This is a genomic window from Terriglobus sp. ADX1, assembly GCF_036877645.1.
Classification (GTDB): domain Bacteria; phylum Acidobacteriota; class Terriglobia; order Terriglobales; family Acidobacteriaceae; genus Terriglobus.
Genome location: NZ_JAEDXV010000016.1, coordinates 1 through 56,305, shown reverse-complemented (window position 1 = coordinate 56,305; position 56,305 = coordinate 1). Strand labels below are relative to the sequence as shown.

56 protein-coding genes, 4 tRNA genes and 1 pseudogene are annotated in these 56,305 nt (G+C 57.0%); 41 read left to right on the top strand and 20 right to left on the bottom strand.

The genetic code is table 11. The annotated features are described in order from the left end of the window. The first annotated feature begins 130 nt into the window (after positions 1–130). Genes JAO32_RS12070 through JAO32_RS12050 form a run of 5 tightly spaced genes read left to right on the top strand, consistent with a single transcriptional unit; the run spans position 131 to position 5,714 of the window. Complete coding sequence (locus JAO32_RS12070) at positions 131–1,981, top strand: DUF5715 family protein (RefSeq protein WP_334240679.1); 1,851 nt, start codon at positions 131–133, stop codon at positions 1,979–1,981. Between the two features lie 3 nt (positions 1,982–1,984). Then, a complete protein-coding gene (locus tag JAO32_RS12065; protein WP_334240677.1) occupies positions 1,985–3,199 on the top strand; it encodes an acyltransferase family protein in 1,215 nt (404 codons plus the stop codon). A gap of 39 nt (positions 3,200–3,238) precedes the next feature. Then, positions 3,239–4,009: a YIP1 family protein gene (locus tag JAO32_RS12060; RefSeq protein ID WP_334240676.1), complete on the top strand. Its 771-nt coding sequence runs from the start codon at positions 3,239–3,241 to the stop codon at positions 4,007–4,009. A 56-nt stretch (positions 4,010–4,065) separates the two neighbouring features. Beyond that, a complete protein-coding gene (locus JAO32_RS12055; protein WP_334240674.1) occupies positions 4,066–5,127 on the top strand; it encodes a YheT family hydrolase in 1,062 nt (353 codons plus the stop codon). Then, complete coding sequence (locus JAO32_RS12050) at positions 5,121–5,714, top strand: hypothetical protein (protein WP_334240671.1); 594 nt, start codon at positions 5,121–5,123, stop codon at positions 5,712–5,714. Before JAO32_RS12055 ends, JAO32_RS12050 begins: the two co-directional genes overlap by 7 nt. Here the strand turns inward: JAO32_RS12050 and JAO32_RS12045 are convergent. Next, a complete protein-coding gene (locus JAO32_RS12045) occupies positions 5,711–6,040 on the bottom strand; it encodes a CsbD family protein (RefSeq protein WP_334240668.1) in 330 nt (109 codons plus the stop codon). The genes JAO32_RS12050 and JAO32_RS12045 overlap by 4 nt on opposite strands. A gap of 81 nt (positions 6,041–6,121) precedes the next feature. On the opposite strand from JAO32_RS12045, the gene ispE reads away from it, so the two are divergent. The 15 genes from ispE to JAO32_RS11970 all read left to right on the top strand — a co-directional run bounded on the left by ispE (position 6,122) and on the right by JAO32_RS11970 (position 18,175). Further along, positions 6,122–7,153: a 4-(cytidine 5'-diphospho)-2-C-methyl-D-erythritol kinase gene (gene ispE, locus JAO32_RS12040; RefSeq protein WP_334240665.1), complete on the top strand. Its 1,032-nt coding sequence runs from the start codon at positions 6,122–6,124 to the stop codon at positions 7,151–7,153. A 111-nt stretch (positions 7,154–7,264) separates the two neighbouring features. After that, positions 7,265–7,338: transfer RNA gene (locus JAO32_RS12035), tRNA-Gln, on the top strand. Between the two features lie 122 nt (positions 7,339–7,460). After that, a complete protein-coding gene (locus JAO32_RS12030; RefSeq protein WP_334240773.1) occupies positions 7,461–8,528 on the top strand; it encodes a ribose-phosphate diphosphokinase in 1,068 nt (355 codons plus the stop codon). Positions 8,529–8,731: 203 nt separating this feature from the next. Continuing rightward, positions 8,732–9,385, top strand: coding sequence for a 50S ribosomal protein L25 (locus JAO32_RS12025; RefSeq protein ID WP_334240663.1), 654 nt, complete (start codon positions 8,732–8,734; stop codon positions 9,383–9,385). 74 nt (positions 9,386–9,459) lie between these two features. Then, positions 9,460–10,059: an aminoacyl-tRNA hydrolase gene (gene pth, locus JAO32_RS12020; protein WP_334240661.1), complete on the top strand. Its 600-nt coding sequence runs from the start codon at positions 9,460–9,462 to the stop codon at positions 10,057–10,059. Positions 10,060–10,148: 89 nt separating this feature from the next. Beyond that, on the top strand, positions 10,149–10,574 hold the full coding sequence (gene rpsF / locus JAO32_RS12015) for a 30S ribosomal protein S6 (RefSeq protein WP_334240659.1): 426 nt from the start codon (positions 10,149–10,151) through the stop codon (positions 10,572–10,574). Between the two features lie 146 nt (positions 10,575–10,720). Further along, on the top strand, positions 10,721–11,044 hold the full coding sequence (gene rpsR, locus JAO32_RS12010; protein WP_334240657.1) for a 30S ribosomal protein S18: 324 nt from the start codon (positions 10,721–10,723) through the stop codon (positions 11,042–11,044). A gap of 80 nt (positions 11,045–11,124) precedes the next feature. Continuing rightward, positions 11,125–11,631 (top strand): 50S ribosomal protein L9, encoded by a 507-nt coding sequence (gene rplI / locus JAO32_RS12005; RefSeq protein ID WP_334240654.1) that lies wholly within the window; start codon positions 11,125–11,127, stop codon positions 11,629–11,631. A 52-nt stretch (positions 11,632–11,683) separates the two neighbouring features. After that, positions 11,684–11,818 (top strand): hypothetical protein, encoded by a 135-nt coding sequence (locus JAO32_RS12000; protein WP_334240652.1) that lies wholly within the window; start codon positions 11,684–11,686, stop codon positions 11,816–11,818. After that, entirely contained in the window at positions 11,785–12,537 is a 753-nt protein-coding gene (locus JAO32_RS11995; protein ID WP_334240650.1) for a class I SAM-dependent methyltransferase, read from the top strand. The genes JAO32_RS12000 and JAO32_RS11995 overlap by 34 nt, the downstream gene beginning before the upstream one ends. Before the next feature lie 173 nt (positions 12,538–12,710). Then, on the top strand, positions 12,711–13,958 hold the full coding sequence (locus JAO32_RS11990; protein ID WP_334240647.1) for an MFS transporter: 1,248 nt from the start codon (positions 12,711–12,713) through the stop codon (positions 13,956–13,958). A 28-nt stretch (positions 13,959–13,986) separates the two neighbouring features. Next, a complete protein-coding gene (locus tag JAO32_RS11985; RefSeq protein WP_334240646.1) occupies positions 13,987–15,162 on the top strand; it encodes a Gfo/Idh/MocA family protein in 1,176 nt (391 codons plus the stop codon). 3 nt (positions 15,163–15,165) lie between these two features. Beyond that, positions 15,166–15,978: a sugar phosphate isomerase/epimerase family protein gene (locus JAO32_RS11980; protein ID WP_334240644.1), complete on the top strand. Its 813-nt coding sequence runs from the start codon at positions 15,166–15,168 to the stop codon at positions 15,976–15,978. Positions 15,979–15,994: 16 nt separating this feature from the next. Next, a complete protein-coding gene (locus JAO32_RS11975; protein ID WP_334240642.1) occupies positions 15,995–17,371 on the top strand; it encodes a hypothetical protein in 1,377 nt (458 codons plus the stop codon). A 3-nt stretch (positions 17,372–17,374) separates the two neighbouring features. Then, positions 17,375–18,175, top strand: coding sequence for a 3-ketoacyl-ACP reductase (locus tag JAO32_RS11970; RefSeq protein WP_334240640.1), 801 nt, complete (start codon positions 17,375–17,377; stop codon positions 18,173–18,175). Between the two features lie 55 nt (positions 18,176–18,230). Here the strand turns inward: JAO32_RS11970 and JAO32_RS11965 are convergent, their stop codons facing one another. The 3 genes from JAO32_RS11965 to JAO32_RS11955 form a co-directional block, all read right to left on the bottom strand. Next, positions 18,231–19,439 (bottom strand): zinc-dependent alcohol dehydrogenase, encoded by a 1,209-nt coding sequence (locus JAO32_RS11965; protein ID WP_334240638.1) that lies wholly within the window; start codon positions 19,437–19,439, stop codon positions 18,231–18,233. A 33-nt stretch (positions 19,440–19,472) separates the two neighbouring features. Continuing rightward, positions 19,473–20,210 carry an SRPBCC family protein gene (locus tag JAO32_RS11960; RefSeq protein WP_334240636.1) on the bottom strand — a complete coding sequence of 246 codons (738 nt, stop codon included), beginning with the start codon at positions 20,208–20,210 and terminating at the stop codon, positions 19,473–19,475. Between the two features lie 107 nt (positions 20,211–20,317). Then, entirely contained in the window at positions 20,318–22,441 is a 2,124-nt protein-coding gene (locus JAO32_RS11955) for a prolyl oligopeptidase family serine peptidase (RefSeq protein ID WP_334240634.1), read from the bottom strand. A gap of 64 nt (positions 22,442–22,505) precedes the next feature. Between JAO32_RS11955 and JAO32_RS11950 the strand changes: the two genes are divergently transcribed. Both JAO32_RS11950 and JAO32_RS11945 read left to right on the top strand, forming a co-directional pair. Further along, complete coding sequence (locus tag JAO32_RS11950) at positions 22,506–23,519, top strand: VWA domain-containing protein (RefSeq protein ID WP_334240631.1); 1,014 nt, start codon at positions 22,506–22,508, stop codon at positions 23,517–23,519. Between the two features lie 103 nt (positions 23,520–23,622). Then, positions 23,623–24,303, top strand: coding sequence for an Ig-like domain-containing protein (locus JAO32_RS11945; protein ID WP_334240630.1), 681 nt, complete (start codon positions 23,623–23,625; stop codon positions 24,301–24,303). Positions 24,304–24,308: 5 nt separating this feature from the next. On the opposite strand, the gene JAO32_RS11940 is transcribed toward JAO32_RS11945, so the two are convergent. Continuing rightward, complete coding sequence (locus tag JAO32_RS11940; RefSeq protein ID WP_334240628.1) at positions 24,309–24,602, bottom strand: hypothetical protein; 294 nt, start codon at positions 24,600–24,602, stop codon at positions 24,309–24,311. Positions 24,603–24,836: 234 nt separating this feature from the next. On the opposite strand from JAO32_RS11940, the gene JAO32_RS11935 reads away from it, so the two are divergent. Together JAO32_RS11935 and JAO32_RS11930 are read left to right on the top strand one after the other, a co-directional pair. Next, on the top strand, positions 24,837–25,193 hold the full coding sequence (locus JAO32_RS11935) for a glycine zipper domain-containing protein (RefSeq protein WP_334240626.1): 357 nt from the start codon (positions 24,837–24,839) through the stop codon (positions 25,191–25,193). Positions 25,194–25,279: 86 nt separating this feature from the next. Next, entirely contained in the window at positions 25,280–26,359 is a 1,080-nt protein-coding gene (locus tag JAO32_RS11930; RefSeq protein WP_334240624.1) for a DUF3298 domain-containing protein, read from the top strand. A 69-nt stretch (positions 26,360–26,428) separates the two neighbouring features. On the opposite strand, the gene JAO32_RS11925 is transcribed toward JAO32_RS11930, so the two are convergent. After that, the gene (locus tag JAO32_RS11925; RefSeq protein WP_334240622.1) at positions 26,429–27,100 is read right to left on the bottom strand and encodes a DUF882 domain-containing protein; all 672 of its coding nucleotides are present in this window, start codon (positions 27,098–27,100) and stop codon (positions 26,429–26,431) included. Between the two features lie 217 nt (positions 27,101–27,317). Here JAO32_RS11925 and JAO32_RS11920 point away from each other — a divergent pair, with 217 nt between their 5' ends. From JAO32_RS11920 to JAO32_RS11905, 4 genes are all read left to right on the top strand, one after another. Beyond that, on the top strand, positions 27,318–28,358 hold the full coding sequence (locus tag JAO32_RS11920; protein WP_334240620.1) for a Gfo/Idh/MocA family protein: 1,041 nt from the start codon (positions 27,318–27,320) through the stop codon (positions 28,356–28,358). A 232-nt stretch (positions 28,359–28,590) separates the two neighbouring features. Next, complete coding sequence (locus tag JAO32_RS11915) at positions 28,591–28,791, top strand: cold-shock protein (RefSeq protein WP_047490646.1); 201 nt, start codon at positions 28,591–28,593, stop codon at positions 28,789–28,791. 227 nt (positions 28,792–29,018) lie between these two features. Then, positions 29,019–29,504 carry a hypothetical protein gene (locus tag JAO32_RS11910; protein ID WP_334240617.1) on the top strand — a complete coding sequence of 162 codons (486 nt, stop codon included), beginning with the start codon at positions 29,019–29,021 and terminating at the stop codon, positions 29,502–29,504. A 125-nt stretch (positions 29,505–29,629) separates the two neighbouring features. Then, positions 29,630–30,184, top strand: a complete 555-nt coding sequence (locus JAO32_RS11905; protein WP_334240614.1) for a glutathione peroxidase — start codon at positions 29,630–29,632, stop codon at positions 30,182–30,184. A 4-nt stretch (positions 30,185–30,188) separates the two neighbouring features. Here the strand turns inward: JAO32_RS11905 and JAO32_RS11900 are convergent, their stop codons facing one another. The 5 genes from JAO32_RS11900 to JAO32_RS11880 all read right to left on the bottom strand — a co-directional run bounded on the left by JAO32_RS11900 (position 30,189) and on the right by JAO32_RS11880 (position 34,727). Then, complete coding sequence (locus tag JAO32_RS11900; RefSeq protein ID WP_334240612.1) at positions 30,189–30,524, bottom strand: hypothetical protein; 336 nt, start codon at positions 30,522–30,524, stop codon at positions 30,189–30,191. Beyond that, positions 30,521–31,087, bottom strand: a complete 567-nt coding sequence (locus tag JAO32_RS11895) for a hypothetical protein (RefSeq protein WP_334240610.1) — start codon at positions 31,085–31,087, stop codon at positions 30,521–30,523. Before JAO32_RS11895 ends, JAO32_RS11900 begins: the two co-directional genes overlap by 4 nt. Before the next feature lie 190 nt (positions 31,088–31,277). Continuing rightward, a tRNA-Pro gene (locus JAO32_RS11890) sits at positions 31,278–31,354 on the bottom strand. A 109-nt stretch (positions 31,355–31,463) separates the two neighbouring features. Then, a complete protein-coding gene (locus JAO32_RS11885; protein ID WP_334240608.1) occupies positions 31,464–34,043 on the bottom strand; it encodes an ATP-binding protein in 2,580 nt (859 codons plus the stop codon). 108 nt (positions 34,044–34,151) lie between these two features. Further along, entirely contained in the window at positions 34,152–34,727 is a 576-nt protein-coding gene (locus tag JAO32_RS11880; protein WP_334240606.1) for a biliverdin-producing heme oxygenase, read from the bottom strand. A gap of 162 nt (positions 34,728–34,889) precedes the next feature. Here JAO32_RS11880 and JAO32_RS11875 point away from each other — a divergent pair, with 162 nt between their 5' ends. From JAO32_RS11875 to JAO32_RS11860, 4 genes are all read left to right on the top strand, one after another. Next, on the top strand, positions 34,890–38,522 hold the full coding sequence (locus JAO32_RS11875; RefSeq protein ID WP_334240604.1) for a choice-of-anchor D domain-containing protein: 3,633 nt from the start codon (positions 34,890–34,892) through the stop codon (positions 38,520–38,522). Positions 38,523–38,699: 177 nt separating this feature from the next. Next, complete coding sequence (locus JAO32_RS11870; RefSeq protein WP_334240603.1) at positions 38,700–39,293, top strand: RNA polymerase sigma factor; 594 nt, start codon at positions 38,700–38,702, stop codon at positions 39,291–39,293. Further along, a complete protein-coding gene (locus tag JAO32_RS11865) occupies positions 39,290–39,799 on the top strand; it encodes a hypothetical protein (RefSeq protein ID WP_334240602.1) in 510 nt (169 codons plus the stop codon). Before JAO32_RS11870 ends, JAO32_RS11865 begins: the two co-directional genes overlap by 4 nt. Before the next feature lie 21 nt (positions 39,800–39,820). Further along, a complete protein-coding gene (locus JAO32_RS11860; RefSeq protein WP_334240599.1) occupies positions 39,821–40,372 on the top strand; it encodes a hypothetical protein in 552 nt (183 codons plus the stop codon). 65 nt (positions 40,373–40,437) lie between these two features. On the opposite strand, the gene JAO32_RS11855 is transcribed toward JAO32_RS11860, so the two are convergent. Then, positions 40,438–42,147, bottom strand: coding sequence for a L,D-transpeptidase family protein (locus JAO32_RS11855; protein ID WP_334240597.1), 1,710 nt, complete (start codon positions 42,145–42,147; stop codon positions 40,438–40,440). A 74-nt stretch (positions 42,148–42,221) separates the two neighbouring features. On the opposite strand from JAO32_RS11855, the gene JAO32_RS11850 reads away from it, so the two are divergent. Together JAO32_RS11850 and JAO32_RS11845 are read left to right on the top strand one after the other, a co-directional pair. Then, positions 42,222–42,482 carry a hypothetical protein gene (locus tag JAO32_RS11850; RefSeq protein ID WP_334240595.1) on the top strand — a complete coding sequence of 87 codons (261 nt, stop codon included), beginning with the start codon at positions 42,222–42,224 and terminating at the stop codon, positions 42,480–42,482. Positions 42,483–42,573: 91 nt separating this feature from the next. Next, entirely contained in the window at positions 42,574–43,104 is a 531-nt protein-coding gene (locus JAO32_RS11845; protein WP_334240594.1) for a cupin domain-containing protein, read from the top strand. On the opposite strand, the gene JAO32_RS11840 is transcribed toward JAO32_RS11845, so the two are convergent. After that, positions 43,101–43,823 (bottom strand): DUF72 domain-containing protein, encoded by a 723-nt coding sequence (locus tag JAO32_RS11840; RefSeq protein ID WP_334240592.1) that lies wholly within the window; start codon positions 43,821–43,823, stop codon positions 43,101–43,103. The genes JAO32_RS11845 and JAO32_RS11840 overlap by 4 nt on opposite strands. 65 nt (positions 43,824–43,888) lie before the next feature. Beyond that, positions 43,889–43,964, bottom strand: a tRNA-His gene (locus JAO32_RS11835). A gap of 56 nt (positions 43,965–44,020) precedes the next feature. Between JAO32_RS11835 and JAO32_RS11830 the strand changes: the two genes are divergently transcribed. The 3 genes from JAO32_RS11830 to JAO32_RS11820 all read left to right on the top strand — a co-directional run bounded on the left by JAO32_RS11830 (position 44,021) and on the right by JAO32_RS11820 (position 45,980). Further along, positions 44,021–45,244 (top strand): acyltransferase family protein, encoded by a 1,224-nt coding sequence (locus JAO32_RS11830; protein WP_334240590.1) that lies wholly within the window; start codon positions 44,021–44,023, stop codon positions 45,242–45,244. Positions 45,245–45,284: 40 nt separating this feature from the next. Next, positions 45,285–45,866: a DUF4112 domain-containing protein gene (locus JAO32_RS11825; RefSeq protein WP_334240588.1), complete on the top strand. Its 582-nt coding sequence runs from the start codon at positions 45,285–45,287 to the stop codon at positions 45,864–45,866. A gap of 37 nt (positions 45,867–45,903) precedes the next feature. Continuing rightward, positions 45,904–45,980, top strand: a tRNA-Pro gene (locus tag JAO32_RS11820). A gap of 34 nt (positions 45,981–46,014) precedes the next feature. Here JAO32_RS11820 and JAO32_RS11815 read toward each other — a convergent pair. Together JAO32_RS11815 and JAO32_RS11810 are read right to left on the bottom strand one after the other, a co-directional pair. After that, complete coding sequence (locus tag JAO32_RS11815; protein WP_334240586.1) at positions 46,015–46,629, bottom strand: alpha-ketoglutarate-dependent dioxygenase AlkB; 615 nt, start codon at positions 46,627–46,629, stop codon at positions 46,015–46,017. Positions 46,630–46,649: 20 nt separating this feature from the next. Next, a pseudogene (locus JAO32_RS11810) lies at positions 46,650–47,791 on the bottom strand (DUF763 domain-containing protein). A 389-nt stretch (positions 47,792–48,180) separates the two neighbouring features. Between JAO32_RS11810 and JAO32_RS11805 the strand changes: the two are divergent. Beyond that, positions 48,181–49,482, top strand: coding sequence for a carbohydrate porin (locus JAO32_RS11805; RefSeq protein WP_334240584.1), 1,302 nt, complete (start codon positions 48,181–48,183; stop codon positions 49,480–49,482). Here JAO32_RS11805 and JAO32_RS11800 read toward each other — a convergent pair. Then, entirely contained in the window at positions 49,479–50,771 is a 1,293-nt protein-coding gene (locus tag JAO32_RS11800; protein WP_334240581.1) for an MFS transporter, read from the bottom strand. The two genes, JAO32_RS11805 and JAO32_RS11800, sit on opposite strands and share 4 nt — an antisense overlap. A 174-nt stretch (positions 50,772–50,945) precedes the next feature. On the opposite strand from JAO32_RS11800, the gene JAO32_RS11795 reads away from it, so the two are divergent. Next, the gene (locus JAO32_RS11795; protein WP_334240579.1) at positions 50,946–52,121 is read left to right on the top strand and encodes an alpha/beta hydrolase; all 1,176 of its coding nucleotides are present in this window, start codon (positions 50,946–50,948) and stop codon (positions 52,119–52,121) included. A 17-nt stretch (positions 52,122–52,138) separates the two neighbouring features. Here the strand turns inward: JAO32_RS11795 and JAO32_RS11790 are convergent, their stop codons facing one another. Continuing rightward, complete coding sequence (locus JAO32_RS11790; protein ID WP_334240577.1) at positions 52,139–52,498, bottom strand: carboxypeptidase-like regulatory domain-containing protein; 360 nt, start codon at positions 52,496–52,498, stop codon at positions 52,139–52,141. Between the two features lie 91 nt (positions 52,499–52,589). Further along, on the bottom strand, positions 52,590–52,802 hold the full coding sequence (locus JAO32_RS11785) for a hypothetical protein (protein ID WP_334240575.1): 213 nt from the start codon (positions 52,800–52,802) through the stop codon (positions 52,590–52,592). Positions 52,803–53,033: 231 nt separating this feature from the next. Here JAO32_RS11785 and JAO32_RS11780 point away from each other — a divergent pair, with 231 nt between their 5' ends. Next, entirely contained in the window at positions 53,034–53,891 is an 858-nt protein-coding gene (locus tag JAO32_RS11780; protein ID WP_334240573.1) for a rhomboid family intramembrane serine protease, read from the top strand. A 16-nt stretch (positions 53,892–53,907) separates the two neighbouring features. Here the strand turns inward: JAO32_RS11780 and JAO32_RS11775 are convergent, their stop codons facing one another. Then, positions 53,908–55,470, bottom strand: a complete 1,563-nt coding sequence (locus JAO32_RS11775) for a sulfatase-like hydrolase/transferase (protein ID WP_334240571.1) — start codon at positions 55,468–55,470, stop codon at positions 53,908–53,910. 175 nt (positions 55,471–55,645) lie between these two features. On the opposite strand from JAO32_RS11775, the gene JAO32_RS11770 reads away from it, so the two are divergent. Continuing rightward, a complete protein-coding gene (locus tag JAO32_RS11770) occupies positions 55,646–56,038 on the top strand; it encodes a LysM peptidoglycan-binding domain-containing protein (RefSeq protein ID WP_334240570.1) in 393 nt (130 codons plus the stop codon). Positions 56,039–56,305: the final 267 nt, after the last annotated feature.

The following is a 56,305-nucleotide window of genomic DNA, read 5'->3' as shown; positions in this document are numbered from 1 at the left end:
GCCGTTAAACGGCCTGACGGATGCACTTGCTGCACAGGACGCGCCAATTTCCTCCCGTAACAAACTGGTAACGACTCACACCAGTCACTTACGTTGATCCTCCGGGCGCGCCTAGTCTGGAAGGGCTCTGATGTGTGATTCTCCGCGGCCAGCCAACGGCATGCCCGCGACCCCCAACGGAACCGTCGTCCGCTCTCTTTCGGTGCGCACGGTGGCGCTCGCCCTTGCGGCGACGCTGCTGCCCACCCTGAGTTATGCTGCCAACCGTCACGCCGCCTCGCATCCTGCTGCAAAGCATGGAAAGGCGGCTTCAGCTCGCGCGACTGCTGCCAAGCCTGCGAAAACCCATCGCAACACGGAGCTGGAGCGTGCCGAAACGGCTTCGCGCAAGCCTGTGAAGGGGCGCGCCGCGAAACAGGAAGCTGCTGCGAAGCCCGAAGCTCCTGTAAAGCAACGCACCGGACGCGAGGCCATTGAGGCTGCACGCGCAGAAGTGCGTGGCGCACATGCAGCGGCACAGACGAAGTCCGCTCCTGCAGCCCAGGCTCCCGTCCGTAAGGCGACCGCGCCGGTGGAAGAGGCGAGTGCCGACCGCGCAACGCAGGATCGCGTGCATGCCTGGTACAAGTCCCACTCTGCTGCTTCCGCCGACGAAACGGCAGATGCTGTAGCTCCTGTGAAGCCAGCAGCGCCGAAGGCGAAGCCAGTGAAAGCTGTGGTCGCGCCAGATCTCTCAACCACACCGCGCAAAGCGACGGTGGAAGATTTTGACCGCGCGCTGGAACAGCAGCGGCAGGCCATCCGCACGGCGCAGGCGCAAAACATGGCCCGCACTACGGATGACGATGATGCAGCCGAGGCGGCCACGCAGATTCCGCGCACCGCACCCACCGCTCGTGTTGCGGCGCCGTTTGTTCATGGTGACTTGCTGGCTCAGGCCGCTGGCGACCAGGACACCGATATACCAGATGTCGCCACACCCCCTGCGCGTGTTCGTACGAATACTGTCGATACAGCATCTGTGGATGCCGCGAAAGCGAATCTGCCCAAACCTATTGTGATTCGCCGGGATGCTGCTCCTGCAGTCGCTGCGGTGAAGACCGCCGCAAAGAAACCGGAATTGGATCCGCAAACGACGCAGGCGCTCACCGATGCCACGTTTGATGACGCCAGCGACACCAACGCGCCAGCGGACACCACTCGTAGCACCAAGGCAGCACCCGTTGTGCGCCGTGCTGTTGTTGCCAGTGATGAGGATGCAGCGGACGCAGCCGTGATCCCTGCCGTGAAGGTTGACCTGTACGACACCAACGGACGCATCAAGATGTTGCCTGCCATGAAGGGTAGCCACGAAATCCTGGTGCATCAGAACCAGATGGCCGTTGCCGATGGGCTGGATCGCATTGCAGACGACGACCAACTGCAGCAGATGCGGCATTACAAACTGCTGGTATCGCTGCCGAATAACGAATCCATCATGGTGAATGACACCATGCCCGCGAACCGGCGTTATGCGCGTCCGTGGACGGTTCGCTTCCTGAACGATCTTTCGCGTGCGCACTATGCGCGGTTCCATACGCCGCTGGTCATCACTTCTGCCGTGCGTACGGTTGAGTTTCAGAAGCATCTGGTCCGCATCAACGGCAATGCCGCACCGCCTACGGGCGACGTTGCTTCGCCGCATCTTTATGGACAAGCCATTGACCTGGGCAAACGCGGAATGAGCATGACGGAAATTGCGTGGATGCGTGCCTACCTCACCCCGATAGAAGCTTCCGGAAAGGTCGACGTGGAAGAAGAGTTCCAGCAGGCCTGCTTCCACATCAGCGTCTATCGTCGCTACCTGGGATTGCCGCCAAAGAAGAATGCGCCCACACCGGACGCGTTGCCGCAGCGCAGGATGGAACTGGTGAAGGCTGCGCCGGCACCGTCCAAACGCCGTCGCCATATCTCCGCACTGCTTGCTGCTGGAGTTCGATAGAAGTTGCTGCAAACTGGAGTGCCGCCCGCCACACAGCGTTTTGACAGCGTGGATGTGTTGCGCGGCATCTCCATTGCGGCCGTGGTATTGCTGCATTGTTACATCCGGTTTGTACTTTCCGGACACAGTCTGAGGGCTGTTCTGCCGCTGTTCCTGTGGCGGACCCTCTTTCTGAATGGAGGAAACGGTGTCACGGTTTTCTTTGCCGTTTCCGGCTTCCTGATTACCTATACTTCGCTGCGTCGTTTCGGTTCGCTTGCTGATCTGAAGCCGGGCGTTTTCTATCGCATTCGATTCGCACGCATTGCGCCATTGCTGCTGGCTTTACTTGCGGTTCTTAGCATCCTGCATCTGCTGCATGTGGATGCGTTTTACATCTCTCCCAAGCGCGCAACACTTCCGCAAGCTCTTTTTGCCGCGCTGACCTTTCACCTGAATTGGCTGGAAGCGAAGCGAGGCTATCTTCCCGCCAACTGGGATGTGCTGTGGTCCCTCTCCATTGAGGAGATGTTTTATCTCTTCTTCCCCATCGCTTGCGTGCTTCTATTGCGTTTTCGCCGTTTCGGCATGGCGATGTTCTGCCTTCTGCTAACAACGCTGATCGTGCTTGCACCCATGGGGCGAACGATATGGGCGGCGAATGAACTTGAAGCGGAAAAATCTTATCTGGGCGGCATGGGTTCCATTGCCATGGGATGCCTCACGGCACTTTTGCTGCGACGCTGGCAGGTGCGCAAGGCACTGCCGTCACCTCTCAAACTTCTCGCGATCGCATGGTCGGGTGCGGTGCTGATGCTTTTTGCGGAAATGCCGTTTCGTATCCCCGCTATCGGTCCGTTTGTGCATTGGATCGCGGTGCGTGATCTTGACGATTCGCTTCTGACGCTTGGCACGTGCATGGTTATCTTTGGGCTGGTTGCTCGAAATCACGCTGGATCAGCATGGACCGCGCCGATCCGCTGGCTGGGGCGTCTGAGCTACGAGGTGTACCTTACCCACGAGTTCTTCGTGATTGGTATTACATTGCTGGCCTTGCGCATTGGACACTCTACCGGCAAAGGGCTGGGGCGCGGTATGTTGGCGTGGAGTGTGCTCACGCTGCTGCTGAGCTCTGTCTTTGGATGGCTTGTTGCCACTTATTTTTCTGAGCCGATGAATCGCCGCCTTCGCGGTGCCCCACATCCTGCGGAACTTAAGGCTGCGCCTGCGCGTAGATAGAGCGGTACAATCCTCCACACCGCCTACCGGAGACGATTCATGTCCGCTTATCCTGAAGCACTGCCGCCGGGCCCCATCGACCAATACGACAATCAGCCGCCACTTACTGCTGTTCAGCGCGTCCTGAACATCTTTTATGCGCCTTCGAAGACCTTTGCGGATCTTCGCCGCAATCGTTCGTGGTGGCTCGCATTCGTTGTTATGGCCATCGTTGGTTATCTCTTCACCACCACGGCACTGATGAAGGTAGGGCCGCGTGGACTGGCGGAATCCTCGATTCGCAACAACCCAACGCAGGCGGAAAAAATGCAGAACGCCTCGCCAGAGGAGCGGTCGCGGATGATCTCCATTACGGCCTCCATCATGCAGGTTTCGCTGTGGGCATGGCCTGTCTTTGTGTTGGCGTCGGCTGCTATCGGCGCGCTGTTGCTGTGGGTGGGCTTCAACTTCATTCTCGGCGGGGCTGGCACGTATCCCGGCATGTTCGCCGTGATGATCTTTGCGTATTTACCCGGCATCTTCCGATCTGTGCTGAGTGCGGCGGTACTGCTCTTTGGCGAGACGGAAAACTTCAATCTGAATGATCCCGTTGGCACCAATCCGGGGTTCTATCTCGGTTCGGACTCTTCCGTCTTCCTGAAGACATTTCTGAGTTCGGTGGATGTGTTCTCGCTATGGACATTGATTCTGATGGGCATTGGCGGAGCCATCGTGGCACGCGTGAAGGTGAAGAACGGCGTGGCCATGGTGCTGACGGTGTGGCTGATTTACGCCTTGGGGAAGGCTGCCATTACCGCTGCCATGAGCTAAAGCACCTTGGCGCACGCGTTCTTTGCGCAAATGTGGTGCAATAAATAGATCGCATTTTGAACGCAACTGTCCCATTTCAACCGCGCCGCTGGCTCCGCAATGGCCACCTGCAGACGATCGCCGGCAATTTCCTGCCGCGTACGGATCGCCTGCCCGTGGCCACAACGGAACTGATCCCTGTGCCTTTGCCGCTGGAAATGCAATCGCTGCCGGAATCGGTAGCGTTGGATCAGCGTCTCCCCAGCCGCATTGTGTGCCATTGCCACTGGCAACCGGAGCCGGAAGATCGCGTCACGGTTGTGCTGGTGCATGGCCTTGAGGGGTCGTCGTATTCGCAGTATGTGGTGGGCAATGCGAATCGCCTCTTTGCTGCGGGATGCAACGTTGTCCGCATGAACATGCGCAACTGTGGCGGGACCGATGCGCTTTCCCCCACGCTGTATCACTCCGGCATGTCCGGCGATGTGAAGGCTGTGCTGGCATGGCTCATGGCGCGTGGTTGCGGTCGAGTTGTTCTGGCGGGTTACAGCATGGGCGGCAACCTGGTGCTGAAAGCCGTGGGCGAGCTTGCAGACCAAGCTCCACGGCAACTGATCGGATGTGTTGCGATTTCTCCGGTGATGGATCTGGGGGAAAGCGCCGACGCCTTGCATGAACCGCAGAATCGCCTCTACGAACGCCGCTTTCTGCGCGCGCTGTTGCGGCGCTATCGCCTGAAGTGCCGATTGTATCCCGCAGTGTATGTGCCGGAATTAGCTGCGCGCGTGCAATCCATTCGAGACTTTGACGAATACATCACCGGCCCCGCGTGCGGTTTCACAGGAGCCAACGATTATTACCATCGCGCCGCGTCGGCACGCGTTCTGGATCGCATCACTGTGCCAACGCTTGTGCTGCACGCCTGCGATGATCCCTTCATTCGCCTCACTGCCGAAACGCGGCAGAAGCTGCATGACAATCCGCACATTACGTTGCTGGAGCCGGAGAACGGCGGCCACTGCGCCTTTCTGGAACAACCCACGCAAGACTACGACGGCTACTATGCTGAGCGCTTGTTACTGAACTTTGTGAAAGATCGCGCTGCCAATTCGGCGCGTGAGCAGGTACCGCTATGCTGACCGATTGGAACGCCGCATGCGGCCCGGATGATCCGGTTCTGGTGGTTCCGTGGGCATCTCCAGACGGCTTGTTGCAGTGGGTCGACCTGCGCGAAGACCCATATGCCGTGAATGAGATTCCCGAGGGCGAAGACTATCCCGCTTTGCTCGCGGCGCTGCGCGCGTTGAATGGTTCGCGTTCGCCGGTGTTTACCGCGAAGTGCGACGTGTGGGAAATGGATGCGGACGAACTGGGAGCTATGCGCGACGAGCTTCTGCTGGATGAAGAAGTCGCCACGGCTGGTCTGGCTTCTTACATAGATCTGCTGTGGCGCGACCGCACGATCTTCGCTTCGCGTCACCGGATGGAGCAGATGCTGCATCGCCTGGACCGTATGCTCACGGATCTGCCTTACTCGCTGGCAGCAGCGGAGTTAACGATGCGTCCCGCCGTGCTCGATCTGGAAGGAACCGTAGCGGAAGGTTTCGCGATCACGCTGTACACCAAGGGTGTTGGCGTGGATGAAGCGGAAGCGGCGCAGCGGTGGGATGAGGCGCTGCGCGCCATCACCGCCACCTTCCGTAGCCGCGAACTCGCCGGGAGTTAAGGCCGGTTCAGGTCCTTGATAGTGTCGCTGACCACATCTGCAGCCTTTCCCGCTGCGTCTTTGATGTGGCCAATCGTCTGATCGCCAGCGCCCTCGTCAGCCAGATCATAGTTTCCGGTGGCTTCGCCGATCTTTTGCTTGGCCGCGCCGAAGATGCTCTCACCGCCGCCCTTGACGCGCTGCTTGGCACCCCATGCGCCAATGCGGTTGGCCGCATGTTCCACGTCCGGGTCGCTGTACGCTGTTTCCGGTTCGTTCAGAGTGGCAATGACCACGACGGCAGCGCCAACAGCAAGTCCAGCAATCAACCACGGAAAAGCTTTCATCGTAAATCTCCTGCCTTGCTGTGATGCAGAAACCGCATGGTGCGTCAGGATTCCGTATGGCATCGGTACACTCAAGAAGCAATGTCCACCACTGTCTGCTCCTACGCAAAGATCAACCTCGGCCTGAGAATCGGCCCCCCGCGAGCGGACGGCTTCCATGAACTGCATACGCTGTACCAGAGCATTGGCCTGCATGATGATGTGACGGTTACGGCGAAGGCTGCCGCGGCGACGCGCATCACCATGGACTGCACGGACCCCAGAGTGCCCACCGATGCCCGAAATACCGCCTTCCGCACCGTGGAAATGGCTCTGACGGCAATGGGAGTCAGGGCTGAAGTGCACCTGTCGCTTACCAAGAATTTGCCGGTGCAGGGCGGCTTGGGGGCTGGATCAGCCAATGCGGCGGCCGCGCTGCTGGGGTTGGAGAGGGAACTGGGCACCGCGCTGCCGGGACCGCAACGGATGGCTTTGGCGGAGCGTATCGGCTCGGATGTTCCGCTATTTCTTTTAGGTGGAACGGTTTACGGTCACAATCGGGGCCAGATCGTGCTGCCGTACCCTGACTTGCCGACGATGCATTGCCTGATTTTTGTGCCCACGGTGGGTTCCAGCACTCCTTTGGCCTTTAAGGCCTGGGACGAGCAGGTTTCTCGATTGACCCCGGAAGCTGCCCAAGATAGACTTAATGAGTTGAGCCGCGTCTACGCGTCCGCATTCGCCTGTACGGGAGCAGACAGTCAGACCGGCGCCTCCGGTGCTTTCGGGGCACTCGATGCAGGGCATGAGAACCTGCAACGATCCGGGAGCCTGGCCGGGAATCCTCTTCCTGCGCTTGTCCGTACCGGGATTGCGAACGACTTCGAAGAAGTCGTCTTCCAGCAACACCCCTTCCTGCGCGACATTCTGCATGCCATTAAAGGCGATGAGGCTCTCGGGGAATCGTCTGCCGTTGTGGCGGCGCTTTCCGGCTCCGGTTCGTCCTTGTTTGGCTTGTACAGGACAGAAGCAGACGCAGAAGCGGCACAGGCACGCACCGCGAGGTATGCAGGACGGTCTTTTCGGACCATCACACTCACTCGCGAAGCGTACTGGAGTTCCATGTTCGCTTGAAGCCAACGGCTTTCGGCGAATTGCGGCAAATCGCCGGGGTTGTCAGGCCAATGTCTTTAGTACACTGGAACTGGCAGAGTTCCTAAGCGTCAAACGGCGCGACGGACTTTTTGGGCGATCGACTAATGGTAGGTCAAGTGCCTTTGACGCACTTTGTCTAGGTTCGAATCCTAGTCGCCCAGCCATCAAGCGTCGATGCTCCCCGCGGCAGAGTTCTACGAGAGGGGGCAGAGGCAGGACAATCCGGCAGAACCAACCAACGCTAAACGGCTTGGAGGCTCGTACCGCAGTGACCGCACCCGAATCCATGTCAACCGCCGCAACCACTACCCCCGCCACCACAGAACCCATTACCGACCGCGCAACGTTGATTGCCGCAGGCGGCGCCGCGAAGCAGACAGCTCCGGAGAAGAAGCGTTCCAGCCGTCTGGCGGATGATCGCCGCTTCAAGATTTTCTGCGGTTCTGCGAACAAGGCACTGTGCGAAGAGGTCTGCCAGTTCCTGGGCGTTCCCATGGGCCAGACCAAGCTCATCAGCTTTTCCGATGGTGAGATTCACTTCCAGTTGCTGGAGAATGTACGCGGCGCGGATGTGTTCCTTGTGCAGCCCACTTGCGCTCCGGTGGAACGCCACATCCTGGAACTGTTGATCATGATTGACGCGCTGAAGCGCGCATCGGCGGGCCGCATCACGGTGGTGATTCCGTACTATGGATATGCTCGCCAGGATCGTAAGGATCGTCCGCGTGTTGCCATCACAAGCAAGTTAGTGGCTGACCTGTTGCAGACTGCTGGTGCGAACCGCGCGCTGCTCGTCGATCTTCATGCAGCGCAGATTCAAGGCTTCTTCAACATCCCGGTGGACCATCTGTTCGCATCGCCGGTTCTCGTTGGCTACTTCCGCGACCTGAACCTGCCGAACCTGACCGTTGTTTCGCCGGATGCAGGTGGTGTGGAGCGTGCGCGCTTCTTCGCTACAAAGCTGGGCGTGCCGCTGGCCATTGTGGACAAGCGTCGCACCGATATCAATGTGACAGAAGTGATGAACGTGATCGGCGATGTGAATGGCCGCACCTGCATCATCCTGGACGATATCGTGGACACAGCCGGAACGCTAACCAAGACGGTGGATGCTCTGCTGGCGAATGGCGCGACCGATGTTTATGCCTGCGCATCGCATGCGGTGTTGTCCGGCCCTGCAGTGGAACGTATTAAGAACAGCAACCTGAAAGAACTGGTTGTGACCAACACCATTCCGCTCTCAGAAGAAGCGGCGCAGGTGGACAAGATTAAGGTGCTTTCGGTGGCAGGCCTGTTGGGCCGCGCCATTGAGAGCATCCACATGGAGACGAGTGTTTCGACGCTTTTCTCGTAAGTTTGAGGGAACAGGGAACAGGGAACAGGGAACAACCTGTCCGTTGCCGGTTTATAACGTAACGACTGCCTTGCAAGGCAAGCAGCTAACAGCGGCGAAAATCCGCGAAGGGAGTAAGAGCGAGGAATCAGGCCCGGAGAGCAAGGACGCTATTCCCTGTTCCCTGAATCCTGTTCCCTGCTTCTCGCGCCCGAAAGGAAAACATGGCAAACACAGAAGCAGTAAAGGCAACACTCCGCTCAGGCAAGTTCAACAAGAATGCAGCGCGTCGCGTACGCGTGGCCGGTCAGATTCCCGCCGTTGTGTACGGTGCGGGACAGGAGTCGGTGGCAGTTGCACTTGACCCCAAGGTCATCACGAAGATCCTGCACTCTGAAGCTGGCCACAACACCATCTTCGATCTGGACATTGACGGCGGCGCCGCAGCGAAGGCCATGATCGTGGACTGGCAGTATGAGCCGATCAAGGGCAAGCTGCTGCACGTTGACCTGAAGCGTATTGCCATGGACAAGGCTATGCGCGTAAGCGTTCCGGTCATGCTGGAAGGCGTGCCGACGGGCGTGAAGAACAGCGGCGGCATTCTGGATCAGCTGCTGCGCGAAGTGGAACTGGAGTGCCTGCCGGGCGATATCCCGTCGCACATCGACGTGGACGTGAGCGGTCTGGAACTGCATGGTTCCATCCACGTGTCGGACCTGCCGCACGCTGGCAAGTACAAGTTCCTGGTTCCGGAAGACACGATGGTTGCGCACGTGACGATCATCAAGGAAGTTGCACCGGCTGAGCCCACTCCTGCTGCAGAGCCGGAAGTGACGAAGGGCGCAACCAAGGCTCCTGCTGAGCCGGCAAAGAAGTAAACAGCTTTTAGTCGTTAGCTTTTAGCTCTTAGCTAACGGCTAAAGCTAAGGGCCAAGAGCTGGAGAATGCGACCGTGAAGCTGATTGTGGGACTTGGGAATCCTGGCCCGGAGTATGCTTTCACGCCGCACAATGCAGGATTTCTCGCCATCGATCGCATCGCAGAAGATCGCGGTGCGATGGTGGCGAACCGGCGCAGTAAGGCACTTACCGGCAAGGCAATCATCGCCGGAGAAGAGTGCCTGCTGGTGAAGCCGCAAACCTTCATGAATCTGAGCGGCCTTGCAGTCGCTCCGCTGGTGAAGGAATGCGGACTGGACCCGGCGAAGGACCTGATCGTGCTGTATGACGAACTGGCTTTTCCACTGGGCGAGCTCCGGTTGCGGCCCAACGGCAGCAGCAACGGGCACAACGGTGTGAAAAGCATCACCGGCGTGCTTGGAACAGAAGATTGGATTCGCATCCGGATTGGCGTGGGGAAACCTGCACTGCCGGATGGCCGCGAGATCAAGGCAGGGGGTAAGGATTACTTACTGACTCCCATGCGCAAGACAGAACTCGCGGTGATGGATGAAGTACTTGATTGCGCAGCACGGGCAGTCGAGATGGTGGTTGGAGAGGGCATCGCAGCGGCGATGAATCGCTTTAACCAGAAAGACAGTTGTAAGTCTTAGTTATTCGTAACTAAGAGCCTGCATACCACTTACTTTCCATACCTTCCGTTGCGAAGGTGCGGAGTTTACTCCGCAGAAAGAGAAGCAAAATGAACCGTACGTATGAAGTGATGTACATCGTTCGCCCCGACCTCGAAGAGGCGGATCTGGACAAGTTGATCGAAGGCTTCAGCGCCGTTGTGACCAATGGTGGCGGCGAAGTTTCGCAGACTGAAAAGCTGGGACGTCGTCGTCTGGCTTACATCGTCCGTAAGTTCCAGGACGGCCAGTATGTGCTGATGCACGTGTCGGCAGATGGTCCTCTGGTCGCTGAGCTGGAGCGTCGTCTCCGCGTTACGGAACAGGTGATCAAGTTCATCACCGTCCGCACCGACGAAGAGAACAAGCGCCTGGCCAAGATCAAGGCTCACCGCGATAGCCGCGTGAAGGTTTCCGATCAGCAGGCCGCTGCAGCCGCAGCAGCTGCTGCCGTGGAAGCACCGGCTCCGGTTGAGACCGAAGCTGCCGCTGTCTAAGTTAGCCTGTTAAGTTTCTGGTTCCGATAACTACGGAACTTAGAAGTTTGGTTAAGTACCTGCGACGATCTGCTTCCGTATGACCATGGGATTCAATGCAATCCCGGAGCATGACGCCGCCGAACCCGATGAAAGGATTGGCAACAATGGCTGACGAAACCAGCACCCCTAGCACTCCGACTTCCTCCGCTCCGGCGCAGGGTGGATCGCGTCCTCCCCGTCCCGCGGGTGGCCCCGGCGGCGGTGGCCGCAAGTTCTTCCGTCGCAAGAAGGTTTGCAAGTTCTGCGTGGAAAAGATCGACAACATCAGCTACCGCGACGTTCGCCTGCTGCAGCAGTTTGTGGCAGAGCGTGGCAAGATCACGCCGCGCCGCCTGACGGGTGTTTGCACCACGCACCAGCGCCAGCTCTCGCAGGCTATCAAGCAGTCGCGCAACATCGCTCTGCTGCCGTTTGCCGCGAAGTACTAAGTCGAACTTACTCAGCGTGACTTAAAGAGTAAGTCGCGCTCCACCGGATAGCGCTCAGCGCATCCGCAAGGAGAAAGAACATGGAAGTCATTCTGAAAGAAGACGTCGAAAGCCTCGGTCACCGTGGCGACGTCGTGAAGGTTGCAAACGGCTACGGCCGCAACTACCTGCTGCCGCAGCACCTGGCGATTGAAGCCACCGCTGGCAACAAGGCAGTCATCAAGCAGATGCAGGAATCCGCAGCTCGCAAGGCAGCCAAGGACAAGGCTGTTGCGCAGGAGCAGGCAGAGAAGCTGAACGCTGTCGAACTCACGTTCGAACGCAAGGTCGGCGCGAACGATGTTCTGTTCGGTTCCGTTACCTCGGCTGACATTGCTGCTGAGCTGGCAAAGCAGGGTTACGAGATCGACCGCCGCAAGGTACACCTGGAAGAGCCGCTGAAGCAGATCGGCGAGTTCCACGTGCCGGTGAAGATCTACCGTGAGGTTTCGGCCCACGTGAAGGTCACCGTCAAGAGCGACGATCCGAACTACGTACCCGGCGCCAACGCAGTTGTCGCTGCGGAAGAGACCGCAACCGAAGAGTAATCTTCAGTTGCAGAAACAAAGAAAAGGCATCCGGTTCGCCGGATGCCTTTTCTTGTTCGCCAGGGAAGAGCGTGGCACCGCGTACTATGTGCAGATGAAAGAAGTTCTCAACGGCAATCGTGCTTACGCCGTCACCCTGAAGCCGGATGCCGCATGCATTGGCCCAAATCTGATGGCGCAGCCGTGATCCCAGCAAAACGCAAAAAGAGGCGTGGCCCCACGCCACGTCATCCGTTTGATCTTGAACACGGAACAGACACGGGCAACCTGATTCCCGGCGAAGACCTGGAAACCGGTCATGCGCACGATCGCCACATCACGGCGTATCACGGTGTGGCACCATCGCTGTTTCACAAGCTCATGGCGCGATGGCAGACGTTTGCGCAGCATCCGGTAGAGCGAACTGCATTCGTCGATATCGGTGCGGGTAAAGGAAGAGCGATGTTTCTGGCAGCAGAGATGCCGTTTCGCCGCATCGTCGGCGTGGAATTGCATCCGGCGCTTGCCACTGCCGCACGCAGCAATATCGAGATCTGGCAAGCCGCACACACCACGCCACCCATGCGGCTGGAAGAGGCGGATGCCATGCGGCTACGTATGCCGGCAGGCCCATGCCTGCTGTTTCTGTTCAATCCGTTTGACATGGTGTTGATGGATCGTCTGTTGGATCGGCTGCAGAACATCTTTCGCGATCGCCCCGGTGATCTGGATCTGCTGTATGTGAACGACGAGCAGCGCGAGCTGATGTCGGATTATCACAAGGGATTTCGCGAACTGTGGCGCGGCCGCATTCATCATTCCCGGGAAGATCGCGTCGCGGACAAGGCAATCATCGAACACGACGCGGGCGACATGTATGTCACCACGGGCTACGAGGACTGTGGCATCTGGCGGTTGGAAACGTAGAATTCTGCCGGAAAAAGAAAATTCGCAGGGCTAGCCTGTCCTACAGGTTTTTGGCTAGTATGGGAGCGCCAATTGGAAGCGCTTCCACCCCACAGCGAATTTTCAAGGCCAATGTCGAATTCTGCGCGACAGCACGTACGCCGCAAAGAGTTCAAAACCAGGAGAGCCGCAGAGTGGCCACAGAGCGCGAATCGAAGATCTTTTACGGCTGGTGGATTGTGGTGGCCGCCTTCCTCAATCTGTTTTTCGCCGTGGGCATCATCTTCTACGGGTTCCCGGTGTTCTACCCGTCGTTCGTGTCTGCTCTTGGTTTTAATCGCACACAGGTCACGCAAGGGTTCTTCCTGGGCTTTCTGACAATCGGCCTGCCTACCGGACTTGTTACGGGCATTCTCATCGACAAGATCGGTGCGCGTTGGGTGATCTTTGCGGGGGTATTACTTACCGGTGGCTCACTCATCCTGATGGGTTTCATGCACCAGTTCTGGGAATACCAGGTGCTGTGCATTCTTGAAGTCATTGGCTATGTGCTGGCCGGACCCATTTCAAACCAGGTGCTGGTGGCGCAGTGGTTCCGCGAACGTCGCGGGCGCGCCATGGGACTCGCCTATCTTGGCCTGGGGCTTGGTGGAACTGTGGCGCCACCGGTAATCAATATGCTCATTCGCGATTATGGCTGGCGCAACTCCATCATCGCGGTTGGCGTGTCCATCATCGTGGTGCTCTTTCCGGTGGCCATCTTCCTCACGCGCTCCATGCCGCATGAACTGGGCTTGAATCCCGACGGTGCACCCGGACCGTTGGTAAGACACACAGCCGCAAGCAATTCCGTCTTCGGCATCATCGGCGAAGCGTTGCGTGATCGCAATTTCTGGCTCATCGTGATTGGCTCATCGCTTGTTATCGGCGCGATGAATGCGGTAATCCAGCACTTTATCTTGTTCCTCAAGAGCATTGGTTACGATGCGTCATCGGCGTCGCGTTTCCTTTCGCTGTTGCTGGCCGCAAGTTTGGGTGGTCGCGTCATCGTGGGCTACATTGCGGATCGCTTTCGCAAGAAGAACATCATGGCCATCTTTTACTTCCTTCTTGGAGCAGCCATTCCGTTGTTGTTCCTTGCAAAGCAGCCCGTCGCGGCAGCAGTGTTCGCAATCCTCTTCGGCTTCGCCATGGGCGCGGATTACATGCTGATTCCGCTAGTGACGGCAGAGTGTTTTGGTTTGACTTCGCTGGGCAAATTGCTGGCGCTGATCATCGTGGCGTATTCAATTGGTCAGTGGGCAGGTCCATATATCGCAGGTCGCATCTTTGATGCGCACCACAGTTACGACCTTGCGTGGCAGGTGATGGCTTCCGCAGCCGTGCTTGGTTCGGTGGCAATTTATGCAATTGTGAAACGGCCCGACCACGCTCAGGCATAACTTCGAAATTTAACCTCAAGAGGACCACATGGCAGAGAAGCGCGTAGGCATCATCATGAACGGCGTCACCGGACGCATGGGTTTGAATCAGCATCTGATCCGTTCCATCCTTGCCATTCGGCAACAGGGTGGCGTGGCCATCGGCAAGGGCGACACGATCATGCCCGATCCCATTCTTGTTGGTCGCAATGAAGCAAAGCTGAAGCAGATTGCAGATGCGCATGGCCTTACGCGCTACACTACCGATCTTGCGCGTGCACTTGGCGATAAGAATGACACGGTGTATTTCGATGCCGGCACCACGGGGCTGCGCGAGCAGTTTGTCTCGCAGGCCATTGATGCAGGCAAGGATGTGTACTGCGAAAAGCCGCTGTCCACCAGTGTGGAGTCATCGCTCCGTCTCGCGAAGAAAGCAGCACAGGCAGGCGTGAAGCAGGGCATTGTGCAGGACAAGCTCTTTCTTCCTGGTATTCGCAAACTGAAGCGCTTGATTGATTCGGGCTTCTTCGGTCGCATTCTTTCTGTACGCGGCGAATTCGGTTATTGGGTGTTTGAGGGCGATTGGGGCGGCCAACCCGCGCAACGTCCATCATGGAACTATCGCAAGGAAGATGATGGCGGCATCATCCTGGATATGTTCTGCCACTGGCGTTACGTGCTGGATCACACCTTCGGCAACGTGGAATCCGTCTCCTGCACAGGCAAAACTCACATCCCCACGCGCGTGGATGAAGAGGGCAAGACTTACGATGCAACTGCGGATGACGCGGCATATGGCTCATTCGAACTTGCAGGCGATATCTTCGCGCAGATCAATTCTTCATGGACTACGCGTGTGTATCGCGATGAACTGTTCAATCTGCATGTGGATGGAACAGAAGGCAGCGCCATCGCTGGTCTTCGCGATTGCAAGACGCAGCATCGCGTGAACACACCGCGTCCCACGTGGAACCCTGATCTGCCGAATCCGTTCAAGTTCCGCGAGCACTGGCAGGAAGTGCCTGACAATACCGTGTATGAGAATGCGTTCAAAGTGCAGTGGGAGATGTTCCTGAAGCACGTCGTTATCGATACACCTTTCCCGCACACGTTTGTGGATGGCGCACGCGGCGTGCAGCTTGCAGAGCTTGGATTGCAATCGTGGGCAGAGCGTCGTTGGTTGGATGTTCCTGTGATCAACGATGCAGAAGTGTTGAAGGCATAAGCGATGGTAGACCTGCAAAGACTGAGCCTGAACCAGGCAACGGTGCAGAACTGGAATGTGCAACAGGCGGTGGAAGGATGCGTGCGTCACGGCGTCCCCTCCATCGCTCTGTGGCGACACAAGATTGCAGAGACTGGTCTCGATGCGTGTGTGAAGCATGTGCGCGATGCCGGTCTGCATGTATCCAGCGTGTGCCGCGGAGGCATGTTTGTTGCACCCACGGCAGAGGAGCGCCGCGAACGCATCACGGATAACTTTCGTGCTGTCGATGAGGCGGCGGCTTTGCAGGCAGATTCACTGGTGATGGTAGTCGGTGCATCGCCGCAGGTACCCATTGTGGACGCGCGTAAGATGGTCAGCGATGGACTTGCAGAGCTGGTTCCTTATGCTCGCAAACATGGTGTCAAGATTGGTCTGGAACCATTGCATCCCATGTATGCCGGCGATCGTTCTGTTTTGAACACCATCGATCAATCATTGGCGATGGCGTCTTCATATCCTGCCAATGAAGTGGGTTTGATTCTGGATACGTTTCACTTTTGGTGGGACCCGTATGCGTATGAACAGATCGAACGTGCTGCGGGACGCATCTTTGGATTCCACGTATGCGACTGGATTGTTCCCATGCCAGACATGCTGCTTGGTCGCGGCATGATGGGCGATGGCGCCATTGATAACCATGGCTTCCGCATGGCGGTGGAAGCTGCGGGATATAACGGCCCGATAGAAGTGGAGATTTTTAACCAGGCGCTTTGGGATAGCGATGGCGACCACGTATTGGCAACTGTGGTGGAACGATTTACGAAACTTGTATAGCTGAAGGATCACGACGATGAAGGTTGAACGCCAGAGAACACCACAGGAACTCGCGCCTGCTATTACGCGCTTATTTGAACTTGCTTCAGAGAAGACAAAACGCATTGCTGCGCGTTGGCAAGTGAACATGGGCGCTCCTGTTGTAACGCGCGCTGGTGAATATGCAGGTCGTAACTGGACGCAGTGGACACAGGGCTTTGCCTATGGCAATGCCATCCTCTGCTACGACATCACGCGTGATGCGAAGCTCTTGCAGATTGGTCGCGAAAACACACTGCAGCACATGGCAGAACACATTACGCACATCGGCGTGCACGATCACGGCTTCAATAATCTCTCCACGTATGGCCAGCTCCGTCGCCTGATGCAGGAAGGAATCATTCCCCACAACGAGTGGGAGATGAACTTCTATGAACTTGCGTTGAAGAGCAGTGGAGCAGTGCAGGCCGCGCGTTGGACAGACTTGCCGGAAGGCGCAGGCTTCATCCACTCCTTCAACGGATCGCATTCGCTCTTCATTGACACCATGCGTACGATCCGCATCTGCGGCGTGGCCCACGCGCTGGGGCACACCCTGTTGGGCGAGCAGGACCGCAGCATCTCGCTGTTGGAGCGTCTGCTTACGCACGCGAAGACATCCTCGCGCTTCAACATTTATTACGGCGAAGGACGCGACAGTTACGACACACCAGAGCTGCGCGGACGCACTGTGCATGAAGCGGTGTTCAATCCAAGGAGCGGAACCTTCCGTTGCCCATCCACGCAGCAGGGCTACTCTGCATTCACCACGTGGACGCGTGGTTTAGCATGGGCTGTTCTCGGATATGCGGAAGAACTTGAGTTTCTTGCAACGCTTCCCGAAAGTGATTTCATTGCCATCGGTGAGCACAAAGCCGATGCGCTCGCAATCATGGAGAAAGCAGCGCGCGCGACCTGCGACTTCTACATACAACAGGGAACAGCAAGCGATGGCATCTGCTATTGGGACACTGGCGCAGCGCAGATGCACAAGCTCGGCGACTGGATGGGCCGTCCTGCAGATCCGTTCAATGATTACGAACCCGTGGATTCCTCTGCAAGTTCAATCGCGGCGCAAGGGCTGCTGCGTTTAGGGCGCGTGCTCGGCAAAGACGGAGAAGCCTATTTCCAGGCTGGCCTCGCCGTCGCAGACACATTGCTGCAGGAACCCTATCTCTCTACCAGCGCTGCACACGAAGGCATTCTGTTGCACAGCATTTATCACCGGCCTAACGGCTGGGATTACACGCCGCCCGGCGCGAAGATTCCGCAAGGTGAATCGAGTATGTGGGGCGACTATCACATGCTGGAACTAGGCTTGCTGTTGCATCGTCTGGCTCAGGACAAGTACTACACGTTTTTCGATGCGGAGTGAGCGATGACAAATCCTGCAGATAACAAAGGGCGCGTTGCGCTGGTAACAGGCGGCGGACGTGGTATCGGCTTTGGCATTGCGAAACAACTCGCAGCCAGTGGATTTGATGTCCTCATCACCGGACGCCGCGACAAGAGCGATGTTGCGGATGCCATTGCCGCATTGGAAGCAGCACGCGCAGATGCGTCGCAGGCGATCGAATACGCCGCAGCAGATGTAAGCAGCGCAGCAGCGCGTGAAGCTTTAGTTCGTTTTGTGAACGATCGCTTCGGACGTATTGATGTGCTGGTGAATAATGCGGGAATTGCACCGCGCGTCCGCGCCGACCTTCTGGAAGCAACGGAAGAGAGCTTTGATGAACTGATCTCCACCAATCTCAAAGGGCCATACTTCCTAACGCAGGCCATCGCAAAATGGATGGTCCAGTTGCAGGAGAGCAAGCGTGAGCGGCGCACGATTGTGAATGTAAGTTCCGTCTCTGCTTTTGTCGCCAGTATCAATCGCGGCGACTACTGCATCAGCAAAGCGGGCATCGCTATGGCCACAAAACTGTGGGCCTCACGACTTACGCAGCATGGCATCGGCGTTTTTGAAGTGCAGCCCGGTGTGATCGCAACGGATATGACCGCAGGAGTGAAGGGCAAATACGATGCGCTGATGGAAACAGACCTACTGTTGGACAAACGTTGGGGGACACCCGATGACATCGGCATCGCGGTTGCCATGCTTGCATGTGGAAGCTTGCCGTATGCACCTGGGGCAACGCTGGTTCTTGATGGCGGCATGACACTCCCGCGCTTGTGAACACAACAAAGCGCGCAATCTTTTACTTGCGGCCGCTTTGTTGTGTCTAAAACTCTTATGCCACGTGAAGACGATCGATGCCTGTTTCGCGCCACGGATCAATCACGATCTTTGTGACACGATCCTTCTTATCGCGCCACACCTTGTACATCTCCGGTACGTCCTGAATACCGATACGATGCGAGATAAGGAAGCTGGGATCAATCTGTCCTGCCTCCACTTTCTCAAGCAATGGCTTCAGATATTTGTGCATATTGGTCTGTCCCATTTTCAGGTTCAAACCCTTGCCGAAAGCCGCGCCAAAGTTCAGCTTATTTAACGCACCCCCATACACACCAGGAATGGAAACATTTCCACCTTTACGTGCGGCCTGAAATATCTGGCGCAACACCGTGGGCCGATCGGTCTCCAGCATCAGCCCTTGCTCCACCTTGTCATAGAGCGCGGTCACATCTGTGCCATGTGCTTCCATGCCGACGGCATCGATGCATCCGTCAGGTCCAACACCGCCTGTAAGATCGCGCAAAGCTTCCACGATACTTTTACCGTCGGAATAGTCAATGGTGGTTGCACCGCAGTAATTGCGCGCTAACTCAAGTCGTTCCGGAAAGCGATCGATCACGAAAACCTTTTCCGCGCCCAGCATGTAAGCACTGGCGGCTGCGAATAGTCCAACCGGACCCGCGCCCCACACAGCCACGTTGTCGCCGGGTTGAATGTTTGCGTTCTCTGCGCCCTGGTATCCGGTGGGATAGATGTCTGAGAGAAATAGCACCTTCTCGTCATCGATGCCGCTTTCAATCTTGATCGGTCCTACGTCAGCAAAGGGCACGCGGACATACTGTGCTTGGCCGCCGGCAAATCCGCCATAGATATGCGAGTAGCCGAACAATGCAGAGCCTGAATAGCCATAGAACTGTTCGCAAACACGCGCATTTGGATTGGTGTTGTCACACAGTGACCATAGGTCCTTCTTGCAGAAGAGACAGCTACCGCAGGCAATGGTGAACGGCACCACAACCCGGTCGCCCTTCTTCAGGTTCTTTACCTCGCTGCCAACTTCCTCGACAATCCCCATGAATTCATGACCAAGAATGTCACCGGATTCCATGGTGGGAATGTAGCCGTCATACAGGTGCAGATCGCTTCCGCAGATTGCAGTACGTGTAACTCGGAGTATGGCATCCGAAGGGTTGATGATCTTTGGATCATCAACCGCTTGAACTTCGACCTTGCCCGTGCCCATCCAGCAAATAGCCTTCATGATCCTTGCTCCTAAATCTTTAGGTGGTGCGTCTTAGTCTTCAATGAGCTTGCGCACGCCATACCAGGCGCCCGCCGCTGCAGCCACCGCAACGCCGCCTACAACCCAGGCATTCGGCCCTTCGGAATGTTTCGGAAGATCTTGTGGGCGGGAGCGATCGGATGTGCCCGGAGGCGTCGGCATGTTCTCGCCCATCAGAAAGCGCTTCCATTGGCCCATCACGCCACGCGGGCCAGCAGGTTGTCCTTCCACGCTTGGTATCTCGCCCGCTTCCAATAACTGTTTCAGGTGGCGCAGATTCTCAATGACCAATTGTTGTGGACCACGAGATAGTATCGACGATGCGATTTTTGTTACCACACCTCCCGGCATGGCGTAATTGCTCACCCATCTAACAATGGTGCCGCGACCTGCGGGATGCGTCTCAAAAGTAACTGTGTCTTCCGTGCCAGCAAACGGGCCGTTCAATATCCGGGAAACGTGTCGAACGCCTTCAACCGCTTCCACCACCTCAACGTCGAACTCCACCTGTTTTCTCGTGGTGGGGTCCTCCATCACCCAGTGCATGGTGCGATCGCCCGTCTGCGTCACAGAAACCAAACCCTCTTGCCAGATATGCAGCGTCTCGGGTCGCGAATACAGTGCGTAGGCCTGCTCTGGTGTGGTTGCAATGGTTTGCACGGTGTGCGCCAACACGCGATTGCCTGTGCTGCCGCTTGGCAACGGAACGTACTCACTACCCTGCCGGGGAAACTGTACTGACTCTGCCATAGCTATGCCTATCTCCGGGTGATAGGACGGGGCCATGGTCATTCCCGTAGCCTGCGGGAACCGGTCAAATCCGGCCATGTCGAGTATGCGACATGGCCGGAGAAATGCTATTCGACACCAAGCTCGTGCAGAAAGAATGCCTGAATGTCTGCTTCCACATCCAGTCGTTTGGATAGTGGCATGCCACCACCGTGCCCAGCACGCGTTTCAATGCGAATGAGGACTGGCGCAGGTCCAGCCTGGTCCTTTTGCATCTGCGCAGCGAATTTGAAGCTATGTGCAGGAAACACGCGATCGTCATGATCGGCAGTGAAGATGAGCGTAGACGGATATTTCGCGCCGGGCTTCAGGTTATGCAGCGGTGAGTATTTATAGATCGCATGAAACTCCGCTTCATTTTCACTGGGTGAGCCGTAGTCTGCCTTCCATCCCCAGCCCACAGTGAACTTATCGAAACGCAGCATATCCATTACGCCAACGCCTGCAGCAACTGCTCCAAACAGATCAGGACGTTGCGTGATCATGGCACCCATCAACAAGCCACCGTTTGATTCACCGCGAATGGCAAGCTTTTTCGACGATGTGTACTTATTCGCAATGAGCCATTCGGCGCTGGCAATAAAGTCATCGAAGACATTCTGCTTGTTCAGCTTCATGCCTGCCTGATGCCATGCTTCGCCGTATTCGCCGCCACCGCGCAGGCATGCCAGCGCATACACGCCGCCGCGTTCCAGCCATGGAATCAGCGTTGCAGAGAAGTACGGCGACAAAGAAACATTGAAACCGCCATACGCATACAGCAGTGTCGGATTATTTCCGTCCAGCTTGAGGCCCTTTTTATAAGTCAGGAAAACAGGAACCTTTGTGCCGTCTTTAGAGGTAACGAATACTTCCTTTGACTCATACTGTGCGCGATCGAACGCAACCTTCGGCTCCCGATACACCGTGGATTGCAGCGTTTTCATGTCCAGCCGGAAGATCACATTCGGCGTGGTGAAGTTCGCAAAGCTGTAGAACGTCTCTTCGTCGTCACGCTCGCCGCTAAATCCCGTGGCTGTTCCAATGCCCGGCAAAGCCAGCGTGTGTATGTGATTGCCCTTCTCGTCGAACAACTCAACCTGCGTATGTGCATCCTGCAGATACTCTGCAATCAGCGTGCGATGCACCAGCGACACGCTATCCAGCTTGCTCTTTGCTTCCGGAATAACAGTGGTCCAATGCTCACGCTCCGGTTGCTTCAGGTCAATGGCAATCACCTTGCCATTGCTCGCGTTCAGCGTTGTGTACAGCCAGAAGCGCGATCCATCATTGCCAATCGGCGAGTAAGTCGCATCCGCATCCGTGATCAGTCGTTGCACCTTCGCATTTGGGTCGGTCAGGTCCAGTACTGCAAGTTCATTGTTCGGGCTGGTGCCTTGCTGCTGTGTGATGAGGAGATATTTCCCATCGTCTGTAACGCCGCTGAAGATATAGATCTCCTTGTTGTCAGGACGTTCAAAGACGACGGGATCACTCTTTTGCGCTGTGCCCAGTTTGTGAAAGAAGATCTTCATGCTGAAGTTTGCAGCCTTCAGCACATCACCATCCGGTGGAGCGTCATAGCCGCTGTAATAAAAGCCAGTGCCATCGTGCAGCCATGCGGCGCCGCCAAACTTAGTCCACTGGATCACATCAGGTAGATCTTTCCCGGTAGCCACGTCGCGGACAATGATCTTCTGCCAATCGCTTCCGGCTTCGCTCAGTGAAATGGCGGCAAGTCGGCCATCATGCGTAATGGAGAGCGAACCAATCGCCATGGTGCCATCGGCAAGGTAAGTGTTGGGGTCAATCAACTCACGCGGCTCGCCGTGCAATCCTTCGGTCCAATAAACGACGGCCTGATTCTGCAATCCACTATTCCGCGAATAGAAGTAGCGGCTGCCACGCTTCTGCGGCATGGAGAAGCGCTCATAGTTCGCCAGGTCCATCATGCGCTTGTGAATGCTGTCGCGAAATTTCAGCGGTTTGAAGTAAGCAGCGGTGACTTCGTTCTCCGCATCAACCCATGCCTTTGTCTCTGGCGAATCCAGATCTTCCATCCAGCGATACGGGTCGCTGACCTTGGTGCCAAAGTAATCGTCAACCTGCGGAACGGTGTGCGGTGTGGGATAGTGCAAGGCGGTGGTACTCCTGGGTGTCTGTGCGGTGGACATGCTGGCGGTCAGCAGAATTGCGGCAAGGTGCCGATACATGTCCAACTCCGTTGCATGAAATTTACGGCTCGCCAACTGAGTGTAACGCCGTCACAATAGCAGCATGAGTTTGCGTGGATGGGTTTGCGGTCTTCTGGTAGCGATGGGCAGCGTTCTGCATGGGCAACAGCAGCCGACACCACCGGCAGCGCCAGATCAGCCATACACCCTGCAGACCAGCGCAAAGATCGTGCTGGTGCCCACCACGGTCAGCCTGAAGGGGCAGATCATCTATGGCCTGAAGGCAAACCAGTTTCACATTACAGACAACGGTGTCGATCAACCGGTAACACTGGATGAAGATGCGGATTCGCTGGGGCTCTCCCTTGTCGTTGCGGTACAGTGTTCGCGCATGGCCATCATGGAATACGAGAAGCTGGAAGGTCTTCCGGAACTGCTTGAGAACCTTGTGGGTGGCGGCAAACGTGAAGTCGCGCTGGTTCGCTACGGAAGTCATCCAGAGTTGGTACAACCCTTCACGCGCTCCAGTGCAAAGGTCGAGGCGGCCATGCAAAAGATGGGCCCATGCGAAGACGACAAGAATGCCACACGCGATGCCGTCAGTTATGCAAGTTCGATCCTTGAGAATCGCGACAGCCACAATCGTCATGCGGTGCTGTTGATTGGCGAAGAGCGCGACCACGGCTCCACGGTGAAAGAGGCGGAACTGATCGCGCAGTTAGGTCGCAGCAATACCGTTGTCGACGCGGTGTCTTACTCGCCCGGCACAAACGAATTGCGCGAAGAAGCGACACACTTTCGCGGTGGTTCCGGTCCATTTGGCCTGTTGCTCATGGCCGTTCAGGCCATGAAGAAGAACACGGCGAAGTGGCTCACAGTGCAGTCCGGTGGCGACTACTTCAGCTTTCATAACCGCAATGGTTTCGATGAAAGCCTGACCAGGCTAAGCAATCGTGTACACAACTACTACCTGCTAAGCTTTCCCGTTCCCAAGGGCGCAGAAGATGGTCTGCATGAGATTCGTGTTAGTGTTCCCGAGTATCCCAAGGCGGACATCCGCGCGCGCCGGAACTACTACGCAGGCAATACGCCTCCGCCGGATGTAGAAAAGCAATGATGTGCGATCTGGTACTTCATGAAGTAGCCGAAATACAGGGTGATCTCGTCCAATGAGGACGAGGCCACTTTCGTTTTCCGCGGATGCCTCAGATGAGGTGCATTTGCGATCCTGGATTCGTGCCGCTGCGGCGCTGGCTGTGACTGTGGGTTGTGTTTCGCTTACGGGTTGCAGTGGTTTTTTCTTTGGCACTGGCGTCACCGTCGCGCTGACGCCATCGGCTACCAACGCCACGTATGGCACCAGCATCACGCTCACAGCAACGGTAAACGCCGCCGATGCGGCAGCAGTCACCGCACAGGGCGTTCCCACGGGAAGCGTGGACTTCTACGACGGCAGCACGGATCTGGGGACAGGCACGCTCAGCAGCGGGACCGCTTCTCTTGCAGTGACAACGTTGGCCGTCGGAACCCACACGGTATATGCAGTGTTTGATGGTTCGTCGGCTTATAACCAGGGCACATCGCCGAGCAAGACCATCACCATTACCAGCAGCAGTAGCAGCCTCACGTCCACGACGACATCGCTCACCGTTTCCTCCAGCAGCATCGCATCGGGCGGTTCGGTGACCATGACGGCAACAGTATCGTCTTCAGCCGCTTCGGGCAGTGTCAACTTCTATAACGGCACCACGCTGCTGGGATCGCAAACACTGGTCAGTGGATCGGCAAGTCTCACCACCACGGCACTTCCCACCGGGAGCGATTCCGTGACGGCCACCTATGAAGGCGACAGCACATATGCCTCCAGCACCTCAAGCGCTGTGACCGTAACGGTGAATTAACGGAACTAAATGTGTTGCACCACGGTAGTGTGTCTGCGTAGATACCAGCACGGTGGCAGCCATCCGTTTGAGGTAAGCGGAGGAAAGAGGCTGCGAGCGCAGGAGATCGTGATGTCTCCGTCAAAGTAATACTCTTCTTTGTTGCGCTTCAACTCCGCAGCACTTACCTGCGTGACTGTAACTTCATCCATACCATTGCCGCGCGCCATTCGAATGCGCCACACAATCCAGTCTGCGGCAACGATCATGCAAACAATCAGCAACGCCAACGCGGCAATGCGAAGAATCAAGCGGGCCACGCAAACCTTCCTTTCCCTGCATGTGTAGTCATACATCACGCAGCGGTCGCGATGCTATGCGTACGCTTAGGGATGCATGTTCATACGTAACAAAGATGCATTTATGACAGCACTAACATCATCACTCCATAGAACTTACCTCCCGGGGAAAACCCTCAGAGCCTATCCGCATCTATCCGGTTGGTGAATGATACAGAGCTGCCCAGGAAGCATGGCGGCGAGGAGGCAAGGACGATGAATATCTTTGGAAAGAAACTCTCGGGTTTGGTTTTGGGCAGTGTCATGGTGTTGGGTACGGCAGCTCCTTTGGTAGTAACGCAGAGTGCAAATGCGCAGCATCACGATTCGCGTTATTACTATCGCGACAGCCACGGAAACTGGCATAAGCGCCACAGTGGTATCGGCACGGGCAAGGGCGCATTAATTGGTGGTGGTGCGGGTGCTGGCATTGGTGCATTGGCAGGCGGCGGTAAGGGCGCGTTGATTGGCGGTGCCATTGGTGCCGGTGGTGGTGCACTGCTGGGCCATGCGAATGAGGAAAAACGCCACAAGGATGAAGCGCGTTACGACGCCTACGGTCGTCGCTACTAACAACAAGGCCTAATAGGAACGACGAAACGCCGCCCTGATTTTCAGGCGGCGTTTTCGTTTTTCCATGGATTTGCATCTCAAAATCCATGCGAGGAAATTTCTGGAAGGCACTGCTACTGTGCAGCGCGACAAGTTTCATAGCGGCGCATGCGGCCAGCTTCGATTGCGTAAAGGCGAAGCGTCCCATGGAGCGCGCTATCTGCAGCGACGCAAAGTTGAGCGCTGCGGATTCTGCGATGAGCGTTGCCTATCGCAACGACCTCTCGCGGTTGTCTTCCAACAGCGTTGGCCTTTTGCGTGTAGACCAGGTGCAATGGTTGTCCTATGCGCAGCAGGTGTGTCGTGTGAATGAGCCTGCAATGACGCGAGCAAATGCTGCTTCCTGTTTGAAGCCGCTGTACGACACACGCCTAAAACAGTTACGCAGTGCAGTCGGTGTCCGTGATGGAGTGGCCTTCCTGACACGGTCTCAATTTCTTGCGGAAGCTGACGTCGCGGGAAACAACCCGGATATGCCGGCAGGCGAGCATCCCGGTTATGGAACGTTGCAAGCCACATGGCCAGCGGCAGACACCGATACAGAAGAGTGGATCGCATGGAGCGCCGCGGTGGAAGCACACATGCTAAAGACTGCGGGCGCAGGCCAGATACAGGAACTGATGAATGGAACAAAACGCACGTTGCCCAAGTCATGGGATGATGCCATGGCAGCAGGTGCGGATTCGCAGATCAAAGGCGTGCTGCGTAACGTGGAGCATGATCGTGTGACGACTGTCATCGCAGCCTTCGGTATGGGACATGGCGCAGCGCATCCTTACGAAACGTCCGAGACCCTAACCTGGCTATTAAAGGAAAAGCGTGCTCTGAAGGCAGAGGACGTATTTGTTGCGAAGGAATGGAAGCAGCGCGTGGGTGAGATGGTATGGACCGATCTCAGTGCGCGGAACAAGAAGGAAAAGTTCCTCTACGAAAACGTAGATGGGCCACAGGTGAAAGCGCTCCAGGATGTACTGAGTGATGTGACGAACTGGACGCTCGAGGTCGACGGCTTGCACATCAGCTATCCGGACTACACAATCGCGCCAAGACTGTTTCATCCTGAAGATACGGTGCTGTCGTGGACGCAATTGAAGCCGCTATTAGCGAAGGGATTTGTTACGCCTTAGATTTTGCTTCCGCAAATAGAGCAGAGGCGGCCACGTAGCCGCCTCTGCTGCGTAATGCGATGCGTCTTGTTACGCGCGACGGTTGCGATGAGAATGCTTGCGCGATGCGGTCTGCAACGAGCGTCCACCAAACTGCCACTGACGAACCGGCCCCACATCCACATGAACGAACTGGCTGGTGGGGTAATAACCCACACCGCCCATGCCCAGCGAGAGCGCTGCATTGCGCAGTGCCAGCGTGCTCACGCCGGGAATGCGAATATCAATCGCCTTGGAGAGCATGTGCTGCGAATGCTCGGCCACACCGGTCGAAGAAGAACGTGTGCGCAGGAAGTTGTTGGACCACGGCGTGCGATAGCCGCAAACAATGTCGATGGTAGCGTTCGGCTTGCCCAGTTTCACCAGCAACGCATGCAGAAGATCGAACTCACGCGGATCGTAATCGGCGGTGTTCTGCGTGCGGTGGTCACGCAGGAAGTGGTTCAGCTTCGCAATGCCACCCAGGTCGTACTCCCCATCGGACTTGTAAGCCACGTCAATGTCTTCACCCGTATGCAGGTGGTGCATCCGCAGACGAAACGTCTCTGCCAGCGTGGGCTTCGCCGGGGCTGGCTTGGTCACGGGCGTTACCGGAACTTCTTCCGCGGCACGAACAGCGCGTGCGCCTGCGGCAATTCCGAGTGTGGTGAGAGTGGTGAAGGCAATGGCAAGCGTGCGGCTGGTACGCGAAGAAAGGTTCAAGCGAAAGGGCTCCGGTCCGAGGAATGGGTAAAGCGTCGTGCCTGAGCGGGGACTTCCATTTCGCGACCTGCAAATGGCATTCTCCGATGCCGATTTGTCCGCCCCAGATACGCTACTCATTCATTTTACCCAATTGCGGGGGCAACGTTGCAGAATGTACCTGCATGGGACGTCACACGCTGCCAGATGTGCCGGATGGCGCATATAGGCTAGGGGCATGGGTCTGCTGGATCGTTTTCGTTCCTCAAAAGCCGTTTCTGAAGGAAAATTCGGCTTCGCCGTGGTTGGACTGGGCCATATTGCCAAGCCTTTTCTGGAAGAACTCCGCGGTTCACTCACCTGCCGGGTCTCGGCCGTGGTCAGTGGCGATGCCGCGAAGGCAAGCGCCATGGCAAAGAAATATGGTGCGGACACCACATATTCTTATGCTGACTTTGACCGGATCGCGGACAATCCAGCGATTGACGCTGTGTACCTGGCGCTGCCCGTGAGCCTGCATCGCGAATACACGGAACGCGCCGCCGCAGCAGGGAAGCATGTACTGTGCGAGAAGCCGATGGCCTCCACCTCGGGGGATGCCGAAGCGATGATCGCCGCATGCCGCAAGGCAGGGGTGCGACTGGGAATCGCCTATCGCTGCCCCCACACCATGCCTCACAAACATCTGCGGGAACTGATCCAGACAGGAGCCTTCGGCCCCTTGTCCTCCTTGCGCATCGAGACTGGATTCGGATTTGAACTCAAGCCAGGATGGCGCGATCAGGGCACGCTGGCCGGAGGCGGATCTCTTTGGGATGTCGGGATTTATCCACTGAACGCTGCGCGCTTTCTGCTGGCAGAAGAGCCGATCGCAGTGGAAGACGCCTCCGCCACGTGCGACGCAAACGGCATGGAGCGAGAGGTGAGCTGGACGAGTGTCTTCCCATCCGGCGCTCGCGCCATCTGTTCATCCTCTTATGAACGCGATATTCCGGACACCCTGAAGGTAACGGGCGAGTTCGGCAGTGCGTTGATGGCGCCAGCATTCCGTTGGCAGGAGCCGTATCGCATCCGCGGCGAAGTCCACAACCCGGCATCTGAGCGTCCCATGGAAATTAAGGTGCGGGAGTTGGATTTTCCTGAATTCCGCCTGGAGGCAGAAGAACTGGCCGCCGCTGTACGTGAAGATCGTGACACGATTACACCTGGCGAAGACGGGCTGGCAGACTTGCGTGAAATGGAAAGAATTTACCGTGCAGCGAATATCCCTGGCTTTTGAGCAGGGGAATAGCTCAAATTGCAACGGGAATGGTGCATATATCAGGCGGTATTGTACTTAGACGAAATGAAGCGTGAAAAAGTCGCAATCATTCATAGGGTTTGTGCTACGCTATTCGCAATCGTTTGACCCTCAGTTTTGGTTCTTTGCTCGCCCTGCCCAAACGCACTTGCAAAACCGTATTGAGAGATTCAGCGAACACCAACAGAAGTATTAGGACAGGGACAAGGCAATGGAACAGGGTAATGTGAAGTGGTTCAACGACGCTAAGGGTTTTGGTTTCATCTCGCGCGACAACGGCGAGGATGTATTCGTTCACCACACGGCAATTCAGGCTCAGGGTTTCCGCTCGCTGCAGGAAGGCCAGCGCGTGAGCTTCAATGTCGTGAAGGGACCGAAGGGCTGGCAGGCTGAGAACGTACAGCCCGTCTAACTCTAAGAGTTTCTGATGGAAAGAGGGCGACCTTCGGGTCGCCCTCTTCGCGTTTACAGAGAGAAATTCGGTGTCTATGGTTCCACCGACTGACGCGTTCGCCGAAATCCGCATCCTACTTAGTGTGTGCATGCAGGAGAGCTACCCTCCCCCATCCAGAACCTCCCGGGTTCCTCTGCATGTTCGGAGACACAATTTCATCGGGCCTACGGCCAGGAGCACACCGGATGCGCATTGTTGTGCAGGATAAGTACTACCTTCGTGATTTGCATCGCGAAATTGATCTTTACGACCGCAAGCTGATTCACCTGCAGAAGCATGAGGTCTTCGCGACCGAAACTCTGCGAGATGCTGCCGTGAAGAAGATGTCGGCAAAACGCGAAACACTGGTCGCAACGGCACGTTCGTTGGCAGCTTCCGGTATTGAGTATCACGAGAGTGAACTTCCTCGCTCATTCCGCCCGGAAGGCTGGACGGACAATTGCTCCCATCGGGACGACACGGCGGCATCGGCTGAGGAAGTGGCTGCGGTTACTTCCGCGATGCACGCAGCGAAAGGGATGTCAGCCTTCGGGAAGAAGGTAAGCCACCTGCAGCAGCAAGCGCTGCGTGAAGAGGAATCGCCGCTGGCGATTGCCCTGGGCTCGTGGCAGGACGATCTGGCTGCATACAAGAAGCGTCGCCAGAAGTCTGTCCTGGCCGCTGCAAACTAAAAGACAGTTGTATCTGCGGCGGGTGGATGGTTCCGAAACAAGGACACATCTGCCCGCCGTTTTTCTTTCATTGTTTCCCAAGCCGATACCGCGTTCTCGCAGGCACCGGCTTTATGCTGGATGCCATGGCTTTCGATCTGTATTCCGTTCCCCTCACACGCATGGATGGCACCGTCACCACGCTGGGCGAGTATCGCGGCAAGGTGCTGTTGATTGTGAATGTCGCCTCAAAGTGCGGCCTGACGCCGCAGTACGATGCACTGGAAAAAACCTACAAGCGCTATCACGATGCGGGCTTTGAGATCCTTGGTTTTCCTGCGAACGACTTCGCGGGTCAGGAGCCGGGTTCCAACGACGAAATCCAGCAGTTCTGCCGCAGCACCTTCGGCGTGGACTTCCCCATGTTCTCGAAGATCACCGTGGTCGGCCCCTCGAAGCATCCGCTGTACGCGGCCATGATTGAGGCGCAGCCCACTTCTGAGGGCGCCGGCAAGCAGGACATGGTCGATGGCCTGGTCAAGTTCGGCGTAAAGCCGAATGAGGAGCCTGAACTGCTCTGGAATTTTGAGAAGTTCCTGCTGAGCCGCGAAGGCACGCCGGTGGCACGCTTCTCGCCAGACACGCTGCCCGATGCGCCTGAGGTCACACAGGCAATTGAGCGCGAACTGGCAAAGCGCTAGACGCTTAGAACGCGTCGATAAAGGGTGGGAACGTCAGCAGGAGGCTTGCGGCCAGCAGTACAAAAGCGCCGGTCACAACCTTCCTGATGTTCACATCCTTCTTTGACCACAAGCGATGCAGCAGCAGCCACGCCGCAAACCACACAGCAATCGTCACCGTGGTAACACCGGAAAGCGCACCGGTAGGGCGGTAGAAGATAAGCGCATTTTTGACGGCTGGGCTTTTATCGCCCACTAGCGTCAACACACCCAACACAGCAGCGCCAATTCCTGCAGCCAGCGTTGCTGCGGCGCCAGCACCATTCGGCAATGAGCGCGTCTCGGAAATAGAAGAATTCATTTTGCCTCCGCCTGCGAGAATGAATAGACGTGCCCGCCAACCGTGGGCGCATATTTGTTGATCATCGCGCCCCACGTGCCTGCTACTGCCGCAGAAGCAAACGCGACAATGGTGAACCACAACACCGCACTGCGCAGATAGCGTTGATTCTTGAGGTCGCGGCCGTAGTGAAAGAACGTAGCTGCCGCCATGGTCATGGCAATGGGACTGAGCCACGCAACATGCTCTTTCCACTCCATACCAAGCGTGTGCCAGCCAATCGTCGTAGGGCTCGACTTCAGCAGGAGTTGCGGATACATCGTAAGGTCATGCGTTCCAGCCGGTGCCACAGCGCGGTACCAGGGATAGACGATATACGTCCCACTCAGAACAGAGAGCCAGGCCAGTAATGCCATCGCCAGCAGATACCACTTCAATACGGCGTCTGTGTGGTCGTCAGAGGTGCCATTGCTGCGGCAGATGCTCCACAACTGGTAGATGGCAGCGGAACACGCCAGAAGAAACAGCGCGCCAAAGCCCATGCCGTGAATCAGTGTCCAAAGACCGCGGGATGTAATTTCCATCGTCCTGCCTTCTGCATAAGGCTCCGCTCTTCTCTGTAGAGAAAAGGGAGCTGACAGTTTGCTTGTGGTGATGCGGCAACAATCTTAACCAACAAAGATGAAGACAAGCTGAAAGCCAGGAAGCAAAACGGCAAATGGCCCCATCTGCCATACGGAGCAGATAGGGCCATCGCTAAGCCACTGAAATTGATGGTCGGGACGACTAGATTCGAACTAGCGACCTCACCCACCCCAAGGGTGCGCTCTACCAGGCTGAGCCACGTCCCGACGGAAGTCACAGGAGGCGCTGCCAGGGAGGCGGCGCAGGGTTTGTCTCCTGTGCGTCAGGTTCGATTGTACACGCTCCAGCCCAGGATCAGCCATCCGCGCCAAAGCCTCACGCCTTTGCCGAGGCACGATTCTTCGTAACAGCGCCCGGGTTCGGAGGCAACGAGACGTAAAACACAGCACCTTCGCCGGGAGCACTCGTGTAGCGAATCTCTCCGCCATGCCGCTCCACAATCTCTTCAGAGATATAGAGCCCCAGGCCATTGCCCAGATCGCCCTTGGTGGAGAAAAAGGGCTCAAAGAGTCGAGACTGTTGTTCTTTCGTCACACCCGCGCCATCGTCGCCAACAATGAGTTCTGCTCCGCCATCGCTTAGTGGACGCGCTTCAAGCCAAACGTTGCCACCAAGCGGTGCGGCGTCTACGGCATTTGAGACAAGGTTCGCGATCACCTGGCGAATTTGCCCAAGAATGCCCCAAATGGCTATGTCATATCCTTCGCGAACAGTGGCGGTGATGTTGCGGTTCAGTATCTTTCCTTGGAAGAGCCGCAACACCTCGGAGAAAAGCCCTCCCGCGCTGAACGTTTCCGCACCTTGAGAGTTTTCGCGGCTCCAGCGAAGCGTCTGCCGCGTGATGCCGGAAATGCGTTCCAGTTCATTTTCTGCCTGTGCCAGGTACTGCTGGGACTGTGCGTCCTCGGCTAGGTCATGCCTTACCAGGAACAGCAGGTTCGTAATGGATTCCAGTGGATTGTTGATCTCGTGTGCAATCACAGAAGTCATGCGACCGGTCAGGGCAAGCTTCTCAGTCATGCGCAGTGCGGCTTCGCGTTCGCGCCGCACTGTAAGGTCGATTACTGAGCCAATCCATCCGGCACGTTCGCCACTCTTGCGGCGGAAGGGCACAACGCGGACCATGTTCCACCGCAGTGTCCTGGGTTCGCCGCAAAGGATGCGTACCTCTTCTTCAAAGGGTTCGCCCATGTGGACGGCATTCTTCCAGACCTGATCGATGCGTGCCTGGTCCTCGGGCTCCAAGCGGCCTTCTTCGTACCAAACGCCTTGTTGTCCCAGCCCTTGTTCCAGCCAGCGGTCATTCACGTAGACCAGTTTTCCGCTGTCATCTGCCGTAAAAATTTTCTCTGGCAGAGCATGGGTTAACTGCTCGAAGCGCGAATTGGAGATCTCAGCCTCTTCTTCTGCACGACGCAGTGAGATGGTCCTCATGGCACCAAGAAATTCTCGGGCGGATTCCTCTTCCGCTTCCGTCCACTGAATGCTCTGTCCGCGAAATATCTCCCGCCACTTCTCAAACGATTTGCGAGGATGCAGATATTCGGGCCCAGTGGCTTTGCCGGGTTCACCTGCCCAGGTCACGGTGCGAACTGCCTGCGGTCGAAACCAAAGGATGTAACGTTGACGCACGTCAGAGATGCGAATGGCCAGCAGACCACTTGCCGTGTCGGCAAGATCAGCGGCCCAGCGCAGATCCTTGCTCAACTCGCGTGTCACGTAAATCTCGTTTTTGGGAACGCTATCCAGCCAGTCTGTAATGCGTGTAATGTCCGCGTCTGCGGGAACAGTGCCAGCCACATGATGCTTCCCATCAATGGACAGTACAACGCCCGCAGCAGCAGTGATCTGTTGAAGCACATCCATCTGGGTAGACAACACACCAAGGTAGTCGTTCTGGGCAGCGATGTCTGTCAGAAGCTGTCGCTGCACAAGATGAAAGCCGGTAAGTGTGTTGAGTCGCGCTGTGGCGCGGAACGTGGTGAGCTGCGTGCCCACAAGCTTTGAGAGCATGTCGCAAGCCGAACGGACCAGGTACGGTACCAACCGCCGCTCCGAATGGTGTCCGCTGATCAACCCCCACAAACGGCCTTCGCTCACGATGGAGATAGACATGGATGACACTGTGCCCATGTTCTTCATGTACTGGATATGCACCGGCGACACCGAACGCAGCACGGACAATGAAAGATCAAGAGTCTGTGGTGCTTCTTCTGTTGCGGAACGCAACGGCGAAGATGTTGCATACGCATCCGGAATAATGCGTACCGTGTTCTGCAGATAGAGTTCGCGCGCCTGCTTTGGAATGTCCGCAGCAGGAAACCGCAGGTCAAGATAGCTGGGCAGGCGTCCATTGTTCTGTTCCGACAGGACGGTTCCGTGTCCCTCTTCATCAAAGCTGTACAGCAGAACACGGTCATAGCCTGTGAGTTCTGCAACCTGTGCAGTGATTGCGTCGCAGAGTTCCTGTTCCGACTCCAGCTTGGACAACGTTCCAACGAAGTTGGTGATGATGGAGTTCATCATCTCCGACCTCACCAGCCGATCCTGCCGCTCAAATTCCAGGACACGCTTGCCCTCCACGCAATGCGTAATGACGGCATACAGTTCATCGCGGACACGGAAGGAACCGAGGTAGGTGATCATGCCTTCCGGTTCTAAAGCGCATTTTTGTTGATTGAGTGCGCTTAGCAATTCGCGGTCGAACAAAAGTTCAACGGACGCGTTCAGAATCAGCCTGAAGGGTGTGCGAAGTGAATCTGCTGCATTCTCGCTGGCCACCACAATATGTTCCTGGTCTTCATCCAGCCCCAGCAGAAAGCCGTGCGGCTGTATTGAGCCTGGAATGCGGATCGGCTCATGGGCGCAATCATTTGTGTCAATGGCAGACGGCATAGAAGAGTGCTTCGGCATTTCTTTTATTGGACATTAGCGGGAGTGTCGGCTGACGCGTGCGCGAATGAAAAAGTGTCGTGGGATTTGATGAGGCAAAAGGAATGGGGCTTATATTTTTGCCGACATGGCTTCCGCGAAGAGCGCGAACATATTTCTGGCGCTGGCAACCACAGTATCGGTGGCCTCTTCCGGCAGGTCTTCCAGGAATTCTTTGAACTGTCGCCAACGTTCTCCTGTGGCTTCGCCATATCCGCGGAAATAGCTGTCGCCCATGCCTTCGGCAAATCCAAAATGCTCTTCCAGGTGGCGAGCAAGAAGTTGTCCGCCGAGTGTGGAGCCTTCCATCACATACATACGCCCAAGAAAGACAGCGCGAGGATCGCCCGCAACAGCGGTCGACTGCATTCGTTCATGTGGCACCTCCTCCACTGAAGGTGCGAGATGTCCGAGAGTTTTCAGGTCGTTCGCCAGCAGGGCAGCGCGACGGCGTGTATGCAAAATTGGCCTCAGATCATTGGGCGCGTGAACGTCCGCCCAGTCGTCCCACGCTCGCACAATGCGATACATGCGCGCCAGGACATCGCCGTATTGCGGCAGTGTCAGCGATGGATCCATTAACGGTACGGTCGCCTCTGTGGCGTTGTGTTCCTCGCGTGTTGCATTGCGCAGAAGTGCAGTATCCATCCTGTCATCCATGGTACGTGGCATTCCTGCAGAGAGGTAAGCTCACGCGATCTTCAAGGCGTCCTGAAGGACGTTGTAATCCGCCAAAACACGGTCACCGTCCCAAAGAGCGTATCCCAATTCGCATTCGCGGCCTGCGTACGTAGCCGTGAGGAGTGACCCATGTCTCACGGCATCCGTATTTTTCGGATCGTTTTCGCCTGCCTGTTTTTCACTGCGATGCTGCAAGCGCAGACATCGGTTTCAATTCACGATGTGATGAAGAGCCTGCCGGGCGGCCCTTATCTGGGGCAGAGTGTCTCCACTAGCGGCATCGTTGTCGGCATCATGAGCGGCACCAGCACAGGCGGCGCAGCCTTTTACATCAGTGAACCCAGCACAGGATGGGACAGCCTGCAATCGACGGCAGAGGGCATGCCCATTTGGGCAAGCAGCGTAAGTGCCTGCAACAGTGTGAGCGATGGCGACGTGGTGACCGTCGTGGGCACGGTGACGAATGGCACGCTGGTGAATGCGGCCAATACGCCGGGCACAGGCATTACACCCACAAGCTGCACCGTGACCGGAACATCAACCATGACGCAGTCCATTGATCTGGCGAACTTCGGTGCGTTAACCAGTTTTGGCGATGCATTGGAGTACACGGGCATGTCTGCAACGGACAAATCGTTTGTGGCCATCTCGCCTTCCGGTGGATCGATTTCTGGTTCCGCGATGGTGGGCAACGGGCAATTCTGGGGCGTGCTTTCCAGCGGTATCACCACGAACGAACACATGTTTCGTTCCACCGGCATTGCGAAGGATGAGTACACACCCAGCGGCGCACCAAGTGGTGTGCCCACATGGAGCGGCAACCCGCAACGCATCTTGATTGACACCACAACGTTTGGCGGTACTGCCGTGAACATCACCGTGGGACAAACCATTACATGCAGCAACACAAATTCAACAGGCAAGGGAGCAACCGCTGGCATTGGTCTGATTGATTACACGTTGGGTTATGCGCGACTGCTGATCTTCAAAGAAACCACTTGCTCTGTAAGCGGCACGGTGGCTACTTCTGTTTCCGCCGTAGCAGACACAACGCACTTCAAAGTAGGAACGCTGGACCTGAACAGCTTCAACAGTACCGACGCGCTTTATGCGGCGGAACTGACCAAGGCTACGCTGGCGGTCATAAATGTCTTCGGCTCGCCCGACATCTTTGCGCTGCAGGAAGCAGGCAATCAGACCACGCTGCAATCACTGGCCACTTCGGTCAACACAGCAAACAGTGGATCAACAACCTACACCGCAACCGTTCTCGGCACAGACACCGTCAACAGCGGCTTCCTGATTAACACCACAACATTCAAGAACACGAACTTTGTCGAAGTGGGCCGCAACGCAACGTACACCACTGCATCCGGTGGCTCGGCAGCGTTATGGGATCATCCACCACTCGTGGCATCGGGCGAGTTTGTGCGCACAGGCAAGAACTATCCCGTAACCATCCTCAACGTACACATGGCATCGCGCGACAACATTGGCGACAGCACGCTGGGCGCGGATGTTCGCATACATCGCGCAGCACAGGCTGCCGCCATCAGCACGTTGGTGCAGCAGTATCAATCAGCAGGTGCGAACGTCATCGTCGCGGGCAACTTCAATGCCTACGAATACAACGACGGCTATGTGGATGTAACCGGTGTCATTGACGGATCACCCGCAGCAGCCACTGCGGTAACGCTGTATCAGGCAACAAGCACCACGGCCGCGCTGCACGACTTCACCACGGATATCACCGCAAACACGCGCTACAACATCATTGAACGCGGCAATGCAGCGGCACTGGAACACATTCTCGCTTCGAACACGGTGACGGATTCCTCAACTGCCTCTGCATCGTTGGCAAGCTATGTGAACGTGGTAACGCAGCCGCACTTCACCACGGATTATGCGGCGACAACAGAGAATGACACCACCACGCCTGCTGGCCTGACTTCGCATGATGGTTTCCTGGTGAACTTTGCAATTCCTCCCGTTCCCACGACAGCTTCTGTCTCTCCAGCCAGCATTAACTTCGGCGATGTGTATCTGGGCCACTCCTCATCACAAACCGTGACCGTAACAAACACCACCACATTCACCAGCACGGTGACGATCTCAAACATCGCCATCAGTGGCACCAACGCCAGCGACTTCACGCAAACCAGCACCTGCATCTCGCTCTCAGAAGGATCCACATGCACCGTGACGGTGACCTTTACGCCGTCGGCAACGGGCACGCGCACAGCAACGCTGACCATCACAAATGACTCCACCAGCAATGGCACGTTGACCGTATCGCTCACAGGGAACGGCGTGGATACAACGGCAACGCTAACGCCCACGTCTGCGACCTTTGCTAATACCTATGCAGGAGGCGGTGTCTCCGCCGCGCAAACGTTCACCGTAACCAACACCTCCGGAGTGGCGATTGCTGTGAACTCGGCGGCTGTAACCACCGGCTTCACCATTGCAAGCAACAACTGCACCACGTCGTTGGCGGCATCGGCCACCTGCACCATCAGCGTGACGTTTACACCCAAGACCACCGGCGCACAGACGGGAACGTTGACTGTGACGACAAACACCACAGCCAACCCCACACTGACCGCGACTCTGAACGGGACCGGCCTGCCCACCACGGCCACGCTCACACCCACCAGCGCCAGCTATGGAACACAGATCCTTGGCACAACCTCCAGCGCGACGGTGTTTACATGGAGCAACACCTCGTCCGTGCCGCTGACCATCTCCAGCGTGAGTGCAAGTGGCGACTACAGCGTGAGCGCCACCACCTGCACCGGCCAGATCGCAGCGAATAGCTCCTGCACTGCATCCGTGGTGTTCACACCCACCGTGCTGAAAACACGCACGGGCACGCTGACCATCTTGTCCACTTCCACGGCCAACTCCACACTGACTGCATCGCTCACCGGCATCGGCGTTGCCGATGTGGAAGCCGACGTGGATTCTGTGAACTTTGGCAACGTGGATGTGGGCTATAGCTCCGCGGCGCAGACCTTCACGGTGACGAACTACACCAACAACGCCATCGCCCTCACGGGTATTAGCATCACTGGCGATTACAGCTACACCACCACATGCGGCTCCGCGCTCGCTGGCAAAAGCGCGTGTACCGTATCCGTGATCTTTACGCCCACGGCCACAGGCACACGCACCGGCGCAGTTTCTATCACCACCAACGACACAAAGTACCCGCTGATTACCGTGGCGCTTACGGGCAACGGTGTGGACTTCTCCCTTGCGTTAAACCCCACCAGTGGCAGTACCATCGCGGGCGAGTCCGTCAGCGTCACAGCCACCACCACGGCCATCGGAGGATTCAACGCACAGGTCGCGTTCTCCTGCACGACGGTAGCGCAGGGTTCCACATGTGACATCTCACCCTCCACCTTCACCCTCAGCGGCACCAGGAAATCCGCCGTCACCATCACCACCACCAGCAAATACACGGTCATCGGCTATGGCAGCATGTTGCTTGGCCGGGGATGGATGATGGGGCTGCTGGGCGGCCTTGGTGCAGGAATCCTCTTCGCCGCGCGCAAACGTGCTCGGGTGGCCATGCGGCTGATGCTCTTATTGCTGGGGTTTGGGGTGGCTGTGGGCGCCATCTCCGGCTGCAGCAGCAAGTATCCGGACCTGAACTCGCCGTATACGGAACCGGGAACCTACGACTACACGGTGACGGTGACGGACGGCCAGATCAGCCATTCCGCCACCTACTCTCTCGCGGTTCGAGCCAAATGACGACGCTTTGGGGCGGGAAGTGTGAGCGCATTTCCCGCCCAAAGCGTCGTTATTTCGCCTTTTCCTGTACTCGCGCACCTGCCGCACCCCGTCAGACGTTGTGCAATCCCCATCCTTGCATCCGGAAAAGTTCGCCGGGGTGAGAGATTCCGCATCTGCGCTACAGGAAATAACGCTATGGCGACTACACTGCTTCATGCCGACGTGTTGAAATTTGCAACCCGGGAACGAGTCTCCGTTGCTATGGAGCTGGACGACATTGATACGCTGGCCCGGAATTATCGTCCGCGGCTACTGCGCTTCGTCATGGCCAGTGTCCGGGACGAGGATCTGGCAGACACGATCGTGCAGGATGCACTACTGAAGGCTTACCGCAATCGCGCCGGTTTCCGCGGCGATTGCAGCTTGAACACATGGCTGACGGGCATCGCGGTGAATCTCATCCGCGACCATGCGCGTACGCAGAAGTTCAAGTTCTGGAAGAAGGCTGGCGCGTCCTCGGTGGACGCCAGCGAAATGGCTAACCACCTGCGCAGCAGTGGCTCCTCGCCGGAGGGTACGTTACTGGCACGCGAGCAGGCGCTCCAGGTGCACCAGGCAATGGAGGAGCTTTCGCCAAATCAGCGCACCGTCTTCCTGCTTCGCTTCATCGAAGAGATGGAATTGGCGGAGATTGCCGAAGTAATGGATATGCCGGTAAATACGGTGAAAACACATCTGCATCGCGCGGTAAAATCCGTTCGAACGCGTGTAGGAGGGCAACGGGTATGACAGAACACAAACAAAACCCGATGGATTCCTCGGAACACCTCAGCGACGAGCTTTTCTGCGAAATGCTGGTCTCGCAGCATCGCGCCCCGGAGGAAACGGTAGAACTCGCGGAGATGAAGGACGCACTGGCGACCTACCGGACTGAAACGATGGCCTGGGCTGAGCGCCGCAGCGCCGCACAGCCTTCACTGGCTGCCGCTGCACGCCGCCAGCACCTGTGGTCTGCGGCTCCGCAGTGGGCCATGGCCGCTGTGGCCATCATGTCGATTACGGTCGGTGTGCTGCACTTTACGGGCGTTCCCGGCGACGAAACGGCCATGGATGAACAAACAATTCCTGCCGCGGCTGTGGCGCAGGCCAATCCGCAGCAGCAGATTGCAGACGACAACGCTCTTCTGGAATCGATTAACTCCGCACTGAATACCGGAAGCACTCTGCCAGTGGATGCGCTGGGTCTGAGCCGTGCACAGAATGCCGGAACACGGCATCATGGAAGTGTGGAATAGCAAGAAGTTCTATGGAAGGCAATGATGACGCTGGGACGCAATAGCCGGATGCTGCTGATGGGCTGCCTGATGATGGCGGCTACGGCGGCGTACGCCCAGGGCCCCGGTGGCCCAGGCGGTCCGGGTGGTGGTCCTGGTGGAGGCATGGGTATGCCCGGCGGCGGTGGCCGTATGGGCGGCATGCGTGGCGGTATGCCGCACGGCGATGGCTCTGGCGGCATGCGCGGAGGCTCCCGCGGCAACAGCAACAGTGTGTCCGGCCGTTGGTGGGACAACAAAGGCATGGCTAAATCGCTGGGCCTGAACAGCGACCAGCAAAAGCGCATGGACCAGGTGTTCTCGCAGAACCGCGACACGCTGCAGCAGCGCTACGACGCGTTTGTGAAGCAGCAGGCCAAGCTGGACAACCTGAAGCGCAGCAACAACGCCTCTGAGAATGACCTGTTCACTGAGATTCAGCGCACAGCGCAGGCGCGCGCCGAGCTGGAGCAGGCATACACGCACATGCAGTTGCAGATCCGCGGAGAAATGACGCCGGATCAGATCAACAAGCTGGACGAAGCATCGCACTAAGCGATTGCTTGTGACACAAGAAGAAAGGCCCGGCAAGCAGCCGGGCCTTCCTCATTTGTGATCACTTACGCGTCTTTTTCGGTAACTGCCTTCATCGGCTTCTGCGGATAAGGCCGTCCAGCGTTCAGCGTCTTCTCCAGGTCGTCGTCATAGCCGTACATATCGCGGAAGAAGTGCATCTCGCCATCGTCGCTCCACGCCGTGCCATAGAAAACCACAACAGGAACCGGCTTAGGCAGCAGCACCGTCTTGTTGTCCTGGCCGTCGTTCATGGCGTCGGCAATGGATTCCTCATCCCACTTGGAACTGTCGCGCAGCAACCAGTCTGCCAGCTTCGGCGGGTCCTGCAAACGAACGCAACCGTGCGAGTAATCGCGGCGCGTGCGGGTAAACAGTGCCTTCTCATTCGTATCGTGCAGATAGACATTGAACTGGTTCGGGAACATGAACTTCACCAGCCCCAGCGAGTTTGAAGTGCCTGCCTTCTGCCGAACCATCTGCGTCCCTTTGTCGATCGCAGCAATGTTCGGTGTAACCAGGTTGCCCTTCAGGTCTACGGTTTCGTAGTTCTTGGCGCCCAGATAGCCGGGCTGCTTCTGCATGTGCGGAATGATCTCTTTACGCGCAATCGACGGTGGCACATTCCAGTACGGACGGAAGACAAGATACTTCATCTGGTCTGCAATCACCGGCGTGTGGTGTGTGTCGTCATCACTCTTGCCATCCACCACGTTCATGCGGAAGACCTCGTGATGATCGTTGCCCGTGCCTTCAAACGCGCGCAACTCAAACTCCGGCAGGTTCACAATGATGGCTGCATTCTGATAGTCGTCATTCAGCCAGCGCCAGCGCTCCATCGTGTCCACAATTTGCGTAACGCGTGCTGTAATCGGCGTATTCAACGCATCAATCGTGGCACTGCCAAGCTTGCCGTCTTCGTTCAGACCATGACGATGTTGAAAGTGCTTCAGCGCTTCTGTCAGGTCTGCAGACGAAGCCGTCGCATTCGCATCGCCGCTGTAGTCACCCAGCAACGTCAGCTTCTGCTGCAGCGACTGCAACGCAGGATATCCCGCTGTAATCGCAATGGATTTCGCCGACGGATTCATTTCAGGCAGTGGATCGGTGTGATCCTGCGGTACCAGGTCAAGGTATTGCTTCAGCCCAGTCTTCAGCGCTTTGTATTGCAACGACTGCGGCTCCACAGCATCCACTGCTGCGGTGACGTCAGACGCGTCGACGATCTGCGTGTTGAGAACAGTGACCACATCAAGCTTCTTTTCGTTGTAGCCCTTCACACCGAATGTGAAATGCGCAGGATTCGTGCGGCCCTGGTGCAGATCGTTGAGATACCGCATCGCATTCACCGTCAGCGCCACATCAAACAGAGCAGCGCCCTCCGGCGATTTCAGGTTCGCCACGCGCTCGCTCCATCGGCTGGCATCGTAATCTTCCGGACGCAGGCCACGCTGCATGGCGTTGGAAAACTCCTGCAACATCGCATCCGCCTGCGCGGTGGGCTTGCCGTTCTTCACCCACAACAGGTCGAAATCGTGCGTGTCGTACAGGTTATTCACCTGCGCCTGAATGTCTGTGAAGTCGGGATACTTCATTCCGTCGATGTGGCCCGGCGTAATGCTGGCAACAATCTGCGGCGTGTAATCCGGTTCACTGCTGGTCGCGTGATGAATGATCTGGTGCGTGCGCTTGCAACCGGAAAGAGGAAGAAGAGCGAATACAACTACAAGAGCAAATCGACGAACGTAAGTCTGCATAGAGTCCTGCACGCTTGGATGCGTAAATTGGCGCATGTGGTATTCGCGTACCGAATGCGTTACGGTAGAGCCGGATGGAGCAACATTTCTTTCACCTGCAACTGCGCATGTTGGGCATGGGACTATGGCTGCACGCGGAACTCGTCGGCGACTCTCCCGGCCCAGACCATGCACTGCGTCACCTGCGACCGGTACGCTTCCGCAACGAATCTGAGGCCCTTCGCGCGCTCACCGCGGCAGACGTGGGCACATGGTCCAGCTTCCCGCACGAGGGCATCCACGCCACGTTGAACCGCACCAGTCTTCGCACCCTCGGATTTCGCGGCAATTTCTAAATATTTCCTTGCTGTATCTACCGTGCGAGGGCGTTAGAATCCAGCATCCGGCATGCTGTCCCCAAAGCACTGCCGCTGCGAGGGCGTTCCCATGAAGCGAAGAGAGTTTGTCACCGCCGGCCTGCTGGCCGCGCCGTCACTCATGCTGGCGCAATCACTGCCTGAAGACAACAACGCACAGGTTGTTCCTGCAGGCGCTGATCGGCTGGGCGAGGTACACAGCCTCGGCTTTAGCAGAATGTGTTTCAAGGTTCCATCCGCTCAAACCGCAGGCGGAATGTTTTTAATGGAACATGACAACCTGACGAAGGGTGGCCCTTACCGCCACTTTCATCCCGCGCAGGATGAATACCTGTACGCATTAGAGGGCGAGTTTCGTGTGGAGATCGGCACGAAGAAATTGATCCTCAAGCCCGGTGATTCCGTATTAATGCCGCGCAAGGTTCCGCATGTCTGGGCGCAGACCAGCGATACACCGGGCAAGCTCCTCATCGCGTTCACGCCAGCAGGGCGCATGGAAGAGTTTTTCCGCGATTTTGGCAAGACGGGGAAGCTACCCTCTGATCCTGATGTTGTGCGCACCTATGGCCTGGAGCGGGTCGGACCGCCACTGGTTCTCTAAAGCTCGGCAGCCTGCAGACGCATCGCTTCTGCTGCCAGCGGCCCCGCAGGGTCGTCTTCGTGCTTGTAGTACACAAACACGTCGCGCTCCGCGGCCATCGCATGAAACTTCGCCGCCTGGTCGGCAAGGGTCACATCGTCGTACCCACCCGCCATGCGCAGCCGATAGCAGGCAAAGTCCTTCGCCGTCTGCACTTCGGGCGTCTTCAGGTCTTCGCTTTCCGCAATGCACACGGCGGCGTTGAATCGGCGCAGAACGCTCCATGTCGCGTCATCGAACCATGAGACATTGCGGAACTCAAAACACACGCGCCCGGCCTGCGCCATCTGGGGCAGGGAAAGGAAGTCTTCCAGCTTCGCGATGTCAGCCTTGAAGTTTGGCGGCAACTGAAACAGCAGCGCACCCATCCTGCCCGCATTCCGAACCGGCGTAAGTGCAGTCAGGAAACGGTCGACGGCGTCGCCGCACTCCTTCAGCCGTTTGCGATGCGTGATGATTTCAGGTGCTTTAAATGAGAATCGGAAGTCCGGCCCCGCCGCCTCCATCCATCCGGCAAGCTGTGTCTCCGTGGGCAGCGCGCGAAAGGTGTAATTCACCTCAACCGAGTTCAACCGCGTGGCGTAATGCTCCAGAAACCGTTTCTGCGGCAGCTTGTCAGGGTAGAAGCCTGGTTTCCACGTTGCGTACGCCCAGCCGGAGGTGCCTGCGAAGAGAGCCATGCCCAACAGACTCTCACACTGCAAAGAAGAACGGACACCCGGTTGGGTGTCCGTTGCTTAATTCTTGGGGCGGCTAGAGGGATTTGAACCCTCGACATCGGGTGCCACAGACCCGCGTTCTAACCCCTGAACTATAGCCGCCATTACAGGTACGATTGTACCATCCAAAAGCCCTTCTCAGGCCTTATGCTTCCTGCATGCCCGTGAATGCCACTTCTGCTGATCCGGATTTTGCCCGGACGCCTGATTCCGATATTGTTAGCACTGCAACGGTAGAAGCGCCGCGTACAGAGCGCCTGTTGAGCGTCGATCTTCTGCGCGGACTCACCATCGCATTCATGATCCTGGTGAACAACCAGCCCGGAGACAACGGCTTCTTCGAACTGCGCCATGCGCAATGGAACGGTTTTACCCTGACGGATCTGGTCTTCCCCACGTTCGTATTTCTTGTGGGACTGTCGGTGGTCTTATCCATGGCCACGCGACTTGCCAAGGGCGCATCGCGGCGCACGTTGTTTCTTCACACGCTTCGTCGTTCCGCCATACTGGTTGTCTTCGGGCTCATCGTAAACACATTTCCTTTTCAGCATCTGGACAGCATCCGTTTCTACGGTGTGCTGCAGCGGACCGCCATTTGCTATCTGGTCGCGGTAACGCTCTGCCTGCTGAGTTCCGGGTGGAAAGACAAAGCGGTCGTCGCTGTCGCCTGCCTCGTCAGCTATTGGCTTCTAATGCGTTACGTGACCGTTCCCGGATGCGGCATACCAACGCACGAAATTCCTATCAACGATCCCAACTGCAACCTGACTGCGTATCTTGACCGCGCCATCTTCGCGCCACAGCATCTCTACCAGCGCGTGCGCGACCCGGAGGGGCTGCTCTCAACACTGCCCTCCATCAGCACGGTTCTCTATGGCGTGCTGGCGGGCATGTGGCTGCGTACCAAGCGCTCCAACGCCGCGAAGTCCGCCGGAATCGCTGTGGCGGGTGTTGCGCTGGTTTCTTCTGGCCTGCTGTGGAGCATCGTCTTTCCCATCAACAAGAAGCTGTGGACCAGCTCGTTCTCGCTGTTCGCAGGCGGACTCAGCCTGCTTCTGCTGGCAGCCTCGGTCTATCTCATTGACGCGAAGCGCTGGGGCCGTTCAGGGCTTGCCGCCAACGAAGCGCCGGCTATCTACAAACCGCTCATGGTCTTTGGCACCAACTCCATCCTGGCCTACATGGTGTCAGAGCTGCTGCCGCCGATCCTTTCGCGGATCAAAACTTCCGACGGAAACATCCTGCGTACCTTGCATTACAAGCTGGATTGGCTGATACCGGGCCACGGCTGGCCGGAGCTTTGCTATGGTCTGATCGCCGTGTTGGTCACATGGCTCATCGTGCTGCCGCTGTACCGTAAACGCATCTTCCTGCGGGTGTGACTTTCCCTGTGACGGGAAAGCGAGTTGAATAGACATAGCGATGCCGCCACGTCCCACATCCGAGCCCGAAATCCTGCGCCCACGCTTCGGCGGTGGCGGCGACTTCTTCAGCGACCGCAACCTCGACCTGCTTGCGCATATTCTGGACGACTACCTGCGCATCCCCGGCACGCAGATCCGCTTCGGACTCGATGGCATCGTCGGCCTGATCCCCGGCATCGGCGACGTGCTGGGTGCCATGGCCTCGTGGATCATCATCCTGGCCGCGTGGCTGCGCGGAGTACCGCGCATCACACTGGCTCGCATGTTTGCCAACGTGGCCATTGAAACCATCGTGGGCACTGTACCCATCCTGGGTGATGCCTTCGACATTGCATGGAAGGCCAACCGCAAAAACTTCGCGTTGCTGGAGCGCTCGGTCGGCACCATCCCCGTTTACAAAGACGGCGCGTCCTCCACTCCGGCCCTTGGAGCCACACCGCAGCAGCGCCGTCGCCATCAGCTTTCTGACTGGCTTTTTCTCAGCACGCTCTTCTTGGGGATGATGCTGCTTTTGGCCATCCCAATCCTGCTGCTGGCCTACATTGCAGGGCGTTTCTTCGCAATGGGCGCACACCATTGATGCAGAAGCCCTCAATAAAGGTAAAATAGGACACAGTCGGGGCGTAGCGCAGCCTGGTAGCGCATCTGCTTTGGGAGCAGAGGGTCGGGAGTTCGAATCTCTCCGCCCCGACCATCGAATCTCTCCCTCAACATTTCACAGTGAATGACTAGCGCTCAACAGCGCGCTCTAGGCCCTCGTATCCTGCCAGCGTTCGGAACGTCAGGGAGTATCGTAGCGACTCGACTGGCGGGATACTGTGCTCCCATTGCGTTCGAACTTCACCCTCCAGAATGTAGATCGATCGTGGCTCAAGTGTTTGAGACCTGCGAATCCAGCCTGTCCCCGTGGAAAAACGAAGACGCATGATTGCTGGAGCCAGTAATGAGACACCAACAATCACACCGAATTGCGGCTTGTCCTTGTGCCAGCCGATTCCAGCGCCTGGCGGATACTGATTGACTCCGCCTTGCTGAATTTCATCCACGTTCCTTTTCGCAAAAGCCGCTGCTCTCCTGCGTAGCTCCTCAATAAATTCTGGAAACGGATTTGCGCGCTCCACTCTACGGGTCGCATAGTCATAGCGAAGGCCAAACGACGTGACGTGCCGATTGCCGACGTGGCCATGAAACTCGAATGGCTTGAGTTCGAGTTTTGAGAGAGAAGCTGCGAGAGAGGCTTCTTCCGCTTTGCTGATGATGTTTTCCTCGTAACGAAACCCGCTCGGCATCATGAGGGGTTGCGTATTCTCCAGCTCGGCAAAGAGAGATTGTTGCGCACCCATAAGCATCTCCATTCTGTGCCTCAAAACAAATTCATCTGCGGCGTGCGTACGGCTTTGTGTTGTCTCTCGTCATCGAAAACTGTTCTGCCTCCAATGGACCTTGAAATCGCTCGTTCATGCGCTATTGCAGCCTGAAAGTCTGCCAGCGGTTCCTGTTGCTCTTCGACATCGCGGGTCAATCGATCCAATCTCCGAAAACCGTCGAGCTTGTCTGTGTGTCCGAGCCGAGCCGCTTCTAAGGAGCGGCGCAAAACAGCGAGCGAGTCGTCATACACCTTCAAAGGGACAGGGAAGGGATGACCATCTTTGCCTCCATGCGCGAATGAGAAGCGTGCAGGATCAGAGAACCGGCTTGGTGCGCCATGGACCACCTCAGCAATCAGAGCCAGCGATTGCAGCGTACGTGGACCGAGCCCTTCCAGCAGAAGTAACCCAGCAAAGTCGCGAAGATCTGCATCATGCGCAACTGCCAAAACCGCGCCCAGTCGTTTTAGATCAACATCCTTTGCCTGCACATCATGATGCGCAGGATCGTAAGTCTTCGAGCTTCGCTCAGCACATTCTCGACTGGCTCTTTTGTCATGGCGAGCAAAGCATCTTGCGCGTTCCTGGCGCGGGCATCCACCAGGTTCCTTATCTCTCCCTGTGGCTTTCCGATGATTGCGGCATGTGGATTGGAAACAAAGTCGCGAACTGTGGAAGAGTGCCAGTGATAGCGGCGCGCCAGGTGGGTGCGGGGATTCATTCCTTGTTGAATGACAGCCCACTCTCCAGACCTCGTGACTACGAACGAATGAAGATAAAGCTGGAACCCATCCACAACTGCATTGTTGTCCACTCGCGCTGTCAGACGACTTGTCCGCGCCAGGGCCTCGCCATCAAGGCCAGTGTTGTGGGAGAAGGTTCGAAGTTCGTCTGGAGTGCGGACGGAATGGCGTCCGCGGCCACCACAAACTACCAGACCGAGCTCCGAAAAGCGTGGATTAAGTCCATGCTTGAGCGCATTCATAACGGAGGTGGTGATGCCCGACGAATGCCAGTCCATGCCCATAACAGCGCCATAAGCCTGGAACCAGAAAGGGTCGCTCAATTTCGTCAGAAATTCTGACTGCCCGTAGTTCAAAATCACTTGTTCAGCGATAGCTGTTCCCAGTTCGGTCATGCGATTCGCAAGCCATGGAGGCACACGGCCACCATGGAGCGGAAGATCGGCAGTCCCAGAACGTTTCATCATTCTCCTCGCACTATCTATTTTCGCTATTTATTCGCCTTAAATCAAGATCTGCTGCAAGCGGTCGTTCCAGCTTGATGAAGCAACGCCTTGTCGTTGGCCATCGAATACTCTGGCCAGCAGGAACGGCGCGTTTTTACACTGCCGGGGCATCCATTGGATGCAATACGCATTCGCGATCTGTCTTGCGGAAGAGCTGGCCTTAGGTGGACTTATTGGCTGTATGAATTGCCAGCGCTGACGGCGTAGCTTTTCTCGTACCATCGTGTTCCAGAAACGAAGGAACACAGGTCGGTCGAGCGAATCAGGAGGGGCAGACGATGTGTCGAAACGCAGCTTGCCTACACCTGAAAACGTATTCGTTTCTTCTGCTCGTCGTGCCACACCTGTTAGCCGCGCAGAGCAACTCCACGAGTGCCGCGCAAACGAATCCATCAGCGCAAACGTCGGACGCACCCACGAATCGAACCAACCAGCTCCGGCAACGACTCGACATCGACTCAGAGGCTTTGTCGAAGATCCCCGCCATGCCGCTGATCCAGCCTGACCCGCTCCGTAGCATCATGGACCCCATCAATCGAACTACGGATCACCTGGAAAAATCCGAGCGGCTGAAGTTGGGTGCCACTTACACATTTCTGAATCAATACGCCACCGTCACTCCAGACGAAGTCCGACACAATCAGGGCAGTGGTCGCCTTGATTTCACCGGTGCATGGCGCGCATACGCGACGGAAGGCTCTGCCGGATCTATCAGCCTGCTCGTGCGTTCCGGGACGAACATCGGCATCAGCCAGCAGTTCAATTTAAGCAACAGTCTCGGTTCCGCACTGACGCTGAACTGCCTGCAGGGCGGCGGCGCGCAGCAACCCATCACGTTGAACATCCTGTACTGGCGACAGGACATGCTCGGCCGAAGACTTTCTGTGTATGTCGGGAAAATCCATCCCAACCAGCACATCGCGCTAAGCATGTTCAACGACGACGAAACCGCGCAATTCCTGAACGGTGCGAACGATGGAAATGCAGCGATTGCTTACAACGGAACATATGCTGGCGGAGCAGCCGTTGAGTATCAGGCAACGCGCCATCTCTACATCCATGCAGTCGCAGTCGACACGGAGGGCGCAGCAGACAGAGACCTGTCCACGATGGCAAACAAGAAGTTCATGGAGGCCATCGAGATCGGTTACTTCTCCGGCACTCTCGGTAAGCGATACCAGGGCTTCCACATTGGCATGTGGCGCGACGATACCAAGGATCAGGGCAGCGGCTTCGGCGGCGGTGGCTCTGTTGAGCATGAGTTCAATAGCGGCTGGGCGCCGTTCGTGCGTTACGCTCTCGCCACCGATACCGGAACCACGCTGCGAGAAGTCCTCGCTGTGGGATTAACGCAGGTGCATCCATTCGGCCGCCAGGGCGATATGTTCGGTGCCGCATTCAATTACAGCGAACCAAGCGCAGGCAAACATCATGAGAGCGTATTCGAATCGTTCTATCGCCTTCGCTTAACGCAAAGCGTCGATCTTGGCCCTGATCTGCAGGTCTCCATTCATCCCACCAACGCAACCAGGGCGTACACCACCACGCTCCTCAGCGCACGCATGCGCATCATTTTCTAAGCTATCTTCGCGCCGGCTTCAGCTTCTATCAGTTCATCTTCACCAATCGGCGGCTTGGGGAAGCCTCCGCCAAACTTCCACACAAGCGATAGCACCAGCGTGCCCAGCACAAGGCTCAAGAGCGCGTCGGTAATCAGTGCGCCGCGTGCTCCCAGGTGGCTCGCGCCCTTGCCATCCATGAAGACAGAGCCTGCAATTGCCAGATTGCACGCCGCAATCGAAACGGCATACTGCGTAGCGCTGAGTGGATTGTTCTTGCCCACAATCTGAAATACCAGCGCGCTGGTCGCGGTGTAGTTAATGCCTGCCATCAGGTTGTAAAAGAAGAGTCCGCCTGCAAACACCCAGGGAGTCTTCGGACCAAAAGCCATCGCAAGCGATCCAAGTGCAGCAACCATCGCAGGTGCAATAAATAGAAAGCGGCGATCAAAGCGATTGCTCAACGGCCCGCCAATCGCTGCGCCAATCGCGCATGCAATGGTGAACAGCAATCCGACCGAAAGATTCGTCAGCTCCGGGCTCGCATGAAAGTCCGCGCCCATACCGCCGAAAAGATTCTGCAAAGCAAACGTCGCAGAAGGAATCACGAAGACCAGCAGCGCAAAAAGATAACTCGGTTGCCGCGCCGTCTCCCACAGATCGCTGAACAGTTTGCGCATGGCCTCGCCCACACGGCGCGGAACGCGGTCTTCCTTCGGAATGAAGAAGAGTGGAGTGGCTCCCAGAAGAATGGGAATCGGCACCGTGAACATTGCAACGCTTGTGGGAAGATTGCGAACCTCCCACACACTCAATGCGCCGCCTGCTCCCGTCAGTGCAAGGTAACTGATGTTGAGCCACGCGCTCGCTGCAGAGTGCTGCGATGGACGCACAAGATTCGGCACCATGCCGCCAATGGTGCTGGTGTACATCTGATTGCACAGATAGCCAAAGAAGACCACCAGCATCAACGCCGTAGCGTGCGGCCCGTGGCCTCCGTTTTCCGCTGCAGCCGCGAGCATCGGCACAGAGAAGCACAGACAAGCCGCTGCAGTGATCGCCAGCAATCCTGCCCACACACGACGCGGCAAAGCGCAGTCCACCAGCGGCGTCAGCAAAAAGCTGACATAACTGGCCGTCAGAATCAGCGCGATCATATCGGCGGTGCGCCCCAGCGTCACGCCGTGCTCGGGCATCAGTTGCGAGAGACTGACTGAGGCAAAGCCGTTGTATGTCCCGCCGTAGAGAATGCCCGTAACCCACGCGGGCATGTAGCGACGTTGCGATGCAGTGGGAGCGGCGGAAGACATTGCGTTATCGTAGCTGCTGCGCGCATGGCCACGCGCAGAAATTCTTCGCCATCTTCAGACCCGCCGACGATCGTTGTTTGCCGTGGCCGCTGTACCTTGCATCGAAGTTGTGAAGTGTGGAACGGTGTCATCACGCGACGCGTATTAGGGCTTGATATGCTGAGAGACATACCCATGGACTCTGGTGCCTCACGTCGGCTTTTGTGCTGCGCTGCAGCCGCATTGTTTGCGGTGCTGCCTGTCGCGGCTCGGGCTCAGGCGTCGCCCACACCCACGGGCGAACCCGAAGTGCTGCACGGCAACAACGGCTCCATTACTGAAGTAGGCGTGCTGGGGCGCGCGGAATACCGCATCGACATCCCCGCATCATGGAATCATTCGCTGGTCGTCTTCTATCACGGCTACTCCGAATCGCCATTTCGTTTTCGTCTCGATGGCAGCATCGGCGCGCAGCCCGAACAGATGTACAAGCGCGGATTCGCCGTCATCCAAAGCGGCTATAGCGAAACCGGATGGGCACTCCAGGCAGGTTATGCAGACACGGAATCGCTGCGCCGTTACTTCGTAAAGAAATACGGTCCCCCTCGCGAGACCTTTGCCGCAGGCGGATCGATGGGCGGCGCGCTCACCATGATCACCATGGAGCTGAACAAGAACACCTACGCAGGCGGCCTGAACCTGTGTGGCGCCGTGGGCCCAAGTTACGTTCACCTGGACCGCCGTTTCGCCACGCGTGCCGCGTTCGATTACTACTTTCCCGGCCTGATGGGCCCGCTGGACCCTGTCCCTGCAAACTTTGAAGAGAGTGAAGCGCTGCGGCAGAAAGTTCTCGCTGCATTACGCGCCAAGCCAGATGCCGCACTCGCCATGCGCGAACTCACGCAGTTGCACTCTGACGTGGAGGTAGCCCGTGCCATCGGCTACTTCACCTACGTCATCGGCGATCTTCAGAAAAAAGCGGGCGGCAATCCCTTTGACAATCGCAACTGGATCTACACCGGCACCAGCGTGAACACGGCGACCGACTACGCGCTGAACGACGGCGTCCGCCGCTACGCACCGGACAAAGCAGCACGCGATTACCTGATGGCACATTACTGGCCCAGCGGGCGTCTGACGAAACCCATGCTGGCGCTGCACACCATCTACGATCCGCTGATTCCGGCGAATAGCCTAACGCTGTACGCCAGCGAAGTGGCCCACGCTGGTTACGCCGACAACCTGGTGCAGCAGTACGTACACCGCGAAGGCCATTGCACCTTCACGTCAGAAGAAGTCGGCCACGCCTTTGACGAATTGCTGACATGGGTTCACAGCGGCAAAGCTCCGCAAGCCGGCCTGCTGCACTGAGAAAAGATCCTGCCGGACTACGGCAGCTTCAGCGTAATGTCCTGGACCTTCTTGTTATCGAAGGAGCTGAGATTCTTGCTGTCGGACTTCTGCCCGTTCAAATCGGCCCACAGCTCATAATCCGTCGACGTGGAGAGCTGGGCAAAGCGAAACTGCCCGTCTTCCGCCGTGATGTAGCTGCGCTGGGAGAGTGCGCGCGTGTCCTTGAGATGAACAACGGCACCCTTCACCGCCGCGCCAGACTTGTCGACAACGGTGCCGGTCACGCTGCGTGTCGCAGCGGCAGCCTGCGCCTGTGCGGAAGGCACGGTGAGGCTCACAGGGGCCAGCACAAGGCCTCCAGCAAGCAGAAACGGAAGGATACGCAATCGGTTCATGTATCGCCTGTGCGGTGGTTGCCGTGTTCTGTCCGCGGCAACCACCGTCCCTTATATCGAATAGAACCCGAAGTGACCGCGAGAGTCGCGATTACTCCTCGTCCTCGTCATCGTCTTGAGAGCGACCGTAGTCGTCGTCCTCGTCGTCGTAGCCTTCTTCGTCCACCGGCGCAATCTGCAGGGGCTCCGTGGAGATAATCTCCAGTTCTGTCCCACACTCGTCGCAGGTGATGGTTTCGCCCTCTTCGACTTCGTCCACATCGATGTCGAGCAGGTTATCGCACTCTGGGCAAGTCGCTGCCATGATCGTTCCCTCTAGCTTTGGTGTTGTGTTGCAGGTCCGGTACGTGCCGGTGTCCCCATAGTATTGTTTTCCCGCTCAGCTGCCGGTGTGCGTTCTTGCTACAGACGCACACCACGCCGCGCGGGGTTGTTTCGTGCGGCCACTTCAGCCGCTAAGACGGTCGTGCCACTTCAGCAGAGTACACAACTCTCTTTACGCATGCCGAGAACGAACTGTGATGAAATGATGGAGATGTCCCCGCGCGACCCAGTCACGCTCACCCTGCCACCCTTCCGCGGCGCCGTTCGCCGTCTCGTGATCGCGTTGCTGGCGGTATATCTGCTGACCGGCCTGTTTGCAGTGCTCATGCCGTCTGTCTGGCACTTCATGGGGCTTTTCTTCCTGCTGACGCCGTTGTCCGTGATTCGCCACGGTTACATCTGGCAGTTGCTGACGTATCCGTTTTTCAATAGCGGCATCCTCTCCTTTGCCTTCGCGCTCCTGAACCTGTGGTTCACCGGCGCCATGCTGGAAGACATTCGCGGATCGCGCTGGTTTACCGAACTGTTCTATGCGTCGGCAATCGGCGGAGGCATCCTGGCAACGCTGCTTACCGCTCTGCCATATCTGTTCACGGCCGGACGCGTCACCCTGCCTCATCTTGATCCCACCATCGCAGTGGGCGGCGTTGGCGCGCCGTTATTCGGCGTTCTCGTCTCCTTCGCCATCTTCTTCGGCGACACAGAATTTCTCCTGTTCTTCGTCCTCCGCGCCAAGGCGAAATACGTCGTCTGGATCGGCGGCCTCATTTACGTGGCCATGTTGATCTTTGAAGGCAACGCGCTGTGGGCACTGCTGGCCATCTGTTGCGGACTCACCGGCTACGCTTACACAACGCTCGCGCACCGCGGCGGTCTAACCGCTTCCACCAGCGAACGCTGGTACGGCATACGCAACGGCTACTACCGCTGGAAGCGCCGCCGCGCCGCGCGCAAGTTTGAAGTCTACATGCGCAAGCAGGACCGCATTGTGAAATTCGATGAAGACGGCCGCTACATCGCGCCGGAAGAAGAACAGCGCAATCCCAACGATCGCAAGTGGATGAACTAACGCCGCTCCACCACGATTATGAGCGACTGGAAGCGCGCACCTGTTGCAGCTTCTCACGCAGCCTTTGCACAATCTCCGGATGTTCACTCGCCAGATTGTGCAATTCATACGGATCGGCCTTCAGATCGTAGAGTTCCAGCGGCGCAGTCGGATACGCAGACTGACCCCAGAACTGCCGCGTGGACTTCTCTGTCAAACCACCCGTCTCTGGCCTGGTATGAGTGCCCGGACGCTGCGAACGATCCACCAATTTCCACTGGCCTTCCACAATGGCAAGCACCGTAGCCTCTTCCACCAGTGATTCCCGACCAGTAGTGGTGCGCCCCAACAACGGCTGCAGCATGTTCTGACTATCCTGCGCAGACCCAGCAGGCACAGACTGTTTCGTAAGCGCAGCAAAGCTGGCCAGCAGATCCACCTGGCTAATCAACGCATCGGATACGCCCGGCTTCACCGTGCCTTGCCAGCGAACAAGAAACGGCACGCGCGTTCCGCCTTCTTGTATGGAGTACTTACCACCACGCCACGGCCCTGCGGGTTTGTGCTGTCCCAGCTTGCGGTCGGAGCCATCGTCATAACCGTCATTCACCACCGGCCCGTTGTCTGACGTAAAGATCACCAGCGTGTTCTCATCCAGATGATTCCGCTTCAACGCAGCCAGCACCTGACCCACACTCCAGTCCAACTGGCTTATCACATCGCAGCGCACACCGCAGGTATTCTTGCCCGCAAACTCCGCAGCAGGAGCACGCGGCACATGGATATCGCTCGGCGTGAAGTACAGCAGAAAAGGCTTGTCATGATTGCGATCAATGAACTCCACAGCCTTGCCTGTGAAGGTCGCGGCCATCTTCTCATCCACCCATCGCGCAGACTTGCCACCCTCCATCCATCCAATGCGGCTGATGCCATCCACAATGGTTCCGTCGTGTCCTTCACTCAGCTTCATCTTCAGCAGTTCAGGGTCTTCTTTACCAGTAGGTTCGTTACCTATCTTTGTCTTGTATGAAACGTGGATCGGGTCTGCAGGATCAAGATTCACCACGCGATGATTGTGTATGTAAACCGTGGGCACACGATCCGCCGTAGCAGCGAAATAGAACGCATCATCAAAGCCAAGCTCGCACGGCCCCGGCTTGATCTCGCCATTCCAGTCAATCGCTCCATCACCCAATCCAATGTGCCATTTGCCCACAAGCCCCGTGGCATATCCAGCAGATTTCAACACCGATGGAATGGTCGCCTGCTGCGGATCAATCAGCAGCTTCGCATCGCCCGGCAACACCGCAATGCCATCCTTCCGCCACGCATAGCTGCCGGTCATCATGGCATAGCGAGAAGGCGTGCAGGTTGCCGCATCCGTATGTGCATTCGTAAATCGCAAACCCTGACTGGCAAGCGAATCAATATGCGGCGTCGCAACATCTTTTGCGCCATAGCTGGATATATCGCCATAGCCAACATCATCCGCAAGAATCACTACGATGTTGGGTCGGCGCGTCGCAGCAGCCAGCAGGCTGGGTGCAGATGTAACAGCAGCAGCCGCTGCCAATCCACCAAGAAACCGTCTGCGATTCATACGCATATCCATAGCCACCGCTCTCTTCTCTCATCTCGTGCCAGCGAAGGCACATGCCATGCAGCGGGATGATTCTTTCACAAACCGCACAAAGAAGACCGTCATCGCAACGCATGATTTTGTTCTTTCGTTAACACCATTTCACGCATCCAAGCCAGCGAAGGAGATTTTCGCAATGGCTGATCTGGCAACACTCCAGCAGAAGTATGAACCCGTCCTGAAGGCAATTGACCGCTTCACCCCGGAAGGCGCGCAACTGCAGGACGTATCCCTCGCAGGCGACAAGCTGCACGTAAAGGCAACGCTGCCTTCGCAGGTAACGCTGAACTTCGTATGGGATCAGATCAAGAAAGTCGACGCGCAATACGCTGACCTGCAACACGAACTCATCAACAGCGGCGGGCAGGATCAGCCATACACCACCAAGCCCGGCGACATGCTCAGCAAAATCGCACAGCACTTCTATGGCGACGGCAATCTCTACGGCATCATCGTAAAAGCAAACAACATCACCGACCCAAACAAGCTCGCCGTAGGCACAACACTGAACATCCCAGTGCGTAGCTAGCTTCACATCGAGCGAAGCTGTCATCGAAATCGCACTCGTATCAACTACGAATGCCGAAGTTCGCAACTGGGTGCCCCAGGTGCGCAAAGCTCACCTGGGTTATCGCACGGATGTGCGATTCCAGCGAAGCTCCAACGAACGAAGTTCGTCATTCTGAGCGTAGCGAAGAATCCCAACCGAATCGACCTAGCCATATCCGCTTACGCTTTCGGGCACAAAGAAGCCCTGCAAAGAAAAGCCGAACGAAGTGCGATTCCAGCGAAGCTC

Coding starts and splice junctions, on each gene's coding strand:
- JAO32_RS12025 (WP_334240663.1), top strand. CDS start 8,732: ATGGCAAACACAGAAGCAGTAAAGGCAACACTCCGCTCAGGCAAGTTC.
- JAO32_RS11905 (WP_334240614.1), top strand. CDS start 29,630: ATGGCTTTCGATCTGTATTCCGTTCCCCTCACACGCATGGATGGCACC.
- JAO32_RS11865 (WP_334240602.1), top strand. CDS start 39,290: ATGACAGAACACAAACAAAACCCGATGGATTCCTCGGAACACCTCAGC.
- JAO32_RS11885 (WP_334240608.1), bottom strand. CDS start 34,043: ATGCCGTCTGCCATTGACACAAATGATTGCGCCCATGAGCCGATCCGC.
- JAO32_RS11825 (WP_334240588.1), top strand. CDS start 45,285: ATGCCGCCACGTCCCACATCCGAGCCCGAAATCCTGCGCCCACGCTTC.
- JAO32_RS12060 (WP_334240676.1), top strand. CDS start 3,239: ATGTCCGCTTATCCTGAAGCACTGCCGCCGGGCCCCATCGACCAATAC.
- JAO32_RS11870 (WP_334240603.1), top strand. CDS start 38,700: ATGGCGACTACACTGCTTCATGCCGACGTGTTGAAATTTGCAACCCGG.
- JAO32_RS12050 (WP_334240671.1), top strand. CDS start 5,121: ATGCTGACCGATTGGAACGCCGCATGCGGCCCGGATGATCCGGTTCTG.
- JAO32_RS11975 (WP_334240642.1), top strand. CDS start 15,995: ATGAAGGTTGAACGCCAGAGAACACCACAGGAACTCGCGCCTGCTATT.
- JAO32_RS11815 (WP_334240586.1), bottom strand. CDS start 46,629: ATGGGTGCGCAACAATCTCTCTTTGCCGAGCTGGAGAATACGCAACCC.
- JAO32_RS11800 (WP_334240581.1), bottom strand. CDS start 50,771: ATGTCTTCCGCCGCTCCCACTGCATCGCAACGTCGCTACATGCCCGCG.
- JAO32_RS11880 (WP_334240606.1), bottom strand. CDS start 34,727: ATGGATACTGCACTTCTGCGCAATGCAACACGCGAGGAACACAACGCC.
- JAO32_RS11920 (WP_334240620.1), top strand. CDS start 27,318: ATGGGTCTGCTGGATCGTTTTCGTTCCTCAAAAGCCGTTTCTGAAGGA.
- JAO32_RS11895 (WP_334240610.1), bottom strand. CDS start 31,087: ATGGAAATTACATCCCGCGGTCTTTGGACACTGATTCACGGCATGGGC.
- JAO32_RS11935 (WP_334240626.1), top strand. CDS start 24,837: ATGAATATCTTTGGAAAGAAACTCTCGGGTTTGGTTTTGGGCAGTGTC.
- JAO32_RS11770 (WP_334240570.1), top strand. CDS start 55,646: ATGGCTGATCTGGCAACACTCCAGCAGAAGTATGAACCCGTCCTGAAG.
- JAO32_RS11850 (WP_334240595.1), top strand. CDS start 42,222: ATGGAGCAACATTTCTTTCACCTGCAACTGCGCATGTTGGGCATGGGA.
- JAO32_RS12030 (WP_334240773.1), top strand. CDS start 7,461: ATGTCAACCGCCGCAACCACTACCCCCGCCACCACAGAACCCATTACC.
- JAO32_RS11965 (WP_334240638.1), bottom strand. CDS start 19,439: ATGAAGGCTATTTGCTGGATGGGCACGGGCAAGGTCGAAGTTCAAGCG.
- JAO32_RS11970 (WP_334240640.1), top strand. CDS start 17,375: ATGACAAATCCTGCAGATAACAAAGGGCGCGTTGCGCTGGTAACAGGC.
- rplI (WP_334240654.1), top strand. CDS start 11,125: ATGGAAGTCATTCTGAAAGAAGACGTCGAAAGCCTCGGTCACCGTGGC.
- JAO32_RS11860 (WP_334240599.1), top strand. CDS start 39,821: ATGATGACGCTGGGACGCAATAGCCGGATGCTGCTGATGGGCTGCCTG.
- JAO32_RS11955 (WP_334240634.1), bottom strand. CDS start 22,441: ATGTATCGGCACCTTGCCGCAATTCTGCTGACCGCCAGCATGTCCACC.
- JAO32_RS11980 (WP_334240644.1), top strand. CDS start 15,166: ATGGTAGACCTGCAAAGACTGAGCCTGAACCAGGCAACGGTGCAGAAC.
- JAO32_RS11960 (WP_334240636.1), bottom strand. CDS start 20,210: ATGGCAGAGTCAGTACAGTTTCCCCGGCAGGGTAGTGAGTACGTTCCG.
- JAO32_RS12045 (WP_334240668.1), bottom strand. CDS start 6,040: ATGAAAGCTTTTCCGTGGTTGATTGCTGGACTTGCTGTTGGCGCTGCC.
- JAO32_RS11995 (WP_334240650.1), top strand. CDS start 11,785: ATGCATTGGCCCAAATCTGATGGCGCAGCCGTGATCCCAGCAAAACGC.
- JAO32_RS11830 (WP_334240590.1), top strand. CDS start 44,021: ATGCCCGTGAATGCCACTTCTGCTGATCCGGATTTTGCCCGGACGCCT.
- JAO32_RS11910 (WP_334240617.1), top strand. CDS start 29,019: ATGCGCATTGTTGTGCAGGATAAGTACTACCTTCGTGATTTGCATCGC.
- JAO32_RS11840 (WP_334240592.1), bottom strand. CDS start 43,823: ATGGCTCTCTTCGCAGGCACCTCCGGCTGGGCGTACGCAACGTGGAAA.
- JAO32_RS11915 (WP_047490646.1), top strand. CDS start 28,591: ATGGAACAGGGTAATGTGAAGTGGTTCAACGACGCTAAGGGTTTTGGT.
- JAO32_RS11930 (WP_334240624.1), top strand. CDS start 25,280: ATGCGAGGAAATTTCTGGAAGGCACTGCTACTGTGCAGCGCGACAAGT.
- JAO32_RS11950 (WP_334240631.1), top strand. CDS start 22,506: ATGAGTTTGCGTGGATGGGTTTGCGGTCTTCTGGTAGCGATGGGCAGC.
- JAO32_RS11795 (WP_334240579.1), top strand. CDS start 50,946: ATGGACTCTGGTGCCTCACGTCGGCTTTTGTGCTGCGCTGCAGCCGCA.
- JAO32_RS11845 (WP_334240594.1), top strand. CDS start 42,574: ATGAAGCGAAGAGAGTTTGTCACCGCCGGCCTGCTGGCCGCGCCGTCA.
- JAO32_RS11875 (WP_334240604.1), top strand. CDS start 34,890: ATGTCTCACGGCATCCGTATTTTTCGGATCGTTTTCGCCTGCCTGTTT.
- JAO32_RS11900 (WP_334240612.1), bottom strand. CDS start 30,524: ATGAATTCTTCTATTTCCGAGACGCGCTCATTGCCGAATGGTGCTGGC.
- JAO32_RS11855 (WP_334240597.1), bottom strand. CDS start 42,147: ATGCAGACTTACGTTCGTCGATTTGCTCTTGTAGTTGTATTCGCTCTT.
- JAO32_RS11775 (WP_334240571.1), bottom strand. CDS start 55,470: ATGAATCGCAGACGGTTTCTTGGTGGATTGGCAGCGGCTGCTGCTGTT.
- JAO32_RS11785 (WP_334240575.1), bottom strand. CDS start 52,802: ATGGCAGCGACTTGCCCAGAGTGCGATAACCTGCTCGACATCGATGTG.
- JAO32_RS11985 (WP_334240646.1), top strand. CDS start 13,987: ATGGCAGAGAAGCGCGTAGGCATCATCATGAACGGCGTCACCGGACGC.
- rpsR (WP_334240657.1), top strand. CDS start 10,721: ATGGCTGACGAAACCAGCACCCCTAGCACTCCGACTTCCTCCGCTCCG.
- ispE (WP_334240665.1), top strand. CDS start 6,122: ATGTCCACCACTGTCTGCTCCTACGCAAAGATCAACCTCGGCCTGAGA.
- JAO32_RS12070 (WP_334240679.1), top strand. CDS start 131: ATGTGTGATTCTCCGCGGCCAGCCAACGGCATGCCCGCGACCCCCAAC.
- rpsF (WP_334240659.1), top strand. CDS start 10,149: ATGAACCGTACGTATGAAGTGATGTACATCGTTCGCCCCGACCTCGAA.
- JAO32_RS11780 (WP_334240573.1), top strand. CDS start 53,034: ATGTCCCCGCGCGACCCAGTCACGCTCACCCTGCCACCCTTCCGCGGC.
- JAO32_RS11790 (WP_334240577.1), bottom strand. CDS start 52,498: ATGAACCGATTGCGTATCCTTCCGTTTCTGCTTGCTGGAGGCCTTGTG.
- JAO32_RS11805 (WP_334240584.1), top strand. CDS start 48,181: ATGTGTCGAAACGCAGCTTGCCTACACCTGAAAACGTATTCGTTTCTT.